This is a genomic window from Streptomyces sp. NPDC051684, from assembly GCF_044453445.1.
In the GTDB taxonomy this organism is placed as follows: domain Bacteria; phylum Actinomycetota; class Actinomycetes; order Streptomycetales; family Streptomycetaceae; genus Streptomyces.
This window is the reverse complement of sequence record NZ_JBITCS010000021.1, coordinates 1-56317: the sequence shown is the minus strand read 5'-3', so window position 1 is coordinate 56317 and position 56317 is coordinate 1. Positions and strand designations below refer to the sequence as shown.

50 protein-coding genes (1 of these 50 cut by a window edge) are annotated in these 56317 nt (G+C 72.6%); 33 read left to right on the top strand and 17 right to left on the bottom strand.

Going from position 1 to position 56317, the window contains the following annotated elements; all coding sequences use genetic code 11:
* Window positions 1-243, bottom strand: the 5' end (the start) of a protein-coding gene (locus ACIA8D_RS24780; RefSeq protein ID WP_399235534.1) for a sugar phosphate nucleotidyltransferase. It extends 627 nt beyond the left edge of the window; 243 of the gene's 870 nt are visible here — the first part of the coding sequence; the start codon lies at window positions 241-243; the stop codon falls past the left edge of the window.
* A gap of 167 nt (window positions 244-410) precedes the next feature.
* On the opposite strand from ACIA8D_RS24780, the gene ACIA8D_RS24775 reads away from it, so the two are divergent.
* Entirely contained in the window at window positions 411-758 is a 348-nt protein-coding gene (locus ACIA8D_RS24775; protein ID WP_399235533.1) for a hypothetical protein, read from the top strand.
* An 894-nt stretch (window positions 759-1652) separates the two neighbouring features.
* Here ACIA8D_RS24775 and ACIA8D_RS24770 read toward each other — a convergent pair.
* On the bottom strand, window positions 1653-2813 hold the full coding sequence (locus ACIA8D_RS24770; RefSeq protein WP_399235531.1) for a magnesium and cobalt transport protein CorA: 1161 nt from the start codon (window positions 2811-2813) through the stop codon (window positions 1653-1655).
* A 194-nt stretch (window positions 2814-3007) separates the two neighbouring features.
* On the opposite strand from ACIA8D_RS24770, the gene ACIA8D_RS24765 reads away from it, so the two are divergent.
* Window positions 3008-4111: a winged helix DNA-binding domain-containing protein gene (locus ACIA8D_RS24765; RefSeq protein WP_399235529.1), complete on the top strand. Its 1104-nt coding sequence runs from the start codon at window positions 3008-3010 to the stop codon at window positions 4109-4111.
* A 19-nt stretch (window positions 4112-4130) separates the two neighbouring features.
* Here ACIA8D_RS24765 and ACIA8D_RS24760 read toward each other — a convergent pair whose 3' ends face one another.
* On the bottom strand, window positions 4131-4775 hold the full coding sequence (locus tag ACIA8D_RS24760) for a LysE family translocator (protein WP_399235693.1): 645 nt from the start codon (window positions 4773-4775) through the stop codon (window positions 4131-4133).
* A 118-nt stretch (window positions 4776-4893) separates the two neighbouring features.
* Window positions 4894-5715, bottom strand: a complete 822-nt coding sequence (locus tag ACIA8D_RS24755) for a LuxR C-terminal-related transcriptional regulator (RefSeq protein WP_399235692.1) — start codon at window positions 5713-5715, stop codon at window positions 4894-4896.
* A 147-nt stretch (window positions 5716-5862) separates the two neighbouring features.
* On the opposite strand from ACIA8D_RS24755, the gene ACIA8D_RS24750 reads away from it, so the two are divergent.
* Both ACIA8D_RS24750 and ACIA8D_RS24745 read left to right on the top strand, forming a co-directional pair.
* Window positions 5863-7404: an AMP-binding protein gene (locus tag ACIA8D_RS24750; RefSeq protein WP_399235527.1), complete on the top strand. Its 1542-nt coding sequence runs from the start codon at window positions 5863-5865 to the stop codon at window positions 7402-7404.
* Between the two features lie 139 nt (window positions 7405-7543).
* Window positions 7544-9106 (top strand): FAD-dependent monooxygenase, encoded by a 1563-nt coding sequence (locus ACIA8D_RS24745; protein WP_399235525.1) that lies wholly within the window; start codon window positions 7544-7546, stop codon window positions 9104-9106.
* On the opposite strand, the gene ACIA8D_RS24740 is transcribed toward ACIA8D_RS24745, so the two are convergent.
* Complete coding sequence (locus tag ACIA8D_RS24740) at window positions 9042-9719, bottom strand: ScbR family autoregulator-binding transcription factor (protein WP_399235523.1); 678 nt, start codon at window positions 9717-9719, stop codon at window positions 9042-9044. The genes ACIA8D_RS24745 and ACIA8D_RS24740 overlap by 65 nt on opposite strands.
* A 147-nt stretch (window positions 9720-9866) precedes the next feature.
* Here ACIA8D_RS24740 and ACIA8D_RS24735 point away from each other — a divergent pair, with 147 nt between their 5' ends.
* A complete protein-coding gene (locus ACIA8D_RS24735) occupies window positions 9867-10712 on the top strand; it encodes an NAD(P)H-binding protein (RefSeq protein ID WP_399235520.1) in 846 nt (281 codons plus the stop codon).
* 86 nt (window positions 10713-10798) lie between these two features.
* Here the strand turns inward: ACIA8D_RS24735 and ACIA8D_RS24730 are convergent, their stop codons facing one another.
* Window positions 10799-11779 (bottom strand): ScbA/BarX family gamma-butyrolactone biosynthesis protein, encoded by a 981-nt coding sequence (locus ACIA8D_RS24730; RefSeq protein ID WP_399235518.1) that lies wholly within the window; start codon window positions 11777-11779, stop codon window positions 10799-10801.
* Between the two features lie 315 nt (window positions 11780-12094).
* Here ACIA8D_RS24730 and ACIA8D_RS24725 point away from each other — a divergent pair, with 315 nt between their 5' ends.
* From ACIA8D_RS24725 to ACIA8D_RS24690, 8 genes are all read left to right on the top strand, one after another.
* The gene (locus ACIA8D_RS24725; RefSeq protein WP_399235516.1) at window positions 12095-12286 is read left to right on the top strand and encodes an acyl-CoA carboxylase subunit epsilon; all 192 of its coding nucleotides are present in this window, start codon (window positions 12095-12097) and stop codon (window positions 12284-12286) included.
* Window positions 12287-12411: 125 nt separating this feature from the next.
* Window positions 12412-13998, top strand: a complete 1587-nt coding sequence (locus tag ACIA8D_RS24720) for an acyl-CoA carboxylase subunit beta (RefSeq protein WP_399235514.1) — start codon at window positions 12412-12414, stop codon at window positions 13996-13998.
* Between the two features lie 15 nt (window positions 13999-14013).
* Complete coding sequence (locus ACIA8D_RS24715; protein ID WP_399235513.1) at window positions 14014-14631, top strand: ScbR family autoregulator-binding transcription factor; 618 nt, start codon at window positions 14014-14016, stop codon at window positions 14629-14631.
* Between the two features lie 320 nt (window positions 14632-14951).
* A complete protein-coding gene (locus tag ACIA8D_RS24710; RefSeq protein WP_399235511.1) occupies window positions 14952-15782 on the top strand; it encodes a BTAD domain-containing putative transcriptional regulator in 831 nt (276 codons plus the stop codon).
* 263 nt (window positions 15783-16045) lie between these two features.
* Entirely contained in the window at window positions 16046-16867 is an 822-nt protein-coding gene (locus tag ACIA8D_RS24705) for a BTAD domain-containing putative transcriptional regulator (protein WP_399235509.1), read from the top strand.
* A gap of 69 nt (window positions 16868-16936) precedes the next feature.
* Window positions 16937-17803: a thioesterase II family protein gene (locus ACIA8D_RS24700; RefSeq protein WP_399235507.1), complete on the top strand. Its 867-nt coding sequence runs from the start codon at window positions 16937-16939 to the stop codon at window positions 17801-17803.
* Window positions 17791-18057, top strand: coding sequence for an acyl carrier protein (locus tag ACIA8D_RS24695; RefSeq protein WP_399235505.1), 267 nt, complete (start codon window positions 17791-17793; stop codon window positions 18055-18057). Before ACIA8D_RS24700 ends, ACIA8D_RS24695 begins: the two co-directional genes overlap by 13 nt.
* A 91-nt stretch (window positions 18058-18148) precedes the next feature.
* Complete coding sequence (locus ACIA8D_RS24690) at window positions 18149-19096, top strand: MBL fold metallo-hydrolase (protein ID WP_399235503.1); 948 nt, start codon at window positions 18149-18151, stop codon at window positions 19094-19096.
* Between the two features lie 16 nt (window positions 19097-19112).
* Here ACIA8D_RS24690 and ACIA8D_RS24685 read toward each other — a convergent pair whose 3' ends face one another.
* A complete protein-coding gene (locus ACIA8D_RS24685) occupies window positions 19113-19562 on the bottom strand; it encodes a nuclear transport factor 2 family protein (RefSeq protein WP_399235502.1) in 450 nt (149 codons plus the stop codon).
* A gap of 148 nt (window positions 19563-19710) precedes the next feature.
* On the opposite strand from ACIA8D_RS24685, the gene ACIA8D_RS24680 reads away from it, so the two are divergent.
* The 7 genes from ACIA8D_RS24680 (at window position 19711) to ACIA8D_RS24650 (ending at window position 29859) form a co-directional block, all read left to right on the top strand.
* Entirely contained in the window at window positions 19711-21348 is a 1638-nt protein-coding gene (locus ACIA8D_RS24680; RefSeq protein ID WP_399235501.1) for a class I adenylate-forming enzyme family protein, read from the top strand.
* Complete coding sequence (locus ACIA8D_RS24675) at window positions 21348-23042, top strand: FAD-dependent oxidoreductase (RefSeq protein ID WP_399235499.1); 1695 nt, start codon at window positions 21348-21350, stop codon at window positions 23040-23042. Before ACIA8D_RS24680 ends, ACIA8D_RS24675 begins: the two co-directional genes overlap by 1 nt.
* Window positions 23039-23860, top strand: coding sequence for an SDR family NAD(P)-dependent oxidoreductase (locus tag ACIA8D_RS24670; RefSeq protein WP_399235497.1), 822 nt, complete (start codon window positions 23039-23041; stop codon window positions 23858-23860). The genes ACIA8D_RS24675 and ACIA8D_RS24670 overlap by 4 nt, the downstream gene beginning before the upstream one ends.
* A gap of 45 nt (window positions 23861-23905) precedes the next feature.
* A complete protein-coding gene (locus tag ACIA8D_RS24665; protein ID WP_399235495.1) occupies window positions 23906-24862 on the top strand; it encodes an aromatase/cyclase in 957 nt (318 codons plus the stop codon).
* Window positions 24859-26610 (top strand): acyl-CoA dehydrogenase, encoded by a 1752-nt coding sequence (locus ACIA8D_RS24660; protein ID WP_399235493.1) that lies wholly within the window; start codon window positions 24859-24861, stop codon window positions 26608-26610. The genes ACIA8D_RS24665 and ACIA8D_RS24660 overlap by 4 nt, the downstream gene beginning before the upstream one ends.
* Before the next feature lie 27 nt (window positions 26611-26637).
* Window positions 26638-27453 (top strand): 4'-phosphopantetheinyl transferase family protein, encoded by an 816-nt coding sequence (locus ACIA8D_RS24655; protein WP_399235491.1) that lies wholly within the window; start codon window positions 26638-26640, stop codon window positions 27451-27453.
* A gap of 183 nt (window positions 27454-27636) precedes the next feature.
* The gene (locus tag ACIA8D_RS24650) at window positions 27637-29859 is read left to right on the top strand and encodes a condensation domain-containing protein (RefSeq protein WP_399235489.1); all 2223 of its coding nucleotides are present in this window, start codon (window positions 27637-27639) and stop codon (window positions 29857-29859) included.
* A gap of 69 nt (window positions 29860-29928) precedes the next feature.
* On the opposite strand, the gene ACIA8D_RS24645 is transcribed toward ACIA8D_RS24650, so the two are convergent.
* Complete coding sequence (locus ACIA8D_RS24645) at window positions 29929-30372, bottom strand: iron chaperone (RefSeq protein WP_399235487.1); 444 nt, start codon at window positions 30370-30372, stop codon at window positions 29929-29931.
* A gap of 65 nt (window positions 30373-30437) precedes the next feature.
* Window positions 30438-31055 (bottom strand): VOC family protein, encoded by a 618-nt coding sequence (locus ACIA8D_RS24640; RefSeq protein WP_399235486.1) that lies wholly within the window; start codon window positions 31053-31055, stop codon window positions 30438-30440.
* A gap of 162 nt (window positions 31056-31217) precedes the next feature.
* On the opposite strand from ACIA8D_RS24640, the gene ACIA8D_RS24635 reads away from it, so the two are divergent.
* Window positions 31218-32099, top strand: a complete 882-nt coding sequence (locus ACIA8D_RS24635; RefSeq protein ID WP_399235485.1) for a helix-turn-helix domain-containing protein — start codon at window positions 31218-31220, stop codon at window positions 32097-32099.
* Here the strand turns inward: ACIA8D_RS24635 and ACIA8D_RS24630 are convergent.
* From ACIA8D_RS24630 to ACIA8D_RS24620, 3 genes are all read right to left on the bottom strand, one after another.
* A complete protein-coding gene (locus ACIA8D_RS24630) occupies window positions 32088-33281 on the bottom strand; it encodes a nuclease (RefSeq protein WP_399235483.1) in 1194 nt (397 codons plus the stop codon). The two genes, ACIA8D_RS24635 and ACIA8D_RS24630, sit on opposite strands and share 12 nt — an antisense overlap.
* 159 nt (window positions 33282-33440) lie before the next feature.
* Entirely contained in the window at window positions 33441-34268 is an 828-nt protein-coding gene (locus tag ACIA8D_RS24625) for an ABC transporter permease (protein ID WP_399235482.1), read from the bottom strand.
* Entirely contained in the window at window positions 34265-35191 is a 927-nt protein-coding gene (locus ACIA8D_RS24620) for an ABC transporter ATP-binding protein (RefSeq protein ID WP_399235480.1), read from the bottom strand. Before ACIA8D_RS24620 ends, ACIA8D_RS24625 begins: the two co-directional genes overlap by 4 nt.
* 227 nt (window positions 35192-35418) lie before the next feature.
* Here ACIA8D_RS24620 and ACIA8D_RS24615 point away from each other — a divergent pair, with 227 nt between their 5' ends.
* Window positions 35419-36201, top strand: coding sequence for a gamma-glutamyl-gamma-aminobutyrate hydrolase family protein (locus ACIA8D_RS24615; RefSeq protein WP_399235477.1), 783 nt, complete (start codon window positions 35419-35421; stop codon window positions 36199-36201).
* Between the two features lie 50 nt (window positions 36202-36251).
* Window positions 36252-36746, top strand: a complete 495-nt coding sequence (locus ACIA8D_RS24610) for a carboxymuconolactone decarboxylase family protein (RefSeq protein ID WP_399235476.1) — start codon at window positions 36252-36254, stop codon at window positions 36744-36746.
* A 69-nt stretch (window positions 36747-36815) separates the two neighbouring features.
* Here ACIA8D_RS24610 and ACIA8D_RS24605 read toward each other — a convergent pair whose 3' ends face one another.
* Both ACIA8D_RS24605 and rfbB read right to left on the bottom strand, forming a co-directional pair.
* Entirely contained in the window at window positions 36816-38228 is a 1413-nt protein-coding gene (locus ACIA8D_RS24605) for an NDP-hexose 2,3-dehydratase family protein (RefSeq protein ID WP_399235474.1), read from the bottom strand.
* Window positions 38225-39205, bottom strand: a complete 981-nt coding sequence (gene rfbB, locus ACIA8D_RS24600; RefSeq protein WP_399235472.1) for a dTDP-glucose 4,6-dehydratase — start codon at window positions 39203-39205, stop codon at window positions 38225-38227. The genes ACIA8D_RS24605 and rfbB overlap by 4 nt, the downstream gene beginning before the upstream one ends.
* A 276-nt stretch (window positions 39206-39481) precedes the next feature.
* On the opposite strand from rfbB, the gene ACIA8D_RS24595 reads away from it, so the two are divergent.
* A complete protein-coding gene (locus ACIA8D_RS24595) occupies window positions 39482-41035 on the top strand; it encodes an alpha/beta fold hydrolase (RefSeq protein ID WP_399235470.1) in 1554 nt (517 codons plus the stop codon).
* Window positions 41036-41096: 61 nt separating this feature from the next.
* Here the strand turns inward: ACIA8D_RS24595 and ACIA8D_RS24590 are convergent, their stop codons facing one another.
* Together ACIA8D_RS24590 and ACIA8D_RS24585 are read right to left on the bottom strand one after the other, a co-directional pair.
* Window positions 41097-42380 carry an activator-dependent family glycosyltransferase gene (locus tag ACIA8D_RS24590; protein ID WP_399235468.1) on the bottom strand — a complete coding sequence of 428 codons (1284 nt, stop codon included), beginning with the start codon at window positions 42378-42380 and terminating at the stop codon, window positions 41097-41099.
* Between the two features lie 76 nt (window positions 42381-42456).
* Complete coding sequence (locus ACIA8D_RS24585; RefSeq protein WP_399235466.1) at window positions 42457-43650, bottom strand: MFS transporter; 1194 nt, start codon at window positions 43648-43650, stop codon at window positions 42457-42459.
* Window positions 43651-43727: 77 nt separating this feature from the next.
* On the opposite strand from ACIA8D_RS24585, the gene ACIA8D_RS24580 reads away from it, so the two are divergent.
* Window positions 43728-45005: an ATP-grasp domain-containing protein gene (locus tag ACIA8D_RS24580; RefSeq protein WP_399235464.1), complete on the top strand. Its 1278-nt coding sequence runs from the start codon at window positions 43728-43730 to the stop codon at window positions 45003-45005.
* A 37-nt stretch (window positions 45006-45042) separates the two neighbouring features.
* On the opposite strand, the gene ACIA8D_RS24575 is transcribed toward ACIA8D_RS24580, so the two are convergent.
* A complete protein-coding gene (locus tag ACIA8D_RS24575) occupies window positions 45043-45831 on the bottom strand; it encodes a phytanoyl-CoA dioxygenase family protein (protein ID WP_399235462.1) in 789 nt (262 codons plus the stop codon).
* Between the two features lie 311 nt (window positions 45832-46142).
* On the opposite strand from ACIA8D_RS24575, the gene ACIA8D_RS24570 reads away from it, so the two are divergent.
* The 8 genes from ACIA8D_RS24570 (at window position 46143) to ACIA8D_RS24535 (ending at window position 56168) form a co-directional block, all read left to right on the top strand.
* Entirely contained in the window at window positions 46143-47477 is a 1335-nt protein-coding gene (locus ACIA8D_RS24570) for a formylglycine-generating enzyme family protein (RefSeq protein WP_399235460.1), read from the top strand.
* Entirely contained in the window at window positions 47477-48883 is a 1407-nt protein-coding gene (locus tag ACIA8D_RS24565; RefSeq protein WP_399235459.1) for an MBL fold metallo-hydrolase, read from the top strand. The genes ACIA8D_RS24570 and ACIA8D_RS24565 overlap by 1 nt, the downstream gene beginning before the upstream one ends.
* A complete protein-coding gene (locus ACIA8D_RS24560; protein WP_399235457.1) occupies window positions 48880-49884 on the top strand; it encodes an alpha/beta hydrolase-fold protein in 1005 nt (334 codons plus the stop codon). Before ACIA8D_RS24565 ends, ACIA8D_RS24560 begins: the two co-directional genes overlap by 4 nt.
* Window positions 49872-51716 (top strand): asparagine synthetase B family protein, encoded by a 1845-nt coding sequence (locus ACIA8D_RS24555; RefSeq protein ID WP_399235456.1) that lies wholly within the window; start codon window positions 49872-49874, stop codon window positions 51714-51716. Before ACIA8D_RS24560 ends, ACIA8D_RS24555 begins: the two co-directional genes overlap by 13 nt.
* On the top strand, window positions 51655-52755 hold the full coding sequence (locus tag ACIA8D_RS24550; protein ID WP_399235454.1) for a hypothetical protein: 1101 nt from the start codon (window positions 51655-51657) through the stop codon (window positions 52753-52755). Before ACIA8D_RS24555 ends, ACIA8D_RS24550 begins: the two co-directional genes overlap by 62 nt.
* Window positions 52752-53843 carry a GntG family PLP-dependent aldolase gene (locus ACIA8D_RS24545; protein WP_399235452.1) on the top strand — a complete coding sequence of 364 codons (1092 nt, stop codon included), beginning with the start codon at window positions 52752-52754 and terminating at the stop codon, window positions 53841-53843. Before ACIA8D_RS24550 ends, ACIA8D_RS24545 begins: the two co-directional genes overlap by 4 nt.
* Window positions 53840-54298: a pyridoxamine 5'-phosphate oxidase family protein gene (locus ACIA8D_RS24540; RefSeq protein ID WP_399235450.1), complete on the top strand. Its 459-nt coding sequence runs from the start codon at window positions 53840-53842 to the stop codon at window positions 54296-54298. The genes ACIA8D_RS24545 and ACIA8D_RS24540 overlap by 4 nt, the downstream gene beginning before the upstream one ends.
* Window positions 54299-54410: 112 nt before the next feature.
* Window positions 54411-56168 carry an FAD-dependent monooxygenase gene (locus tag ACIA8D_RS24535; protein ID WP_399235448.1) on the top strand — a complete coding sequence of 586 codons (1758 nt, stop codon included), beginning with the start codon at window positions 54411-54413 and terminating at the stop codon, window positions 56166-56168.
* The last annotated feature ends 149 nt before the right edge of the window (window positions 56169-56317 follow it).

Here is a 56317-nt window from a genome sequence, read left to right as displayed (position 1 = left end):
CTCCCCAAGGTGTGAGACACATAGCGTCAGCCGAGTGAACCCCGACATCTGAAGCTGATGCGCAATGATCTCCAGGATCGAGTGTTCCGAAATCTGAATCAGGGACTTGGGCAGGTCGTCGGTGTACGGCGCCAGCCGGGTTCCCTTTCCTCCCGCCAGAATGATCGCGTGCACTGCCACCTCTCCCGGACCTGCGGATGCGCTGTGGCTGTAGCTTTCCGGACGCGTCACGTCCTCGACCAACCCCCGACGGGCGGCCGAGGAACCTGGGCACGTGGGTATGCCTGCCTGGCCCCCCATGAGCCAGGCAGGGATCCCGATTCGTGGTCTTCCCAGAGGCCGGTGGCCGGCTGGAGACGTCAACGTGATCACGTGTCGAGGCGGTCGGGCGGGGTGATCTACGCAGGGGCATGCGGATGTTCGTCGGCTCGGAACTGGCCGAGAAGGCCGAAGCCGACCAGATCGCCCTGGACGCCGGCGACACGGTGTTCCCCGCCCGGCCGTCACCGACAAGCCACTTCGTCAGCGGATCCGGCGTGAGGCAGGCCAACCCGTACGCCCTCGTGGCGCTCTCACGCGCGGCCTTGTCTGCGGTCGTCTGCGCCATCGAGGCACTCCCGGCACCGCGCCTTACTGGGGCGGGCATCTGCTGCCACCCGCGGCTGTCCCAGTGCGTGGAGAGCAGCTCGGCCTGTGCCTGTGCGGCGCAGGGTATGTGTGCGATGGCAAAGGCCCCGGACGCGGTAGCAACTGAGTGAGGGGGGTGAAGCCCACCGTCTTACAGGTGTTGTCACCTCCTCCTGTGCTCCTGCAGACCCTGTCGGCACGACACTGCTCTTGCTGAAAGGAGTCTCGCCGGGCCGCGCGCGCTCATCGACGGGTGTTCCCCGGCACCGTGATCTGGTGCTCGCCCCAGCTCGTCCGTGTAGTTCACCGTTGTGCCCGCTTCGAGGCCCTCCGCCCGGGCGCGGGTTCCTACGCTTCCGGTTCCGATGACCCATCACGTTCAGTGTGTCGCGATCCTTGAGCCTGCTGAGAAGGGCCGCTGACCTGCTGTTGATGAGGATTCCTGAAATCGGGTCTGGTCGATATTTCGAGTTGGTCAGAATTGCAACAGTGCTCGGGCGTACAGGAGTTGGAACGAGTTGCGGCCGTACATCTGCCGCCTGATCGCCTTACGATGAGGCTCGCTGATCGAAGTGCTGCAGCGTCATTGTGTGGCCTCCCCGCGGCCGAGTGGTGGCAGTCGCGTCGGGACCTGTGTGCGCGTGCCTTGGTCTCAACGACTCGAGTACCTCCGGTCCAGACGCCGCGATTCTGTCGGTTCCGTACGACGTGAATGAAGCGTCGGTGGCGTCACTGTCCGTGATCGACTTAAGGGGTATGTGGGGCGTGCCTGATCGGGTATGGAGTACGCAAGGAAACGGGGTGAGGTGCTTAGGGCATGGCGTGGGCGCTGATCGATTCTCCCCGGATCCTCCCCAAGGAGGCCGGAGGAGGCAAAAGAACTGGTCAGATCCTTGTTTTAGGCGAGGTAGACGAGATCGCTGGCATCACTTCTCCCCATGGGCTCCCCAGAGTCCCAAATGGGTGGTTTGTGATGAGGGTGCAGAAGCAAACCGTGGCGCGGTGTGAGTAGGGTCGGTACACCTCTAGAGCCAGCCTCGCCGCTTGAAAATCGCGTACAAACCAGTGCAGACAACTCCCATCAAGCCGATCGCGAAGGGGTATCCGAGGCTCCAGCTCAACTCAGGCATCTGCTCGAAGTTCATGCCGTAGATGGTTCCAACGAGTGTGGGTGCAAAGAGAATTGCGGCCCAAGCCGAAATCTTCTTGATCTCCTCGTTCTGCTCGAAGCCGGCCTCCGCCAGCGCCCGCATCTCCGCGTTCTGCTGCTGGGTGACCAGCGTCGCGTTCACCGTGAGGATGTCGGCGAGGGCCTGGCGGAAGGAGTCGACGCGTTCGCTGGTGTGCGTGACGTGGTCGGCGACGTCGCGGAGGTAGCGCTGGAGCTCCTCGTCCGTGCCGTACTTCGCGAAGCCCGCCATCAGGGCGTGCAGCATGCCGACCAGGGGGCGGGTCGCGCGCTGGAACTCGACCATTTCGCGGGAGAGTTCGTAGATGCGGCGGGAGACGGCGGGCGCGCCGGAGAACACCTCGGTCTCGATCTCGTCGACGTCGTTCTGGACGCCGGACACCACCGGCGCGTAGCCGTCGACGACCGCGTCCAGGATGGCGTAGAGGACCGCCTCCGGGCCGAGCCGGAGCAGTTCGGGGGTCGCCTCCATGCGGCGGCGGACCGACGAGAGGTCGGGGGCCGCGCCGTGCCGGACCGTGATGACGAAGTCGGGGCCCACGAACACGTGCAGCTCGCCGAAGTCGACCTCCTCCGGCGCGTCCAGGTAGCGGGCCGCGCGCAGGACGACGAAGAGGGTCTCGCCGTAGCGCTCCAGCTTCGGGCGCTGGTGGGCCTCAAGGGCGTCCTCCACCGCGAGGCCGTGCAGGTCGAACTCGGCCGCCAGCGATTTGAGTTCCGAGTCGGAGGGGCGGGCCAGGCCGATCCACGCCATCGTGCGCGGCTTCTCGCGCAGCTGCCGGTACGTGTCCGTGAGGGTCTCCGGGGTCGCGACCCGCACCCCGTCCCGGTACAACGCCGCGTTCACCACGCTGGCCTGCTCCTGCGGCGCCGGGTCCGCGGAGGGCGCGGCGGCCGGTTCGGCGGGCGGCGGCGCCGGGGTGGCCGCGCGGCGCCAGGAGTAGCGGCGTGCCCCATGGTGCTCGCTCCGGCCGGCTCGTCCCTGCCGTCGTGGCATCGCCGCCTCCCTCCGTGATCGCCTGCTCTGGTGCCTTCTGAGGCCCTGGTGCCCTCTGAGGCTCTGGTGTTCTCGTGCTTTGGTGCCCCGTCCCTGATGACGACGGGTCCCCGGCAGCGTAACCAGCGAAGACGACGGCACGCTGCACCGCATCGCGGACAGCGCCTGACCTACTTGGCCGCTACCTTCCCCCTATGACGACGCAGCCACTGACCGCCCGCGTCCTGGGACGCGCCACCCTGGAACGCCAACTCCTGCTCGCCCGCGCCCCGCTGAGCGCCGAGGACGCCGTCGACCGGCTCCTCGGGCTGCAGGCGCAGGAGGTCCGGCCGCCGTATCTCGCGCTCGCCGCCCGTGTCGACGGCTTCACCCCCGCCGCACTCTCCACCGCCCTGGAACAGCGCCGCGTGGCCCGGCTCGTCACCATGCGCTCCACCATCCATCTGCACACCGCCGACGACTGCATGACGCTGCGCCCCCTCGTGCAGGCCGCCCGCGACCGGGAGCTGCGGATGTTCCGCAAGGGCCTCGTCGGCGTCGATCCGGACCGGCTCACCGACCTGACCCGCCGTTACGTCGAGGAGGAGCCGCGCACCCCGAAGGAGATCCGCGAACTGCTCCTGAAGCACTGGCCCGACGCCGACCCGCAGGCCCTCACCATCGCCGCTCGCGGCCGCCTCCCCCTCGTCCAGGTCACACCGCGCGGCCTGTGGCGGCGCAGCGGCGGGGTCCGCCTGACCACCGCCGAGCAGTGGTTCGACCGGCCCACCGAGCCGGCTCCCGCCCCCGATGACACGGTCCTGCGCTACCTCGGCGCCTTCGGCCCCGCCTCCGTGAAGGACTTCCAGCAGTGGGCCGGCATCACCCGCACCAAGGAGGCGTTCGAGCGGCTGCGGCCCCGCCTCGTGACCTTCCGCGACGAGCAAGGCGTCGAGCTGTTCGACCTGCCCGACGCTCCCCGCCCCGACGAGGACACGCCCGCGCCGCCCCGTCTGCTCGCCGAGTTCGACAATCTCCTGCTGTCCCACGCCGACCGCACCCGCGTGATCCACGAGGCCGACCGGGGCCGCAACTGGCAGGTGAACACCGCCTACTTGACGTTCCTCGTCGACGGATTCCTGGCCGGTCTGTGGACCTTGAAGGAGAACGGGGACGCGGGCAGCGCCCTCACCCTCGAACCCTTCCGGGACCTCACGCGCGCCCAGCGCGACGAACTCGTCGCCGAAGCGGAGCGCACCGCCGCCGTCCTGGAGGTCCCGGGCCCGGTGACCGTGGACTTCGGCACCGTCCGCGCATAGCTGCCGTCGGCCGGGCCGCTCAGTCCGCCCGGCCCGTCGCCGCCACCGTCACGCCGAGGCCTATCAGCGCGAAGCCGCCCGTCCCGCCGATCATGGAGAGCCGCCGGTCCGAGCGCGCGAACCACGTGCGGGCCGCCGACGCCGTGAGCCCCCACAGCGTGTCCGTGACCAGGCCGATGGAGATCGGGATCAGGCCCAACAGGAGCATCTGCGCGCTGACATGACCCGCGTCGTGGTTCACGAACTGCGGGAGCACCGCGGCGAAGAACACGATGCCCTTCGGGTTCGTGACCCCCACAAGGACACCGTCGCCCACCGTGCGCAGATCGCCGCGCGGCGGGCCCGCCGGGCCGCGGATGTCCGACGCCCGCAGGTCCCGCCGGTGCCGGAACGCCTGCACCCCCAGGTGCACGAGATACGCCGCCCCCGCGAGCTTCACCGCCGTGAACAGCGCAGCCGACCGCTCGACCAGCGCGCCGACCCCCAGCGCCACCGCCACCACCAGCAGATACGAGCCGACGACATTGCCGAGCGCCGTCGCCACCGCCGTCCGCCGCCCGTGCGCGAGCGCCCGTCCGATCACGAACAGCACGCTCGGCCCCGGAATCACGATCACCAGCAGCGACATCGCCGCGAACGCCAAGTACCGGTCCATGGACACCATGTCCGCCACGCGTCCCGCCCCCTCTCCGTCCCGCTCCCTCGCGCTCTCACCCCACGCGAACCATTGAAGCCCACGCCACTGACAATCGCCGGACTCCAGTAACCCTGGGTCGACAGCCCTACGGCAACATCCCCGCCCGCCGGGCCGCCACCACCGTCTCGCCCCGCGTGTGCGTCCCCAACTTCCGCATGGCCGAGCGCAGATACCCCTTCACCGTCTCCGGGCGCAGGCCCAGCCGTTCGCCCGCCGCCGCGTTCGTCGCGCCCGCCGCCACGCACGCCAGCACGTCCACCTCCCGCGGCGCGAGCGTCACCGGCGCCTCCGCCGGGGCCCGCACCGGGTCGGAGGCGGCCGCCAGCCTGCCGCACACCGCGAGCAGTTCGCCGCGCAGCGCCGGATCGGCGAGCTTCGGGGCGAGGGCCCGCAGCGCCCCGTGCGCCTCCCTGACCTCCTCCCACGCCCCGCCGTCCGCCGCGGCCGGAGCCCGGGTCACCGACAGCAGCGACTGCACCTCGTCGCGCACGAGCAGCGCCTGTTCCACGTCCCGCGCCGCCGCCATCGCCGCGTCGAGGGCCCGGTCACCGATCGGCCGGGCCGTGCGCAGCGCCCCGTACAGGACACCGCGCACCCGGCGGCGTACGACGACGGGCACCGCGAGGACCGCGTGCAGGCCCTCGGCCGCGACCGCGGCGTCGTACTCGTGGCTGATGTGCCGCGAGCCGTGGTAGTCGGTGACGGCGCACGCCCTGGCGAGGGAGAGGGCCTTGCCGCCCAGGCCGTTGCCCGCCGCGATGCCGAGGCCGCGCAGCGCGCCGGTCGCCGCGCCGCTGAGCTCCGCGATCCGCATCTGCCCCGCCGCCTGCCCCGCGCCGGCGGTCAGCCCGCCGAAGGCCACCGGGAGACCCGTGCCCCGGCGCAGCCGCACCAGGGCCGCGCGCATCTCGACCGCCTCGGCGGTTGCCGTGCTCACCGTCCATCACCTCGCCGCGCACTGTTCACCCCCGTATGGGGGTGGTGAGACCTGCGTCACCCCCTACACGATGGCAGAAACGGCCCGCGACAGTACGACTGTGAAGAGGCGACGACGATGCGTGTACCCATGACGATCACGGATTTCCTGGAGCGGGCGGAGCTCGGCTTCCGGGACGGCGTTGGCGTGGTGGACGAGCCCGACCAGCCCGCTCCCGCCGTTCCCACGGCGACGTACGGGACCTTCGCCGATCGGGTCAGGGCCTGGCAGGCCGGGTTCGACGCGCTGGGCGTGGGGGAGGGTGAACGGGTGGCGGTGGCGAGCCACAACTCGGCCCGCCTCCTTGAGCTGTTGTTCGCGCTGCCGATGAGCGGGCGGATCTGCGTGCCCCTCAACTTCCGGCTGAAGCCGGACGAGGTCGAGTACATGGTGCGGCAGAGCGGGGCCTCCGCCTTCCTGGTCGATCCGGAGCTGGACGGGGCACTGTCCGGCGTCAAGGCGCGCCACCGCTTCGTGCTCGGCGAGCAGACCGAGACGGAGCTGATGCGCTTCGGCGTCGAGCCCCGCCCGTGGTCCGCGCCGGACGAGGACGCGACGGCGACGATCAACTACACGTCCGGCACCACCGCCCGCCCCAAGGGCGTGCAGCTGACCCACCGCAACATCTGGGTCAACGGACTGACCTTCGGCCTGCACACGCGGGTGTGGGAGCGGGACGTCTACATGCACACGCTGCCGATGTTCCACTGCAATGGCTGGGGCATGCCCTACGTGATGGCGGGCCTGGGCGTGAAGCAGGTGGTGCTGCGGAAGGTGGACGGCGCGGAGATCCTGCGCCGGATCGACGAGCACGGGGTCACGCTGATGTGCGGGGCGCCCGCGGTCTGGAAGGCCGCCCTGGACGCGGCGGCGGACTGGCAGGGTCCGGTGCCGGGCCGCGACCGGGTGCGCGTCGTGTGCGCGGGCGCGCCGCCGCCGAGCAGGCTGATCCAGCGCGTGGAGGAGGAGCTGGGCTGGGAGTTCACGCAGATCTACGGCCTGACGGAGACGTCCCCGCTGCTGACCTTCAACCGCACCCGCCCGCAGGACGCGGAGCTGCCCGGCGAGGAGCGGGCGCGCAAGCTGGCGCGCGCGGGGCTGCCCGCGCTCGGCGTGAAACTCGACGTCTCCGGTACGGGCGAGGTGCTGGCCCGGTCGAACACGGCCCTGGAGGGCTACTGGGAGAAGCCCGAGGAGAGCGAAGTCGCCCTGGAGGGCGGCTGGTTCCACACGGGCGACGGCGGGTCCCTCGACGAGGAGGACGGCCATCTGACGATCTCGGACCGGAAGAAGGACGTGATCATCACCGGCGGCGAGAACGTCTCCTCGATCGAGGTCGAGGACGTGATCTTCCGGCACCCGGCGGTGGCCGAGGTGGCCGTGATCGGTGTGCCGAGCGAGAAGTGGGGCGAGACGATCAAGGCCCTGGTGGTCCTCGCGGAGGGGCAGTCGCTCACCGAGGCGGAGATCGTCGCGCACTGCAAGGAGCGGATGGCCGGCTACAAGGCGCCGACGAGCGTGGAGTTCCGGGACTCGATCCCGCGGACGGCGACCGGCAAGATCCAGAAGTTCAAGCTGCGCGAGCCCTACTGGGACGGGTTGGAGCGGGGCGTGAACTAGCAGCTCAGCGGCGTGCGTTCGGACTTTCGGCGGCCCGCCGGCAGCGAAGGGCCGCTCCACCATTGAAAAGAACCATCCAACCGGTTTATTTTGCACTCCTGGGCGTGGCTTTCGAACGTCAACGTCAGGGGGGCGTGTGGTGAGTCGTACGCATGTGCAGGTGGCGATCGTCGGCGGGGGGCCGGTCGGTCTCTGCCTGGCCGCGGAGTTGGCCGCGTCGGGTGTGCGCACCCTGGTGGTGGAGGCCCGCACCGAGGTGTCGGTGCGGCCCAAGGCCACCACGCTGCACGCACGTTCCGTGCAGTGCCTGGTGCGCCGGGGGCACTTGGGCGGCCTTTCGTCCGCGCAGGGCGCGCGCACGACGCCCTTCCACTTCGCGGGGATGCCGGGCCTCGCCATCACGGCGCCCGACGGCGAACCCGAGCCGGTACTCAAACGCCCCCAGGAGGACCTGGAACGGCACTTCGAGGAGCGGGCCCGCGCGGCGGGCGCCCGGGTGCTGCGGGGCGTGCGCGTCACCGCTGTCCACCAGGAGCACGACGCGGTGCGCATCCACGCACAGGGCCCCCAGGGGCGGTTGAGCTGGCGCGCCCAGTACGTGGTCGGCGCCGACGGTGCCCGCGGCACGGTGCGCGAACTCGCGGGCTTCGGCAGCCGGTCGTACCCGGCGACCGCGTCCGCGATGATGGGGCGCGCCCGGCTCGTCGACCCGGGCTCCCTGGTGCCGGGCTGGCACCGCACCCGCCGCGGCTGGCTCGTGGTGAAGGGCGCGGGGGACGGGTTCGTGCACCTGCGGACCCTCAACTGCCGTGCCCCGCACGAGGACCGGCGCCAGGAGCTCACGGCCGAGGAGCTGTGCGCGGAGGTCTCGTACATCGCCGGGCGGGAGATCCGGCTCGCGGACACCCGGTGGCTCAGCCGGTTCAGCGACTTCGCGCGCGTGGCGCAGACGTACCGCATCGGGCGGATCCTGCTGGCCGGCGACGCGGCGCACGTGCACTTCCCCATCGGCGGCCAGGGGTTGAGCACCGGGCTGCTCGACGCGGTGAACCTGGGCTGGAAGCTGGCCCTCGCCGTGCGCGGGGAGGCCGGTGAGGTGCTGTTCGACTCCTACGACCGGGAGCGCAGGCCGGCGGCGGAGCGCGTCGTCGACAACACGCGGGCCCAGCTCGCCCTGATGCGGCCGGGCAGCGAACTCGACCCGCTGCGCACGCTGATCGGCAGTCTCCTGATGGCGGAGCCGGAGAGCGGGCTGAGCGCCATGGTCAGCGCGCAGGACACGGTGCTGCCGCACGGGGCGGACCCGGCGTCGGTCTTCGAGGGGAGGTTCCTGCCGAACGTCGCGCTGAGCACGGCGCAGGGACCCACCGATGTGATCCGGCTGCTGCGCGAGTCGGGCCGGCTGGTGCTGCTCCTGCTCGGGGAGCGGGGGGCCGAGTACGCGCACGCGGTGCGCGCCCGGCCCGGGGCGGTGCGCGTCGTGCGGGCCGAGCCCGTCGCGGGCGTCGCGAGCGACGCCGTGCTGCTGCGGCCGGACGGCTACGTGGCCTGGGCGGCCGGCGGCGGGCCGCTGGAGGGCGTGCTGGAATCGATGCTGGGGCCCGGGCGCCCGGCGGCGGACGGGCCGACGGCCACGGTCAGCCGGCCGCCGCTGCGGCAGACTCCCGCTGATCGTGCTCCCGCAGTTCCCGCAGCTCGGTGAAGACCCTCTCGCCGCGCCCGTCCGCGAGGTCGACGGAAGCGAGCACGGACGACAGCACCACGCTGGGCAGCACGTGGCGCAGCATGACGGAGATGCGGTGCTGAAGATCCTGGTAGTCGCACAGCGCCTGGGACATGGCCTGGACGCCCGCGAACGAGCCCACCATCACGTCGGCGGTCTCCTTCGGCCGTACGTGCGGGAGCAGTTCACTCTGCGCGTAGGCGGCTTCGAGGGTCGCCGTGAGCGCCTCGGCCCAGCGCTCGAAGGCGCCGCTGCGGTCGAGGCCGAGCGCCTGCTGGTCGAGCGAGAGCCGGACCCCGGCCCGGACGATCGGGTCGGTCTGGAGCCGGTAGGCGTGCAGCATTCCCATGTCGACGAGTTGCTGCACCTTGCAGGCGCGGGGGACGGATATGTCGCCGTCCTGCGCCGACAGCACGCCCTGGGCGAGGTGCTCCTTCGACTGGAAGTGGAAGTAGAGCGCGCCCTTGGTCACGTCGGCGGCCGTGAGGATCTCGTTGATGGTGGCCGCCTGGTAGCCCCGCTCCTCAAAGACGACGGCGGCCGCGGAGAGGATCGCCTGTCGCGTGCGGATCGCGCGGTCCTGCATCGCCATGTCCGCTCTCCTTACACGTGCCGCTGAAGGCACCACTAAAAAAACCGTCCAGTTTGTATTGTGTGAGCGTACGTCATCACCGGCGCATCCCGCATCCCTGTGATGTGACGGGCCCGTGAAGAAGTGTGCGCCGGAAAAGGGGTCAGCATGATTCTCGTGACGGGAGCCACCGGCGTCGCCGGCCGGGAGGTCCTCGCGGCCCTGTCGGGGCATCCGGTACGCGCCCTGGTGCGCGATCCGGCCAAGGCACGGGCGCTGCCGCCCGGGGCCGAGGCCGCGATCGGCGACTACGCCGACGGCGCCTCCCTGAGGGCCGCGCTCCAAGGGGTGACCAGTGCGTTTCTCGTGACCAACCGGGTCACGCACGACGACGACGGCGCCTTCCTGGCGGCCGCGCGGGAGGCCGGGGTGCGGCGCGTCGTGAAGCTCTCGGCGGCCTCGGTGACGGACGCGGAGGCGGTCGACGCGATCACCCGGTGGCAGCGTGCGACCGAGGAGGCGCTGCGCGCGTCGGGGCTCGGGTGGACGGTGTTGCGTCCGCGCGCCTTCATGTCCAACACCCTGGCGTGGACCTCCGAAGTGAGAACCGGGCGGACGGTTCGCGTGCTGGCCCCGACGGGCCGCAACGCGTGCGTGGACCCGCGGGACATCGCCGAGGTCGCGGCGCTGGCCCTGACGCGGGACGGGCACGACCGGCGCGCGTACACGCTGACGGGGCCGCGACCCCTGACGCCGGTCGAGCAGGCCGCGGAGCTGGCGTCCCAACTGGGGCGGCCGGTGGCCGTCGAGGAACTCCCGGCCGCGGACGCCCGCGAGCGGTGGGGGCGCCGCCACCCCGGGCCCGTCGTCGAGGCGCTGATCGAGAGCGCGTCGCGGCAGGGCCGGGACGCCAAGGTGGCGGTGGACCCGGCCCTGCCGACACTGCTCGCCCGCCCGGCGCGCAGCTACCGGACGTGGGTCGCCGACCACCTGGACGCCTTTCGCGCGACCTGAGGTCCGGGGGCCCGTGACGTCGGGTCGCGCGGTACGCCCGGTCGTGCGGTACGCCCGGTCGTGCGGCGCGTCAGGCGCGCGGCGTGTCAGGCGCCCGGCGCGTCGGCCGTGACGGTCGCGGTGAGCACGCTCTGGCCGTTCTGATGCGCCGTCACCAGGACCTGGGGCCCCGCCGCGCCGTCCGGGAGCGCGGCGGCCTCGACGACGCACGGCGCGTCCAGCTCCACGTAGCGCTCGAACCGGCCGGCCAGCGACCGGGGGAAGGCGCCCTGGCCGAGCGTGGCCACCATGGCCTGGCGGGCCGCTTCCAGGAGGACCATGCCGGGAACGTGGTCGCCCTGGTGGTCGAAGAGGACGGGGTGGCGCGTGTCCGAGCGCAGCGTCCACCGTCCGGGCTGCTCGGTGGGGGAGAGGACCACGTCCATGGGAGAGGTGCGGCCCACGTTCTGGGGTGCCATCGGCGCGCTCAGCGGCAGCGGGGTGCCGGGCTCGCCCAGCCGGCCGCCGCGCAGCCGCCGGTAGACGGCGGGCGAGGTGCAGGTGCAGGAGCCGCTCGCGGTGGCGACGGGCTGTCCGTCGCGCAAGAACGTCGCCTCGTAGCGGACACCGGCCAGCGTGCCGCGCCGCCAGGTGACGTCGTGACAGGTGACGTCGAGCCGCACCGACGCGGGGGCCGAGCCGATCCCCAGGCTCTCGGGCCGGACGTCGATGTTCATGTCCCACATCAGGAAGTGCTGGTCGAGTTCGACCCCGAACTCCGCGTGGGCGAGCAGGATGGCGGCCTGCCGGAAGGTCTCGGCGACGATGAGCGGGTCGTGGCGCTCCTGTACGGGGCTGAAGAAGCTGTGCCCGCGGGGCCACTGGCCCGAGACGGTGAAGTGGGTGTCGTCGACCCGGTCCCAGCCGGTCAGCAGCACCTCGGCGACGCTCGCCCGGTGCACCAGCTCCTTGGGCACGGTCGTGGTCAGGGTCGGGAAGCGCAGATCCATCGACCGCAGGGGCCGTGCGACGGGCTCCCGCGGCGCGACGGTGACGGACGGCTCGGTGCGGAACGTGGTCACGGACATGCTTCCCCCTGGACAGCGTGGGCCTGGTGGTGGCTGATGTGCTCGCCGATGACAGGAAGATACTGACCACCCGGTTTTATTTCCAGAGCCTTCAACGAAAACATTCGCGCGGGAAATGGACCGGGATCTTCCAATCAGGGCAGGTGCCCGGCGGTGGGCGGAAGGGAATCGTCCCAGGTCGGCCGGGTCGCGCGGGTCGAGGCGTACCGGCCTCCTTCTTGAGGGGCGGTGGGCCGGCTCTCCAGGGCGGCAGGAGCGGTTCTCGAGTCTGTCGGCGCACGGTGGCCTCACTGTCGCGGGTGAGGAGGACTGCCGGTGAACAAGGGGAGAGCCGCACTGCTGCGCATCGAGAGGGGCGAGCCCGACGAGGTCGAACTCGCAGCTCTGACCGCGGTGTTGCTGATGATCGGCTGCGCGCGCGGAGCGACGGAGGTGCTCCCGGAGGGCGTCGGCTCCTCCGGGTGGGAGGCACCTCGGGGTTTTGTGGCGCCCGGTAGTTGGTGTTGAGGTCACGGTTCGAGTGATCTTCGAGCCGATCATCTTTAAACCGCTCAGGCGGTTTGTTAACGTTCCCGTGCGTATCCGGGCCCGGACCTTCTCGGTCCCGTCCCGGGAGAGGACCTGACATGGCGATGACGACCACTCTTGCGCGCTCCGATGTCGAACCGGCCGGCGCGTACGGACGCACGGCGGAACTGCACGCGATCCGTGCGCAGGCGCTGGCGGGGCCCAGTGAGAAGGCGACCGCGGCCCAGCACGCGAAGGGCAAGCTGACGGCGCGTGAGCGCATCGCGCTGCTCCTCGACGAGGGTTCGTTCAACGAGGTCGAGCAGTTGCGCCGGCACCGGGCGACGGGCTTTGGTCTGGAGGCCAAGAAGCCGCACACGGACGGTGTCATCACCGGCTGGGGCACGGTCGAGGGCCGCACGGTCTTCGTCTACGCGCACGACTTCCGGATCTTCGGCGGGGCGCTGGGTGAGGCGCACGCGACGAAGATCCACAAGATCATGGACATGGCCATCGCGGCCGGTGCGCCGCTGGTCTCGCTGAACGACGGTGCGGGTGCCCGTATTCAGGAGGGTGTTTCGGCGCTTGCCGGGTACGGCGGCATCTTCCAGCGCAACACCAGGGCGTCCGGTGTCATCCCGCAGATCAGCGTGATGCTGGGCCCGTGCGCGGGCGGCGCGGCCTACAGCCCCGCCCTCACCGACTTCGTGTTCATGGTCCGGGACACCTCGCAGATGTTCATCACCGGCCCGGACGTGGTGAAGGCGGTCACGGGCGAGAACATCACGCAGAACGGGCTCGGCGGCGCCGACGTGCACGCCGAGACGAGCGGTGTCTCGCACTTCGCGTACGACGACGAGGAGACCTGCCTCGCCGAGGTCCGCTACCTGCTCTCGCTCCTCCCGCAGAACAACCGACAGGCACCTCCGCGTGTGGCCAACGACGATCCCGTGGACCGCCGCGGCGACGTGCTGCTCGATTTGGTCCCCGCGGACGGCAATCGTCCGTACGACATGACCAAGGTCATCGAGGAGCTCGTCGACGACGGCGACTACCTGGAGGTCCACGAGCGCTGGGCGCGGAACATCATCTGCGCGCTGGCCCGGCTCGACGGCCAGGTCGTCGGCATCGTCGCCAACCAGCCTTCCGTCCTCGCCGGTGTGCTCGACATCGAGGCGAGTGAAAAGGCGTCCCGCTTCGTGCAGTTGTGTGATGCCTTCAGCATTCCGATCGTGACGTTGCTCGACGTGCCCGGCTTCCTGCCGGGTGTCGATCAGGAGCACGGCGGGATCATCCGGCACGGCGCCAAGCTGCTGTACGCGTACTGCAACGCCACCGTGCCGCGGATCTCGCTGATCCTGCGCAAGGCGTACGGAGGTGCGTACATCGTCATGGACTCGCAGTCCATCGGCGCCGACCTCACCTACGCCTGGCCGACCAACGAGATCGCGGTGATGGGCGCCGAGGGCGCGGCCAACGTGATCTTCCGTCGGCAGATCGCCGAGGCGGAGGACCCCGAGGCGATGCGCCAGAAGATGGTCAAGGAGTACAAGGCCGAGCTGATGCACCCGTACTACGCGGCGGAGCGCGGTCTGGTCGACGACGTGATCGACCCCGCGGAAACGCGCGAGGTGCTGGTCAAGTCCCTGGCGATGCTGCGCACCAAGCACGCCGACCTGCCGTCCCGCAAGCACGGCAACCCGCCGCAGTAACGGAGAACCGATTCCATGGCCAAACAGGAGCGCGCGCTGCGGACCCGCACGGCGCTGATCGCGTCCGCCGCCGAGGGTTTCGCCCACGAGGGGTTCGCCGTGGCGTCCCTGACGGACATCAGCAGGCGTGCCGGGGTGAGCAACGGGGCCCTGCACTTCCACTTCGCCAGCAAGGCAGACCTCGCGGCGGCGGTCGAGGAGGAGGCGTCCCGCCGGCTCGCCCTCCTGACCCGGGAAGTGCGGGACGACGGCCGAGAGGTGGCGGCGTTGCAGGATCTGGTGGACGTCACACACGCCCTGGCGGATGCGCTGCGCCGCGACGAGGTCCTGCGGGGCGGCTTCTCCCTGGCCATGGAGCCCACCTATGTCGACGGACGCGATCTGCGGGCCCAGTGGCGCCAGTGGGTCGACGACGTCCTCGAACGGGCCCACGAGGCCGGTGAGTTGGTCACGACGGTGCGGCCCAAGGACGTGGGCATCGTGGTCACCTCCGCCACGGTCGGCATGGAGGTGCTGGGTGCCCGGCACCCCGAGTGGCTCTCCCGGCAGACGCTGACCCGGTTCTGGCGCCTTCTGCTGCCGCGCCTGGCCGGTTCCCCCGCGGCGACGCGGGTGCGGCCCGAGGGGCTCTGAAACGCGCTCGGGCGCTGACACGAGACACCCAGATGGCGCGAGACACCTCGTCGGCACGAGACACCCCCAAGAACAGACCGCATGGTCTGTTCTTGGGGGTGTCTCGTGTCAGGAGCGAGTCGTTCTGTAACAAAAATCGGTCGGAACCATGGTGTCCCCGGAGGCGATTCCGAGGGGTGTCGCCCAGGTGAGGGTGTGTTCGGTGCGGCGATCCCCGGGTGCGGGGCCGGGTGCGACACGCGCCTCCCCAATTGACAAACCGTCCGTGCTGTTTTTTTATCGAGTCGGGTTCAGATGCCACAGTCACCTGGGGAGACACGATGGACATTGAAGTGCTGGGTTCGCTGTCGGTGCGGGAGAACGGCGTCCCGATCGCACCCACCGCGCCGAAACCCCGGCAGGTGCTGGCACTGCTCGCACTCAACGCCGACCACATCGTCCCCGTCTCGACGCTGATCGAGGAACTGTGGGACGAGAACCCTCCGCGCAGCGCCCGCACCACCCTGCAGACGTACATCCTCCAGCTGCGCGAACTCATCACGGACGCGCTGCTGCGCGGCGGTGACACGGCCACCAGCGCCAAGGACGTCCTGGTCACCCTCCCCGGCGGCTACCGGCTCCAGACGCGCGGCGGCACCATCGACTACCAGGAGCTCGAGCGCCGCGCGGGCGCCGGGTACCGCGCCATGGACGCCGAGGACTACCCGGCGGCGGCCCGCAAGCTGCGCGACGCGCTCTCCCTGTGGACCGGTTCCGCGCTCGCCGACGTACAGGCGGGCAGCCAGATCACCCTGGAGGTCAGCAGGCTGGAGGAGACCCGCCTGTGCGCGCTCGACCAGCGCATCGAGGCCGATCTGCGCCTGGGGCACCACCGCGGTCTCCTGTCCGAACTGACCGTGCTGGTCAAGCAGTTCCCCATGCACGAGAGCCTGCACGGGCAGTTCATGCTCGCCCTCTACCGCTCGGGCCGCCGCGGCGAGGCCCTCAACGTCTACCAGCGGCTGCGCACCACCCTCGTGCGTGAACTGGGCCTGGAGCCCTCCGCGGCCCTCGGCAAGCTCCAGCGCGGCATCCTCATGGCGCACCCCGACACCGGCACCCTGCCCGCCCCCGAGGCCGGCTCCGGCCGCCTCCCCGTGCGCACCGGCTGACCGCCGGCGGCCCGCCCCCGCCTCCCCGACGCCCCCTGCCTGCCGAGAGGCCGCTCCGGAAGGCAGGGGGTTTCCACATGCCCGCGGTAACACGAAGTCGCGGGCGTGCGCGCGGAGGGCCGCTCGCGCGCCCCTGGAGAACGTCACAACGAACCGTCGAGGGCCGGTACCGGAGCTCTCGCCCCCAACTTGCGTCGTACAGACAGAAGTTCGGAGTCCGCGCAAAATCGAGCCCCATTGGAGCATCGGTACGGAGGACAGCAATGAAGATTCAGGTTTTGGGTCCGCTGAGTGCCGCCGTCAACGGGATGTCGATCGTTCCGACGGCGGGCAAGCCCCGGCAGATTCTCGCGCTGCTGGCGCTCTACCCGGGCCGGGTCGTCCCCGTGCCCACCCTCATGGAGGAGATCTGGGGCACCGGACTGCCGCAGAGCGCGCTCACCACCCTGCAGACGTACATCCTCCAGCTGCGTCGCAGACTGGGCACCGCCATGGGCCCCGGGGTGCCCGCGGCCGCCAAGGACGTACTCGCGACCCGGCACGGCGGCTACCTGCTGCAGATACCCTCCGACGCCGTCGACGTACGCGAGTACGAGCACCTCGTCACGCAGGGGCAGCAGGCCGCCGACGAGGACGAGGACGAACGGGCCGCCTCCTGTTACCGCACGGCCCTCGGCCTGTGGCAGGGAGCCGCCCTCGTCGACGTCCGCACAGGGCCCATCCTGGAGATCGAGGTGCTCCGCCTGGAGGAGAGCAGGCTGGTCACCTACGAGCGACGCATCGACGCCGACCTGCGCCTCGGCCGGCACGTCGAAGTCATCGCCGAACTCACGGACCTGATAGCCCGTCACCCGCAGCACGAAGGGCTGCACTCGCAGGCCATGGTGGCGCTCTACCGGTCCGGGCGGCAGGCCGCCGCGCTCGGCGTCTACCAGCGGCTGCGCGCCCGCCTCATCGAGGACCTGGGCGTCGAACCCGCACCCCAGTTGCAGCGCCTGCACCACGCCATCCTCGCCGTCGACCCCAAGCTCGACGTCCTGCGCGGGCCGCGGCGCTCCTCCACGTTCGACCTGTACGCCGCCTGACCTGCGCCGACAGGCGCCATGCGGCGGTGATTCGAGCCGCACTCCAGGGACTTCGGACAGTCTCTGGACATGGACGTGAGGCTGTTCTGCTTCGGACACGCCGGCGCCGGGGCATCGAGCTTCGGCCGCTGGCAGCAACGCTGCGGCCCCGGTGTCGAGGTCGTGCCCCTGGCCCTGCCGGGGCGCGCCAACCGGCGCCGCGAACCCCGCGTCACCGACCGCGCCGCCCTCCTCGACGATCTGCTCGGCCCCCTCGCCGCCGCGGCCGAGGACGGCCCCTACGCGCTGTACGGCCACAGCCTCGGCGCCCTGGTCGCCCACACCCTCACCCGGGCCCTGCTCGACGCGGGCCTGCCCGCGCCCCTGCTGCTCGCCGTCGGCGCCTGCCACGCCCCGGACACCGCGGCCCCCGCCGTGCCCCGCGCCGAGCAGGGCGACGACGGCGTGCTGGAGTTCGTGACCGCCGCGGGCGCCGCGCCCCAGGGTGTGCTCGCCGCCCGCACCGGGCTGTGGCACCGCACCGTACTGCCCGTCCTGAGGGACGACCTCGCCCTGGCCCGCGCGCTGCGGGCCGCCGCGGCCGAGGACCTGCCGCGGGCCCTGCCCGTCCGGCTGCTCGCCGTCGGCGCGGACCGGGACCCGCTGGTCGACGCGTCGGCCCTGGACGGGTGGCGGGACTGGACCGGGCTTCGGTTCGTGCGCCGCACGCTGCCCGGCGACCACTTCTTCCAGCGCGACCCCCGCACCCCGCGACTGATCGGCCGGGCCTGCCGCGTGACGCGGCGACTGACCGGACCCGGCACGCCCGTCCCGCGGACAAGCGCGGTACCGACCCGCATGACACCGACTCGCGTGGCACCGACCCAGAAGCCACCGAACCAGAAGCCACCACCCTTCATGTCACCGATCCGAACGGAGAGATCATGGACCGCCTGACCCTGGACGAACTGAAGAACCTGCTGCGCGAGTGCGCCGGCGTGGAGGAGGGCGTCGACCTGGACGGCGACGTCATCGACGTGCCCTTCTCCGTCCTCGGCTACGACTCGCTGGCCCTCCTGCAGACCACCGGAGTCGTCGAGAGCGACTACGGCTGCACCCTCGACGAGGAAGCCGTCGAGGAGGCCGAGACACCGCGCGCCCTGCTCGCCCTGATCAACGAGGCACTGAGCCAGAACCGCGTGGCCGCGTGAGTCCCGCCCGGCCGTGTCGCCCCGCGCCGGGGCGACACGGCCGGGACCCGCACACACCACCCCGCCCAGCGACCGCGTCAGGAGACAGGCCGTGCACCCGAGCCCCCTCGCCCGCCCGACGGACACCCCCGCCCCGGCGGGCCGGGCCGTGGAGATCGCCGACGGCGTGCACGCCTACCTCCAGACACCAGGAGGCTGGTGTCTCAACAACGCCGGAATCATCGTGTCCCGAGGGCAGAGCGCACTGTTCGACACCGCGGCCACCGAGACCCGGGCCCGCGCGCTGCGCGACACCGCGCTGCGCCTCAACCCCGCCCCGCCGCGCACCGTCGTCACCTCGCACTTCCACGGCGACCACGCCTTCGGCAACTTCGTCTTCCCCGAGGCCCTCGTCATCGGCCACGAACGCACCCGTACGGAGCTGACCGCGGCCGGCCTGCACCTCACCGGCATGTGGCCGCACGTCGACTGGGGTGACATCCAACTGGCGCCGCCCACCGTGACGTTCCGCGAGCGGCTCACCCTCCACGTCGGCGACCTGCGGGTCGAACTCGAACACATCGGTCCCGCCCACACCTCCAACGACACGGTCCTGTGGCTGCCCGAGCGGCGCGTCCTGTTCACGGGCGACCTCACCATGAACGGCGTGACCCCGTTCTTCCTCATGGGTTCGCTCGCGGGTTCCTTCGCCGCGCTCGACCGGCTGCGCGGCTACGGCGCACGCACCGTCGTGCCCGGGCACGGACCCGTCGGCGGCCCCGAGGTGTTCGACGCCGTCGAGGGCTACCTCCGGCTGGTGCAGAGCCTCGCCGAACAGGGCCTGCGCGCCGGGTGGACCGCGCCGCAGGCCGCCCGCCGCGCCGACCTCGGCCCCTACGCCCGCCACGTCGACCCCGAGCGGCTCTGCGCCAACCTGCTGCGCGCGTACGCCGAGTTGGAGGGCCTGCCCGCCGACGCCCCGCTGCCCGACGCCGACAAGCACGCCGCGCTCGACGCGATGATCGCGTTCAACGGCGGGACCCTGTGCTGCCGGGCCTGACCGGTTCCCTCCGAGGTCACAGATCGTCCCGCGTCACCCGCCGCCGCGACACCAACAGGCCGCCGTCCGCCGCGAGTTCCAGCACGTCCTCGCACACGCACATCCGGTGCACCCGCGAGGCACCGCCGACGGTCGTCGCGTACACCGTCGTGCAGGAGCGCACCTCCACCCGGCCGGCGCCGCGCGCCGTCACGTCGGACATCGACACCACGTGCCGCAGCCGCACCCCGGCCCGCGCCGTCTCGGCCGCCGCCCTCGTCAGCGACGCCGCAATCGCGGCCCGGCCGTGCAACGGCGCGGGCAGGGTCGGCACGTCGAAGACCGCGTCCGCGGTGAACGTGTTGGCCCACTCCCGCGCGTCCCCCCGGTCGAATGCCTGCATCTGCCGTGCGTAGAACTGCTGGACCCGCGCGTACAGGACGGCGAACGCGCCCGCGTCCGCGGTGACTTCGGTGTGTGTGGTCATCTCGATCCTCCCGTCGGACACCCGACCGGGCTCCGGTGTCTGCGGACAGCTTCTGTGGCCGGGGTCGAGCGGCTTTCGAACATTCCTCGAGCCGCGCCGCCGAGCGTGAGGCGGTACCACGTCCCTCCCGCGCAAGGAGGCGCAGACCGTGCCGCACCTCAACCCTCCGGACCTGCCGCTGGACGGCCTCGTGCGCCGCGCCGCGGCCCGCACCCCCGACGCGCCCGCACTGACGACACCGCACACCGTCGTCACCTTCGGGGAACTCGACGCGCTCACCGACCGCGTCGCCCGTCTCCTGCTCCGCGCGGTGGGCCCCGTCGGCGTCGCCAACTCCCTCGACGCCGTCTTCCCGGCCGCGTACTACGGCGCCGCTCGCGCCGGCCGCACCGTCGTCCTGCTCAACCCGCTGGTCAGCGACGACACTTTGCGCCGCGCGTGCGCCGCGGCGGCGGTCGAGACCGTCCTCGTCCCGAGGGCCACCGCCGAGCGGCTCGTACGACTGCGGGGGCGGCTGCCACGGCTGCGCACCATCGTCGTCACCGACGCGGGGACCGGCGAACTGCCGCGTACGACCGTGGCCCTGGACGAGGCCCTCGCCGGAACCGCACCGGGCGGGCGGCTCCCCCCGGCCGTCGATCCCGGAGCCGTGGCGTGCGTCCAGTTCACGACCGGCACCACGGGACCGGCCAAGGGGGTGCGCCTGACCCACCGCAACCTCGTCGCCAACGCCGCGCAGACCGCGCTTGCGCACCGGCTCGACGCCGCCTCGACCACGTTCAACCATCTGCCGCTGTTCCACCCGATGCACCTCAACTCGGCCGTCCACGCGGGTGCTTCGCAGATCCTGTGCGCGGACCCCGATCCGCTCGGCTCCCTCGATCTCGCGGCCGACCGGGGCGCCACTCACTACTACTCCCTGCCCGCCCGCCTGTACCGCCTGGCCGCCGACCCGGGCCTCACCGGCGCGCGGACCCACCGGACCCGGCCGCGGCTGACCGCCGTCATGTCCGGAGGCACCGCGCTCGCACCCGAGGCCGCCCACCGCCTGCGCGCCGTTCTCGGCGTCCCCGTCGTCCAGGGCTACGGACTCGCCGAACTGTCCCCGCTCTCCCACATGCAGGACCTCGACGACCCGGTGGAGCACGGCTGCGTCGGCCGCCCCGTGCCGGGCACCGAGTGCCGGATCGTGGACCCCGCCACGCACCGCCCCGTAGCCGTCGCGGGGCCCACCGGCGAGGTGCAGGTGCGCGGGCCCCAGGTGATGGCGGGCTACCTCGACCCACGGGCGGAACCCGTCGTCGACGCCGACGGCTGGCTGTCCACCGGCGACGTGGGCCGCCTCGACGCGGAGGGCCGACTGTACGTGTCGGACCGCCTCGACGACGTCTTCAAGTACGACAACGAACTCGTCGCCCCCAGCCGGGTGGAGCGTGTCCTGGCGGCCGACGAACGCGTCGCCGAATGCGCCGTCGCGGGCAGCCCCCACCCGGTGCACGGGCACGTCGTGTGGGCCGGTGTCGTCCTGCGCCGCACGCACCGCGACGCCGACGGGCGCGCCACCCGCGCCGTGCTCGACTCGATCGCCGCCCGCGCGGCCCGCCAGCTTGCCGCCTTCGAACGCGTCCGCCGCATCGACGTCCTCGTCGTCCTGCCGCGCACCCCCACCGGCAAACCGGACCGCCGCGCCCTGCGCGCGCTGGCCCGCGCAGCCGCCGAACCCCGACCCGCCACCCCGGAAGGAAGTACCGCCATGACCGTCCCCAACCGCCCCGCGAGCCCGTGATGCCCGCCCGCACGGACCCCGGCCCCGACGTCCTCGTGGCCGGCGCCGGTCCCGTCGGCCTCACCGCGGCGTACGAACTGGCCCGCAGGGGGCTGCGGGTGCGCGTCGTCGACGCGGCCCCGCACCCGGCCCGCACCAGCCGGGCCGTCGCCGTGCACCCCCGCACGCTGGAGACCTTCGACCAGATGGGCGTGGTCGACGACCTCCTGCGGCACGGCCGCCGCAACGCCGCCTTCACCATGTACGCCACCGGCCGGCGCCTCGTGCGACTCCGGGCCGACTACGCGTCGATGCCCACCCGGTACCCGTACACCGTCATCGTCGAGCAGACCCGGACCGAGGCGGTCCTGCGGGCCGCACTCGCCCGGCTCGGCGTGCGCGTCGAATGGGGTGTGCGACTGGAACGGCTGGAACAGGACGCGCACGGCGTACGGGTATGGCTGCGCCACGGCGACGACGAGGCGGGACCGGGCGAACGGTGCGAGGTGCCCTGGCTCGTGGGCTGCGACGGCGGACACAGCACCGTGCGCAAGGCGCTCGGACTTCCGCTGCTCGGGGAGAGCCGGGACACCTGGATGCTCGCCGACGCGGACGTACGCATGGACCTGCCGCCCGACACCATCTACTGGGTGCACACCGGGGGACAGGCGCTCATGATGGTCCCCTACGCCCGCGAGGGCCACTGGCGGCTGCTGGACACCGCGCCCGCCGACCAGGATGCGCGGGCCTGCGCCGAGCGGTTCGCCGCCAAGCTCTCCCGCGGACTCGGCACCCAGGTGCGCGTCGAGGACCCCGAGTGGACCTCCGTCTTCACCTTCCAGCAGCGCATGGTGCCGCGCATGCAGGACCGTCGTGTCTTCGTGGCGGGCGACGCCGCGCACGTCCACAGCCCGGCCTCCGGGCAGGGCATGAACACCGGCGTCCAGGAGGCCTACAACCTCGCCTGGAAGCTCGCCATGGTCCACCGCGGCCACGCGGGCCGCGCCCTGCTGGACACCTACAGCCAGGAACGCGTCCCCATCGGCGAGGCGCTGCTCGACTCCACGCGCAAGGCCACCTGGCTGGTCCAGTTCAAGAACACGCTGGCCGCCGTCGCCCTGCCCGTCGTCTTCACCGTCGTCCGCGCGGTGCCAGCCCTGCGCCGCGCCATCCAGCGCAAGGTGCTCGGCGGCATGTCGGGGCTGCGGCTGCACTACGCGCGCTCGTCGCTGACCGCACCGGTCCGCGGCACCTCCCGGCGGCGGCCGGGCGGCCCCCGGCCCGGTGAGCGGGCGGCCTGCGCCGTCCCGGCCGGCGAGGCGCTCGCCGGTGAACTCCGCGACGTCCGCTGGTCGTTGCTGCTCGCCCCGAGAGCCCCGCACGGCGACGCGCAGCTCACCGCGCGCCGCGCCGCCCGCGAACACGGCGCATGGCTGTCGGTCCGCACCGTCGGCGGTGTCGAGGGATCCGGCCCCGGTCGGCCCCTCGCCGACCCGGACGGCGGCCTGCGCGCCGCCCTCGGCCTCGGGCCCGGCGCCTGGGCCCTGGTGCGCCCCGACGGCTACCTCGCCGCCCGCGGCGACCGCCTGACACCGGGGGAGCTGGACCGCGCACTGGCCCCGCTCGAGCGGCACTCCGCCGCACGTCGAGCGATCCAGGACACGGTCGAGACCACGAGCCCAACCGTCCTGAAGGAAAAGGAGCCCACGCGATGACCGCGACCCCCGCCTCCCCGGCCACGCCCGCCGTCCCGTCCGCCGCAGGGCCGGTGGCCCTGGTCACCGGCGCCACCAGCGGCATCGGTCTGGCCGTCGCCCGCGACCTGGCCCGCCGCGGCCACCGCGTCTTCCTGTGCGCCCGCACCGAGGACCAGGTCAAGCAGACCGTCGAGGACCTGCGGGCGGAGGGCCTCGTGGTCGAGGGCGCCGTCGCCGACGTGCGCTCGGCCGAGTCCGTCGCCGCGCTCGTGCGCGCGGCCGTCGAGACCTTCGGCCCGATCACCGTCCTGGTCAACAACGCGGGCCGCAGCGGCGGAGGACCCACCGCCGACATCCCCGACGACCTGTGGTTCGACGTCATCGCCACCAACCTGCACAGCGTCTTCCTCGTGACCCGCGAGGCGCTGAAGAACGGCGGCCTCGCGGGCGCCGCCGGGGGCCGTGTCATCAACATCGCGTCGACCGCGGGCAAGCAGGGCGTCGTGCTCGGTGCCCCGTACTCCGCCTCCAAGCACGGCGTCGTCGGCTTCACCAAGGCGCTCGGCAAGGAACTCGCCCCCACCGGCGTGACCGTCAACGCGGTCTGCCCGGGATACGTGGAGACCCCGATGGCCGAGCGGGTCCGGCAGGGCTACGCCGACGCCTGGAACACCACCGAGGACCGGGTCCTGGAGCAGTTCGAGGCCAAGATCCCGCTCGGCCGCTACTCGACACCGGAGGAAGTGGCGGGCCTCGTCGGCTACTTGACGACCGAGTACGCCGCCTCCATCACGGCCCAGGCCCTCAACGTGTGCGGCGGCCTCGGCAACTTCTGACCCCGGCCCCCGAACACCCCCGCGCAAAGAGACGAGGTGGGCGACATGTCCGCTGAGCGAGTGCACCGCACGACACACCAGGTGACCGTGGACGCGCCGGCCGGCGTGGTCTACGGCCTTGTCGGCGACGCCGTCACCTGGCCGCTGTTCCTCCCGCCGAGCGTGCACGTGGAACAGCTGGAGTTCGACGGCGGCCACGAACGGCTGCGGATGTGGGTGCGGGCGGGCGGCGAGATCACCTCCTGGACCTCCCGCCGTGTCCTCGACCCCGCCCGGCGCCGCATCGACTTCCGCCACGATCTGCCCGCCGCGCCCGCCCGCACGATGGGCGGCACCTGGGCCGTCGAGGCACTGGCGCCCGACCGTTCCCGGCTCACCCTCACCCACGAGTTCACGGTCGTGGACGACGACCCCGGCGGGCGGGCCTGGCTGGAACGGACCATCGACACCAACAGCCGGGCCCAGCTGGAGCAGTTGAGTCGGCTGGCCGGGCTGTGGGGCCGGCTCGACTCGCTGGTGCTCGCGTTCGAGGACTCCGTACGCGTCGAAGGACCGGCGGAACTCGTCTACGACTTCCTGTACCGGGTCGGCGGCTGGCCCGAGCGGATCCCGCGGGTGTCCCGCCTGACCCACTGCGAACCCGCCCCGGGCATCCAGGTGATGACGATGGACACCCGCACGCCCGACGGCGCCGGGTACACCACCGAGTCCGTACGGATCTGCTTCCCGCACGCCGGGCGCATCGTCTACAAGCAGACGGCCACCCCGCCCCTGATGGCGGCGCACACCGGCGAATGGACGGTGGTCCCCGACGAGCGCGGCGTCACCGTCACCGCCCACCACCGGGTGCTCCTGAACGAGGACGCCATCACGCGGGAACTCGGCCCGGACGCCGACGTGACCACCGCCCGCCAGCACCTGCGTAGAACGCTCGGCGCGGCGGGCACCGCCACGCTGCGCCTCGCCAAGTCCTACGCCCAGAACGCGGTCACCGTCCTGTGACCGCTCCCGCCCCGCCCCGCTCGGGCTCCGCCGCGCCGCCGCCCGACGCCACCGAGCGGGCCCGGCGCCTGGAGGAGCTGCTCGGCGACCCGGCGGACCCCGGCAACCCGCACGGCATGCGCGCGCTGCTCGCCGCCGACGAGCGGGGGACCGCCCCCGAGGCCACCGAACGCCTCCTCGCCGAGGCCCGGTTGACCGCCGAGTTCGTCCCCCGCGAACTCGGCGGTCTGCTCGGCAGGCCCGACGAGCTCGCCGAGGTGCTGCGGCCGGTCTTCCGCCGCGACGTGGCCCTCGGGTTCGGCTTCGGCCTCATCGCCCTGTTCGGCGCGTCCGCCGTCTGGGCGGCCGGCGACGACACGCAACGGGCCGCCGTGGCACGGGAGATGCTGCGCGGAACCGGCGGCCGCGTCACGCACCTGCACCACGAACTGACCCACGCCAACGCCATCCTGCGCGACGAGTTCACCGCCCGGCGCACCGGCGACACCTTCCACGTCGACGGACGCAAGGACGTCATCATCAACGCCGCGCGGGCCGGCCTGTTCGTCATGTACGCCCGCACCGACGCGGGCGCGGGACCGCGCAGCCACTCCGTGCTGCTCCTGGACCGCGCACGACTGCCGTCGGACACCGTGCGCGCACTGCCGCGCGTGCCCACCCCCGGCATGCGCGGCAACCACTTCTCCGGCCTGGAGTTCCGCTCCTGCCCCGTCCCCGCGCACGCCCTGGTCGGCGAGGTCGGCGACGGAGTGTCCCTGGCGCTGCGCACGTTCATGGTGAACCGCTGTCTGATCCCCGCCGCGCTCGTCGCCGGTGTCGACAGCGCGCTGCGGCTCGCCGTGCGGGCCGCCACCGCCGGGCGCTCGGACGGCCGGCCCGTGCGCCGCCACCACACCGTGCTCGCCGGGGTCTTCGCCGACCTGCTGGCCTGCGACAGCATGGCGCGCACGGGACTGCGCGCCCTGAGCCTGGTGCCCGACAGTGCCCATCTCGCCGCCGCAGCAGTCAAGTTGACCACCCAGGACATCCTGCGGGAGAACCTGGACGAGATCGCGACCGTGCTCGGCGCCCACGGCTACGACCACGACTCCCACTACGGCGCCTTCGGCAAGCTCGGCCGCGACCTGCCCGTCGCCGGTCTCGGCCACGCGGGCCGCGCCGCCTGCCAGGCGGTCCTCGTGCCACAACTCCGGTCCCTGGCCCGCACTTCGTGGTTCACCGCGCCCGAGCCGCCCGCGCTACTGCTCGACCTGTCCGCCGCCTTGCCCGACCTCGACTACCGGGCGCTGTCCCTTTCCGGCGGGCACGACGTCCTGCACGCCGCCCTCCTGCGCACCGCCGACCGCCTCACCGCCCGGCGCTCCCGGGACCCGGAGCGAGTGGTGCTCGCGCGGCTCGCGGAGGCTTTCGTCAAGGAGTCCCGCATCCTGCGCGCCGAGTGCGCCACCCTGCCCGCCTCCGTGCAGGAGACGCTGGCCGACCCCCGTGCCTGCGCGCTCGTGGACCGCTACGTCCTGATCGCCGGGGCCGCCGCCTGCCTCGGCGCCTGGGAGGCCCACGCCGCCACGGACTCCTTCCTCGCGCAGCCCGCCTGGCCGGTCCTGGCCCTCTCCCGCATCCTGCGCCGGCTCGGCGCCCCCGGGCCCGCCGTCCCCGACGGCGTCACCGGCCGGGTCCTCGACGAACTGCTGCACCGGTACGCCCACCACCGCAGCCTCGACCTCTACGACATGCCACTCGCGGGCTAGGGCCTGTCTGGAAGGGAGGCGTCGCCCATGCGCCGGCCGGTGATCAGCGAACCCCTGCACGTACTGCCCCGCGGGCCCTGGCCCCAGGTCAGGGAGGCACTCGGCCGCAACGGCAACGCGGTCGTCCACACCACGTGGGGCGCCTGGCTGCCCGCCGCCGTCACCGAGCGCCGGCTGCGCCGGATCCTGGGCCGGGGCGACTGGCTGCGCTGGCGCCGGATCCCGGACCCGACGGTCCGGCATCGCTTCGCGGCCTCCCGGCTGTTGATGAAGTTCACCGCGGCCGCCGCGCTCGACACCCGGCCCGAACTCCTGGAAGTTTCCTACGGGTTGGGTGGCAGGCCCTTCCTGCGCGGCTTCGACCAGATCGACCTCAGCCTCACCCACACCGGGGAGTTCATGGCCGTCGGACTGAGCAAGGACGGCCGGATCGGCGTCGACGCGGAACCCAGCGATCGCGCCATGAACGTCGAGGTGCTGCACACGCAGATGTGCACGCCCGCCGAGGCCGCGGCCATGACCCGGCTGCCGCCGGACGAGCGGGCCGCCCGCACCCTGCGGCTGTGGACCCTGAAGGAGGCCTACACCAAGGCGCTCGGGCAGGGGCGGCGGCTGCGCTTCACCGAGTTCGGCTTCACCGCCGACGGCGACCGGCTCCTCGCCGCGAACGGCGCCGACCCCGACCACGCGGCGTGGGCCTTCGCCACCCACGAGGCCCTCGGCCGCTATCTCCTGAGCACCGCCTGCCACGACGAGGGGCTCGACGCGGACCACGACGTCGCGGCGCACAGCGCCCTCGACCCGGGGTTCGCCGCCGCCATGGCGCACTTCATCGCCCCCTGAGCGCCGGGCCGCCCGCCGGGCTCGAGGCCGGTTCGGGGCGCCCTTGACGATCGCTCGGTTCCGGGGCCGTACGCGGGCACGACGGCGGCCGCGCACAGCACACTCGTGTGCGGACGGTGCCGATACCGAGCCGGGGCGTGCCGGGAGGACGCATGCCTCGGATGCCGACCCAGGAGATGCCCGATGACCGAGAACCAGCCCTACGGCGTGCCACCTGCCGGTGCCGCAGTCCCCGGGACGGACGCGGCGGGCACAGTGTCCCTGACCGAGCATCAGATCGCGCTGCTGCGCCCCGCCGAACCGGGCGTCCCGCCGGCGTCCGCCACCATGCCGTTCGCCATCGACCTGCGCGGCCCGCTGGACGTACCGGCCCTGGAGGACGCGCTCGCCCAGCTCGTGGCGCGCCACCCCCGGCTCACGGCCCGGCTGCGGCGGAGCCCGGACGGGCAACCCTGCCTCGATGTCGACCCCGCCCGCACCCCGGTCCTCGAACACCTGCGGCCCGAGCCGTCGGGCCGCACCCCGTCCGCGGTCATGCTGGCCGAGGCCGGACGCGGTCTCGATCCCGAACGCACCGGGATGCTGCGCGCCGTCCTGATCGGCCACGGGCCCGAACACCACACGCTGCTGCTCGTCGTGCACCGCGTCGTCGTCGACGGCCGGTCCGCCGGACTGCTCCTCGCCGATCTGCTGGACGCGTACGGCCCCGACGGCCCCGGAGCGCCGGGCGGCGTGGCGGGCACGGTGGCCGAAACGCGGGCGCACGAGAGCGTCGCGCTCCCGCCGCACCAGGAGGGCCTGCTGCTGGACGCGCTGGCCCACCGGGGCACCGGCCGCTACGTCGAGCAGCTGTTCTGGCAGTGGCACGGGCCGCTCGACGTCGAACGGTTCACGGCCGCGTGGCAGTCCGTCTTCGACTGCGAGACCGTCCTGCGGGCCGCCTTCGACCTCGACGGGACCCCGCGCCTCGTCGTGCACGACCACGTACGCGTCGAAGTGACCCGGCACGACGACTCCGCCGACTGGGACGCCCTGCTGGAGCGCGACCGGCTGCGGGGGTTCGACCTGCGGGTGCCCGGCCTGCTGCGCGCCACGCTCCTGGAGGACACGCCCGGCACGGACGACGCGGGCGGCACCGACGCGACGGGCCCGCCGTCGACCAGGGTCCTGATCACCTTCCACCACGTACTGCTCGACACCTGGAGCGTCTCCGTCCTGCTCCAGGAGTTCTACCGCGCCTACCTCGCCGACGGCGTGCTGCCCGGCGGGGAGCGCAGGCCCGACTTCCGGGACCACGCGCGCTGGCTGGCCGGCCAGGACACCGGACCCGCCAGGGCCTTCTGGAGCACCGCACTGCCGCCCGGAAAGCCGCTGGTCAGACCGGGCCTTCCGGGATCGGCCGGCGGGCTGGCCGGCTGGGGCAGGGCCCAGGAACTCCTCGGCCACCGGGACGCCGACCGGCTGCGCGCCTGGTCGGCCGGCCACGCCGCCACCGAGTCCGTCGCGCTCCAGGCGGTGTGGGCGCTGCTGCTGTACCGGGCCGCGGGCGTCGATCTGCCCGCGCCGGTCGGCTTCGGGGTCGTGGTCTCCGGCCGCGGGATCGCCCTGGAGCATGTGGAACGGCTGCCGGGACTGCTGATGAACGCGCTGCCCATGGTCGTACGCGTCGACCCGGGACAGCCGCTGCTGCGGCTGCTGGGCGAGCTGCGCGACCGCGTGCTGGACATGGCGTCCTACGAATGGGTGTCCGTGGACCTGGTCCACGAGTGGAGCGGCCGCCCGGCGGGCGAGAAGCTCTTCGACAGCCTGGTCGCCTTCGAGCACCGGGCCAAGGTCTCCGACTCGCTGGCCGCCGAGCTCGCCGCCCAGGACGTCCGGGTCGACGCCCCGGCCCGCTCGGGCACCCCGCACGCCTTCCCTGTCACCCTGCTGGCGACGGCCGAGCCCGACGGCTCGCTGCTGCTCACCGCCGTCCACGACCGTGTCCGCGTCGCCGACGCCGACGCCCGGCGCCTGGTGGCGCTGTGCGCCCGGCTGTTGAGGCAACTGCCGGACACGGTCGACGAGTCGACGACCGCGGGCGACGTCCTCGCCACCGTCGGCGACGCCGAACTGCCGCGGGTGGCGGGCCCCGGCTCCGGTCGTGCCGAGGGCGGCCGGGACGCGAGCTGGCCCGACGTGCCGCAGACCCGGCTCGTACGGGAGGCATGGCAGGCCGTCATCGGCGTGCCCGTGCACGATCCGGCCGCGCACGCCGTGGAGTCCGGCGCCCACCCGCTGGTGGCCGTGCAGCTGCTGCGGGAGCTCAACCGGCGGGCGGGCACCGCCGTGCGGCTGCACGAGCTGCTCGCGCACCCGAGGGCCGGCGACCTCGCGCGGCTGCTGCACGAGCACGCGCCGCGCTGACGTACGGCGCACACACGACAGCGGCGGGTCCGGCACAGTGCCGGACCCGCCGCTGTCGTCCGTCCGCCGTCAGCTCACGGCCCGCTTGACCAGGTCCGAGATGCGCTCCTCGTCGGCCTTCGTCAGCTTCGTGAGCGCGAACGCCGTCGCCCAGACGTTGCCGTCGTCGAGCGCGGCCTGGTCGCTGAAGCCCAGCGTCGCGTACTTCGACTTGAACTTGGCCGCGCTCTGGAAGTGGCACAGCACCTTGCCGTTCTTGGCGTAGGCGGGCATCCCGTACCAGAGCTTCGGGGTCAGCTCGGGGGCGGCGCCCGTGACGATGGCGTGGACGCGCTCGGCGAGCAGCCGGTCGTCGTCCGCCATCTCGGCGATCTTCGCGAGCACCTCCTGCTCCGTGTCCGCCTTCGAGGCGCGCGAGCCGCGCTTGGTCTCCTTGGCGCGGTCCTTCATCGCCGCGCGCTCCTCGGCGGTGAAACCCTCGTGCTTCTCGTCGGCCTTCTTCGTGGTCGCCATGTCACATGCCTTTCGTCGTGGGGGAGCGGTGTCGTGCGCCGGTGGACGCGGGGGGGGAGGGAGGGTCAGGCCTCGGTCTCCCAGACGAAGCCGTCGGGGTCGGTGAAGGCGGCGCCGGTGCTGCCCAGGGCGATGCAGTGGGAGCCGGAGCCCTCCGCGTCGACCCCGAGGTCCTTGGCGAGACCCCGGCGCTTGTAGAGCGCCAGCTTCACGGGGCTGGAGTCGTCGGCCTTGAACTCGGCGTACTTGCCGCCGAAGCTCTTGCCCGCGGTCAGGCCCTGCCCCACGTAGAACTGCTTGCTCGCCTTGACGTCCTCGACGCCGAGCAGCAGCACCGTCTCGTCGATGTTCCGGGTGGCGGGGCCGCTGTCCTTCTTCGCGGAGGTCGCGACCTTCCAGATGGTTCCGTCCGGCGCCCGCAGCACCCCGCCGTAGCCCCACATGGACTTCTCGGCGGGCTTCAGAGCGGTGGCACCGGCGGCGAGCGCGGCCCCGAACAGGGCGTCCACATCGGCCGGCTGAGAGACCGTCAGCGCCAGGGTGAAGCCCCTGAAGCCCGCGGACGCCGACTCGGAGGCCCGCAGGCGCAGCGTCGAGGCGTCCAGGCCGAATGCCTCCTTGTAGAACTGGGCGGCGGCCGCGGGGTCGGCCACCTCGAGGGTGACGGATGCGATGGAAGTCATGTCGTTCAAGCTAAGTCCGCGGGGCCCGTCACGGCTTCTTCGTTCGTGCCCAATCCGAGAGGCCGTGGACCGGCTCTGTAGCCGTTCACGAGCGATTCTCAAGTGCGCCACGACGCGGCCACGGCAATCTGCTGAGCGGAACGAGACTCTGTGAGGTGCCGGATGGAAAACGCCGTGGAGAACGCCGTGGAGGACGCCATCGCGTACATGCGCGAGCGGTACGGCGATCCGCTGTCCATCGCGCAGATCGCCGCCCGGGTGATGCTGAGCCGTTTCTACTTCACGCGGATCTTCAAGGACGAGACCGGGACGAGCCCGGGGAAGTTCCTCGCCGCGATCCGCATCCAGGAGGCCAGGCGCCTGATCGAGACCACCTCGATGAGCGTCACCGACGTGTCCATCGCCGTCGGCTACAACAGCCTCGGATCCTTCACGAACGCCTTCACGGCCAGTGTCGGCGTCTCCCCGGGACGGCTGCGCCGCGGCCTCTGGGACGGCGTGCCGCACCCCGACCGGGCGTCGGCGGGGCTTCGGGGCACCGTCGCGGGGACCGTCGGCCTGCCCGCGGGGCACGGCAACGCGCAGGTGTTCGTCGGCGCCTTCGACACCCCCGTGCTCCAGCACCCCTGCCGCGCCTGGTCCGTGATCGACGTGCCGGCCGGCCGGCCCTCCTGCTACTCCGTGCGGAACGTGCCCGAGGGGGAGTGGTACCTGCTCGCCGTGGCGGTCGCCGCGGGCGCGGGCCACGACGAGCCGCTGCGCACGACCCTGGTGGCGGGGCCCGGGCGGGCGCCGGTCGAGGTGACCGCGGCGGGCGTCACCAGCGCCGCGGTGCGGCTGCGCCGGCCGCTGGCCACCGACCCGCCGGTGCTGCTCGCCCTGCCCGGACTCGAACCGCCGAGGACGGTCAGGACGCATCCGGGGTGCGCGTCGGCCGGGGCCGACGCGCGGACGGCCGGGCCGGCGGCAGCGCTGCCGGTGTCGTCCGCCGCGCTGCCGGGGCCGGCCCTCGCCGGGCCGCGGCCCGTACTGTCACGGACGTGAGGCCGGGGGAGCGGCGCCCACGTCCTGCTTGTTGCGCAGCCGTTCGGCCAGCAGCGCCCACTCCCGGCCGATGTGCTCGGCGATCGGCGCGATGACGCCCAGCCAGTGCGGCGGAACGGAGTCCACGAAACCGCGCCAGTCGGCGCCGGACTCGCCCGCGTGCAGCTGCATCCAGCGCAGGAACTCCCGCCCGCCCGCGGTGTAACGGACCGCTGGGTCGGCGGCCATCCTGGACGCCACCATGGCCCAGGTCGGCGGCGTGTCGGTGTGCTTCCTGCGGGAGGCGGGGCCGGGCTCGGCGGCGGCCACCCGCAGCGGCGGGCGCTCGTGGTCGGCCGCGTCCGGGGTGAGCGGGAGCTCGGTCCGGGGCGCGGCCGGGGCCACGGTCACGGTCTCCACCGCGCGGATGTGCGCCGAACGCAGCGCGGCCGGCTGCCGGTTGTCGCGCTCGGGGGACTCACCGCGGCGCAGGCGCGCGCTCACGTCGTGGACCGTGCCGAGCGACACGTCCGTCTCGCGGGCCACCTGGCGCAACGACGCCTGCGGGTGCGCCGCGATGTACTCGGCGGCGCGCCGCCTGCCCTCCCCGGCGTCCACGGGGCGGCGCCTGCCGTCCTGGCCGACGCGCTTGCCGTCGAGCGGCACCGCGGCCCCGGTGCGTTCCCGCAGCGCGGCGATGGTCTTCGCGCTGAGCCCGGTGATCCCGGCGATCGCGCGGTCGGACCAGTCGGGGTGCGAGCCGAGCACCCGCTGGGCGCCGGCCAGCCGGTCCGCCTTGCACAGCGGCAGACCGTGCGAGCCGTTCGCCTTCATGGCGATGACGAGGGCCTCGGCGTTGGAGCAGTCGACGAAGCGGGCCCTGATGCCGGCGTCGCCCCGCAGCCGGGCCGCCTCCGCGCGGTGCAGTCCGTCGATGATGCGACAGCCGTCGACCTGGACGAGGATCGGCGGCAGTTCGGCCGATCCCGCGGCGTCGACGAGCAGTTGGATGTGCGCGGCGTCCGTGCCTCCTTGGCGCAGCGACACCCCGGGGGACAGCGCGCTCAGCGGAACGTCCCGCGTCGGCAGCCGCTCGAAGTTCTTCAGGTCGAACTCGCCGTGCTCGCCGGCGTCGGGAACGTCACCGCGGGCCGGGTCGAATGCACTCGTGATCAAAACGGCGTGCGCATTGCTCTGAGCCATTCTCGTTACTCCCTCTCTGCTGCCGCTGCCGTCGAGCGTGGCAGGAGGGTCTCCAGCTGCACTGGAGCGCAGGTCGACGTTCTCTCGAAAGCCCGATGGGCCCGCGCCGACCTGCGGCGCGGGCCCATCGGTGACGGTTCCTCAGGGGGTGACGCCCGCTCAGGCGTCGCGGCGGTTCAGCAGGACACCGGCCACGACGAGCAGGGCGGCCGTCCACAGGGCGAGCACCCCGAGGCCCTGCCAGGGGCCCAGCAGATCGCCGGCCCGGGCGTGCTGCTGGGTGATCAGATTCCCGGCCTCCGTGGGGAGGTAGGCGTGGATGTGCTTGCCGACGCTGCCCGGCAGCATCTCGGCCATCGGGGCGAGCACCAGGACGAAGCCGATGACGCCGGTGATGGCGGCGGCCGTGTGCCGGATGATCGCGCCCGCGGCGAGCGCGAAGAGGCCGAGCAGCGCCAGGTAGAGGCCGCAGCCCACGACGGCCCGCAGCACCCCGGGGTCGCCGATCGAGACCGGTGCCTTGTCGTGCAGGATCGGCGCGCCGACGAGGAACGAGGCGAACGACGTCACCTCGCCCACCAGCAGGATCAGCAGCCCGAACACGGCGGCCTTGGCCGCGAGGACCGGGGTCCGCCGCGGCACCGCCAGGAGGCTGGAGCGGATCATCCCCGTCGAGTACTCGGAGGCCGTGACCATCGTGCCGAGTACGCAGATGGCCAGCTGGCTCAGCAGGATGCCGCTGCCGAGGATGGTCCCCGTCGGATCGAGCCGCATCGCGGCCTGCTGCGAGGCATCGCTCTTGTCCCAGTTGGCAACGCCCATCTCCATGAACAGCACCGTGAAGATCAGCGTGAGGACGATCAGGATGCCGAGGGACCACATCGTGGAGCGCACCGAGCGGATCTTCGTCCACTCCGAGCGCATCAGATGCGCGAAGCCCGGACCGCGCGCGTCGGTCACGGCCAGGGGCGCGGTCACAGCGGTCACTTCACGCCTCCGGCGGTGGGTGCGACGGCGTCGTACTCGACGGCGTCCTTGGTGAGTTCCATGAAGGCCTCCTCGAGGGAGCCGCGCCGCGTCGACAGCTCGTGCAGCACCAGACCGCCGCCGGCGGCGATCTCGGCGATCCTCGGCGCCTCGACGCCCGTGACGTCCAGATCGCCGTCCTCCGTGACGGCGACGGAGGCGCCCGCGGACGTGAGCAGCCCGGCGAGCTGGGCGCCGTCCGGCGTCCTGACCAGCACCGACTGTTCGGTGCTGCGCTCGATGAACTCCTGGGTCGAGCAGTCGGCGACCAGCTGCCCGCGGCCGATCACGATGAGGTGGTCGGCGGTGACGGCCATCTCGTTCATCAGATGGCTGGACACGAGGACGGCCCGGCCCTGCGCGGCCAGCGACTTCATCAGATTGCGGATCCACAGAATGCCCTCGGGGTCGAGGCCGTTGACCGGCTCGTCGAGGACGAGGGCCGCCGGATCGCCGAGCAGCGCGGCGGCGATGCCCAGGCGCTGGCCCATCCCGAGGGAGAAGCCCCCGGCCCGCTTGCGGGCCACGGAGCCGAGACCGACCTGCTCGACGACGGCGTCGACACGCTTCTTGCCGAGCCCCTGCGTCTGGGCCAGGCACAGCAGATGGTCGTAGGCGCTGCGCCCGGTGTGCACGGCGCGCGCCTCCAGGAGCGCGCCCACCGACCGCATGGGGCGGGGCAGTTCGCGGTAGGGCACGCCGTCGATCGTGGCGCTGCCGGAGTCCGGCCGGTCCAGGCCGAGCAGCAGCCGCATCGTGGTGGACTTGCCCGCTCCGTTGGGGCCCAGGAACCCGGTGACCCGGCCGGGCTCGACCGTGAACGACAGGTCGTTCACGGCGGTCTTGTCGCCGTAGCGTTTCGTGAGGTTCTTGGCCTCGATCATGGTCACCTCGGTTGAATGGCCTACGAGAATTTCTCCGGGGGCAAAAGCCCCGAGCGGCTGTGATATCAGGGCAGTCGTGCCGTTCAGTAGTCCCGGCCGGCGCGGGAATTGAACGATGGCCGCGACTTCCCGGGCCCGGATATTTTTGCCGCGGCGACCGTCCGCAGGACCGCCGGTTCATCTGCTCAATTTCCTCAGTTGAACCCGAGAACCGAACCCGGAATCCCATGAGGGTGGATCCCGTGAGGGTGGACATGAATTCAGCCGCTTCAGCCGCTGACGACAAGCCGCGGCCCGCGCGCCGGCCGGTGATCGGGATCTGCGCCAGGACCGCGCCCGTGACGCTCCAGGGCAGTGCCCTGACGGTCAGCCTCGCCCTGCAGACCCATGTGACGTACGTGGCCGAGGCGGGCTGCACCCCGCTGCTGCTCCCGCTGCTCGACGGCGTCGGGGAACAACTGGCGGACCGGATCGACGGACTGCTGGTGCCCGGCGGCCCGGATGTGGATCCGCGGCTGTACGGGCAGCGGCCGCATCCGGCGACCCGGGCCATGACGCCGGACGCGGACCGCGCCGAACTCGCGCTGATCCGCGCCGTGTTGGATGCGCGGAAGCCCGTACTGGCGATCTGCCGCGGCCTGCAACTGCTCAACGTGCTGCACGGCGGCACGCTCCACCAGGACCTGGCGGAGGTGACGGGACACGACGGCCACCGGCCGCCCGCCGACGCGTTCGTGCTCGGCCGCCGCCCCCTGAAGCTGCTGCCCGGCAGCCGGATCGCCGGGATCCTGCCCGAGGCGGAGCCGGAGACGGCCTGCCATCACCACCAGGCCGTCGACCGGCTCGGCTCCGGGCTCGCCGCCACCGGCTGGGCCGACGACGGGACGGTGGAGGCCGTCGAGGTCGTCGGCCATCCCTTCGCCGTCGGCGTGCAGTGGGAATCGGGCCAGACGGCCGACAAACGGCTCCATCACGCACTGGCTCGCGCCGCCGGGCCGCACGCGCAATGACGACCGGTCACAGAGACACCTCGAAGGAGAAACACACAATGTCGCCTCGGATGCCCAACCCGTCGCTCGTGGTTCCCGACGTCCTGCCGCCGATGCGGGCCGTGGTGAAGGCCGTCAACAGCGTGGGCGTGCCGCTCAAGACGCTGGTCCTCGTCCATCTGCGGGTCAGCCAGATCAACGGCCGCACGGTGCAACTGCCCAAGAAGCAGCACGAGTTCGAAGCGGCTGGGGAGGAGGACCTGCGCCTTCCGGTCGTCGAGACCTGGCGCGAGCAGGACTGCTTCACCGACGCGGAGCGTTCCGTGCTGGCCCTCGCCGAGGCCGCCACCCGCATCGACGGGATCGAGGACCCGGTCTCCGACGAGGTCTGGGACGAGGCGGCCCGGCACTTCACCGAGGAGCAGCTCGGCGCCGTCGTGATGCACATCGGCCTGGTCAACCTCTGGAACCGGGTCAACGTCGCCACCAAGCAGGAGCCCGTGGACTGGCGGGTCAACCCCAAGACGTGGAAGCCGATGACCGAACGGCTGTCCCCCGCCTCGTAACGACCGGCCGGCGCACGACCAAGGGCTCCGCCCGGGGGATCTCCCTCCGGGCGGAGCCCTTGGTCGTACTCAGCGCGTCGAGGCGACGGCGGGGGGTGTTCCATCGGCGCGGAAGGCCGCGTCGGTGTTGAGTACGGCGAGCAGGGTCCGCGCCTGCACATTGAGGTAACGGCTGTGCCCGGCAAGCCGGTTGAGCTGGCCGGGGGTGGCCCAAAGGTAGCCGGGCGGGGCCTGCGCGGGCGTGCGGGACTCGTCGGTCTCCACGATCAGATACCGGCTCTCGGCGCTGAGGAAGCGCCCGCCCTCCTCCGAGTGGACGGTGGCGTACAGGACCCGCTCGGACGGCGCGTCGAGCAGCGAGTCCAGGAACGGCGGCCGCGGACCGGCCCCCGCCGGGTAGTTCTCCGGGACGCACTGCACCGTGGGCGCGAGCTCGGCCGTGTCGAGCAGACCGCCCTCGACACGGGCGTGCACCAGGACGTGCGGCACACCGTCGAAGACGCGCAGCGCGAAGCCGACGACCCCGGGGCCCACCGGCTCGATGATCGGCTGGCTCCAGCCGGCCACCTCGCGCCCCGCGCCCTCGACGCGGACCGCCACGACGTCGAAGAACCGGCCGTCGGGCCGCGAGACCGCGTCCGCGCCCACCCGCCACCCGCTGATGTCACGCAGCGGCATCCGCCGCGCGCGCACCTCGTGGCGGGCCCGCTCCCCGGTGAACCAGGCGAGCAGCCCCGCGTCGCTCGACAGCGCCAGCGGCCCGCCGGGGCGGCACGGCGCGCTCGCCAGGACCGTACGGGCGTCCATGTTCACGACGTTGTCGAGCCGCAGCAGCGCCGCGATCTGACCGAGGGTCAGCCAGCAGAACGCGTCGTCGACAGGCACGTCCACATCCGCGCCCACCTCGACGATCATGTTGCGGTTGCGCTTGCGGTAGAACCACGACCCGTGCTCCGACTGAAGTACGTCGGTGAGCACCCGCTGCGGCGCGGGGGCGAGGAAGTGCTCCAGGTACTTCACGGCCGAACCGCCGTGCGCCTGCGTGTAGTTGCTGCGGGTCGCCTGCACGGTGGGCGAGAGCTGGACCAGATTCGGGTTGCCGGGCTCCATCTTGGCCTGCATCAGAAAGTGCAGGACCCCGTCGAACTCCTTGGCCAGGATGCCGAGGATGCCGATCTCCGGCTGCACGATGATCGGCTGCTGCCATGTGCTGTCGGGCCCTGTGACGTCGAGCCCCTCGATGGTGAAGAACCGGCCGCTGCTGTGCCGGAGATTGCCGGTGCGCTCCTCGAACGACCAGTGGTCCAGCTCGGCGAACGGGATCCGGCGCACCACCGCCCCGCCGGCCCGGCGGTGCTCCGCCAGCCACCCGGGCACGGCGTCGGTCGTGGTGTGCGCGCCCTCGGACGCGGCGGCCGAGCGGGCCAGCCGGTCCGCGGTGGCCGCGCGGGAGCGGGGGACGAGCCGCGGCGTGGCGGTCACGGGCGCGCACCGCCGTCCTTGACCGGCTTCCACCACTGCGGATTGTCGCGGTACCACGCGACGGTGCGGGCGAGCCCCTCGTCGAACGCGGTCGAGGGCCGGTGGCCCAGCTCCCGTTCGATCCGGCCCTGGTCGAGCGCGTAGCGCCGGTCGTGGCCCTTGCGGTCGGTGACGTGCCGGATCATCGTCGGCTCGGCGCCGCAGAGTTCGGCGATCCGGTGCGCGAGCGTCAGGTTGGGCACAGCGGTGCCCGCGCCGATGTTGTAGACCTCGCCGGCCCGGCCGCGGGTCAGCACCCGCTGCACGGCCCGGCAGTGGTCGTCGACGTGCAGCCACTCGCGGACCTGCCCGCCGTCCCCGTAGACCGGGACGGGGTGCCCCTCCAGGAGGTTGGTGACGGCCAGCGGGATGAACTTCTCCGGGTGCTGGTAGGGGCCGTAGTTGTTGGAGCAGCGGGTCACCGAGACGTTCAGCCCGTGCGTGCGCACATAGGCCAGCGCGATGAGGTCCGACGCCGCCTTCGACGCGGCGTAGGGGGAGTTGGGCAGCAGGGGCGACTCCTCGGTCCACACCCCCTCATCGATCGACCCGTACACCTCGTCCGTGGAGATGTGCACGACGCGGGCCACCTTCGCCGCCAGACAGCCCTCCATGAGGGCCTGCGTCCCCTCGACGTTGGTGCGCACGAACGCCGCGCCGCTCTCGATGGACCGGTCGACGTGGCTCTCCGCGGCGAAGTGCACCACCGCGTCCTGCCCGGCGAGCACCTCGGCCAGCGGCGCGCGGTCGAGGATGTCGCCCCGGACGAGCGTGAGGCGGGGGTGGGCCGCCGGGAGGTTGTCCCGGTTCCCGGCGTAGGTCAGCGAGTCCAGGACCGTGACGTGCGCGTCCTCGTACCCGTCGTACCCGCCGTCGAGCAGGGTCCGTACGTAGTGTGAGCCGATGAATCCGGCTCCTCCGGTGACAAGGATTCTCATGCGACCACGTCCCGGACGGAATTCCACGCTCGCAGCATGCTCGTTCCCTTTTCCATGAGGGCGGACAGGGCAGATACCCCGTGAGCGTGCGCGGACCCGCTCGAAGCCTCCTCGACGGGAACTCGAGATGGCGCGTTCCTTTCCGGTGCCCGGGAATGCGTGGGCGGCGAGGAACCCCCGGATTCCCGGGCTCCAGCGGGTTTCCAGTCACTCTTGACCACGGCTGCGGGGAACCTTGTCAGTCTGCGAGTGGCTGAATTCCGGAGGGGGAATCACGTGAAGAAGTTCGTATGGGCCACCGCCGTGGCGGTGGCCGGTCTCGTGGGGTCGCTCGTCGCCCCGGCGGCCGTGGCACAGGAGACGACCGAGGCGGCCGGCGCCGGCATCGCATGGACGCCGTGCCCGGACACCGATCCCGTCCTCGGGAGCATGCTCAAGGGACTGGACTGCGGTTCCGTGCAGGTGCCGCTCGACTACGCGAAGCCCAGCGGCACGAAGATCAGCCTGGCGCTCACCCGGGCCAGGCACACCGTCGCCGACAGCGACTACAAGGGCGCCGTGATCCTCAACCGCGGCCAGTGGCCCGGCGGCATCGGCCGCGACCTGCCCACCCGCTACGCGCAGGGCACCACCGGCCTCGCCAAGGACGTCGGCGCGGCCTACGACTGGATCGGCTTCGACCCGCGCGGCGTCGGCGCCAGCGAGCCGTCCGTGGTCTGCGACAACTCCTACGTCTACCCGGGCCACGCCCAGCCCTCGCCGGTGCCGGCCACGCCCGCCGCCGAACAGGAGTGGGTGGACCGGGCCCGCGCGTACGCCAAGAGCTGCGGGGACCGCTACGGCGCCACGCTCAACCACCTGACCACCAAGGACGCGGCCCGCGATCTGGACCGGATGCGGATCGCGCTCGGCCAGGAGAAGATCACCTACTTCGGCACCGACTGGGGCACCTACCTCGGGTCCGTCTACGCGACGATGTACCCGAAGCGGGTGCAGCGGATGGTGCTCGACAGCGTGGTCAAGCCCAGCGGCACCTGGTACCAGAACAACCTCGACAAGAACTCCCTGTCGGAGCGGAACGCGAAGACGTTCTTCGGGTGGGTCGCGAAGTACGACTCCGTCTACCACCTGGGCACCACGGCCGCCGCCGTCGAGGAGCAGTACTACAAGGCGCAGGGCGAACTCACCGAGGCGCCGGTCGACGGCAGGATCGGTCCCGCCGAGTGGGCCGACGTCTTCGAGCCCGTCGTCTACCGCAGCTGGACCTGGCTCTCGCGGGCCCAGATCCTCTCGGACTTCGCCGTGCGCGACGACGCCACGTCGCTGCGCGCCAACTACTCCGACCCCGCGTTCCCGCACCAGAACCGGCACGCCATGACCAACGCCGTCCAGTGCACGGACGCCGCGCAGCCGACCGACTGGAACCGCTGGCATACGGACCACGCGCGCCAGTACGCCGCCGGTGACCGCTTCCTGACCTGGACCAACGCCTGGTACAACGCGCCGTGCGCGTTCTGGCCTGCGAAGCCGCAGGCCCGTCCGTCCGTCGGCAACCGGTCGGTGAACGTCCTGCTGGTGCAGCCGGAGTTCGACACCGCGCACGGCACCGCGGGCGCCGTGGAGACGCACCGGCTCTTCCCCAACTCGCGGCTCGTGCTGGAGAAGGGCGGCCACAACGTCGGCGCGGCGCTGTCGGCCAACAACAACGCCTGCCTCAACACTTACGTCGGTGACTTCCTGCGCGACGGGACGCGTCCGGCGTCCGTATCGGGCACCGACGCCACCTGCCGGGCCTCGGTGGACCCGGTGCCGCCCGCCCCGGCCGGCTGACCGGACGAACGCGCAGTGGGGGTGGCCCGTGCTTCGGCACGGGCCACCCCCGTCGTGTGTGTCAGGCCGCGGCCAACTCGGTGAGCCGGTGCACCAGTTCATTGGGTGAGGGCATGGCGAGCACCTCCTCGCGCAACCGGTCCGCGCGGGCCCGCACCTCGCCGTCCTCCAGCAGCCGGACCAGCGCGGCGCGCACCGAAGGACCCGTCGCCTCGGCGGGCCGCATGGCGAGCCCCGCCCCCGACCGCTCCAGGCACCGCACCTTCAGCGGGACGTCGAAGGCCCGGCTGACCAGCAGTTGGGGCACGCCGTGGCGCAGGGCGCAGCCGAACGACCAGGTGCCGCCGTGGTGCACCATCGCCGCGCAGGTGGGCAGCACGTCGGACAGCGGCACCGAGTCGACCAGACGCGTGTTGCCCGGCACCTCCCGCAGCCCCTCCTGGGAGCGCGGCGGCAGCGCCAGGACCAGCTCGATGGGCAGGTCGGCCACCGAGTCGAGGATCTCCTGGATGCGCTCGACGGGCAGCAGTTGACGCACCGGGCCGTCGTTCACGGAGTCGCCGAACGTCATCAGCACCCGCGGGGCCGGGGCTGGCTCGGTGATCCACCCCGGTATCCGCGCGGGCCCGTTGTACGGGACGAACTGCATGGGCAGCGTGGTGGGGCGGTCGTCGGGACGGAACGCCTCGGGCAGCGGGTCGATGGTGAACTGCCCGTTGACGAGGTCCTCGGAGAACTCCAGGCCGAACCGGTCGGTCCAGCCCTCCAGCCAGTCGCGCAGATGGTCGGTGCGGGCGTGCGGCGGCTGTTCGGAGCGCGCGTGCAGGAAGTCCTCACGCATCCGGGAGTAGACGTCGACGGAGTAGAGGACCCGGGCGTGCGCGGCACCCGCCGCCTGTGCGGCGATCGCCCCGGCGAAGGCCTTCGCGCCCCACAGCACCAGATCGGGCCGCCACTCGCGGGCGAAGGCGACCAGGTCCTCCATCATCGAGTCGTTGGACCGGCGCGCCTGGGGCAGCACGAGGTCGTCGAAGACGCGGTTCACCTGCTCCCAGCCGAGCCGCTCGCGGTCGGGCCCGAGCTGGAACAGGGGGTCGAGGTCGTCGGTCCGCGGTGAACTCCCGGCGCGCGGCGCGGACTTGCGCCGGTCGCGCTCCTCGCGGACCTCCCGGCTCTCGCCGGGGCCGACGGGCAGTCCCGTCAGTCCTGCGCCGGTGACGGAGTCCATCAGGTCGGGCCACGCCGCCACGCGCACCTCGTGTCCCGCGGTCTGCAACGACCAGGCGAGCGGCACCATGTTGAAGAGATGGGTCTTGAAGGGGAACGGCACGATGAGAACCCGCACGGCGGATCTCCTTCGGTTCAGGAGTGGGGGAGACGGGCCTCGGCACCCTGGGGTGCTCCGGCCCTTCCCATCCTGATCACCCGTCCGTGACAGTTCTTCTCCCCACGTGCCGCGTCGAACTCGTCGCCGCCGTCACCAGACAGGTCACCAGCGCGACCAGAAGCGCCGTCGGCACCGCCCCGGCCAGATCGCACAGGGCGCCCAGGGCGAGGATGGAGATCGCGACACCGGACGGCATGAGGGTCGCCCGCAGCGTGACCACCGAGGGGAGTTCCGCCGTCGAGGCGCGCGCGAGGAGCTGGTTGTTGAAGTGCACGTACGCCAGCTCGAACAGGACGAGGAACAGCGCGTACGCCACCAGGGTCGGGGCCGTGCTCCCGGTCAGCAGCGCGGCGAGCAGCGGCGGCATGGGTGCCAGCGCCCACACCGCGGACGGCACCCGGGCGAGATACCGCTGGGCGGGCAGCGCGGCGATCGACCCGGCGAAGATGGCCACAGAGGACACCGCCACGAACATCCCGACCAGCCGGGCGCCGCCGTGCAGCACCGACAGCGGGATCACGGTGACGGCCACGGTGTGGAACCCCTGCCAGAACGCGACCAGCAGGAACCGGGCGAACAGCCTGCGCAGCACCGGGTCCTCGACGCGCAGCCGCGCCGCGGCCCCGGCGTCGTCCGCGCCGGTCTCCCGCGGCACCGAGGGCGAGGCGGGCAGCGCCCACGCGAGCAGCGCGGACAGCGCCAGCGTCGCGACGTTCACGGCGATCTGCCCGCGCAGCGGCAGCGCGGAGGCGGCCGGCCCGGCCAGCGCCGCGCCCAGGCTCAGACCGGTCAACTTGCCTATCTCGGCGATGGTGTTGGCGCGCTCCAGGCGCTCGGCGGGCACGGTCCCGCGCAGCACCACGGACGTCGCGGAGCGGGTGACCGTCTCGCAGAAGCCGCGGACCAGGACCAGGCAGGTGGCGACCGTGGCAAGGGCGGGGCCCGGGGCGGCGAGCGCCGCAGCCGTCAGGACCAGGCTCGCCGCCTCCGCGCCCCGGACGAGCCGCTCCGGGGGGCGCCGCGCGAGCAGCCGGTTCAGGGGCGCGGCCAGGAACAGCGCGGGCAGCCACGGGGCGCTCAGCACCGCTCCGGCGAGCAGCCCCGAACCGGTGGCCTCCCCGACCCGGGTGGACAGGCTCACCAGCAGCAGAAAACTCCCGCCCGCATTGATGAACAGCAGTACGGGAACGTATTGCGCCGACCGGTTTTTCACCGTAAATGAATTCATCTCTGACTCCTCCAGGGGGAGAGAGTCGCAGGGATGAACAGGTATTGGCGAACCGGCTTCGTGGCTATCTTGAACGGATGGAAAATACCGAGAAGAAGCGGTGCATTGCCATCGTCGACGCCTATGCGTCCGTCGGAGAACTCGTCCGCGGATTCCGTGAGCGCGGCTGTTCGGTCGTGCGGGTACAAAGTACCCGAGAGGTGCCGTTCGTGTATCGCTCGGCCGCGTTCGCTCCCGAGGACTTCATCGACGACATCGTGCACGACGGCGATCTCGACGCCACCCTCGACGCGTTGGCGGCCCACGCGCCGACCGCCGTGGTCGCGGGCGGCGAGGTGGGCGTCGAATTCGCCGACCTGCTCGCCGAACGGCTCGGACTCCCGGGCAACGGCACCGCACTGAGCGCCGCGCGCCGCGACAAGCACACCATGATCGAGACGGTGCGCGCCGCGGGCCTGCACGCCGCCCGCCAGCTACGGGTGTCCGACGTCGCCGAGCTGACCGACTGGCACCGCGAACTCGGCGGCCGCGTCGTCGTCAAACCGCCGCGCAGCTCCGGCGGCCAGGGCATCCACTTCTGCGACACCCCCGAGCAGTCGGCCGCCGCCTACCGGGCCCTGAATGCCGCCGCCGACGTCTTCTCGCAGACCAACCAGGGGGCCGTGGCCCAGGAGTACCTCCCCGGCACCGAGTACATGGTCAACACCGTCAGCCGGGACGGCCGCCACCACCTGTGCGACATCTGGCGCACCGCCCGGATCAGTGCCAACGGGATCGTCGACCTCTGCGACGCGCTGACCCTGATCGACTCCGCGAGCCGGGAGGCCGATCCGCTGCGCGACTACGCCTTCGACGTCCTGGACGCGCTGGGCATCCGGCACGGCCCCGCGCACGTGGAGATCCGGCTGACCCCCGAGGGGCCGAGCCTGGTCGAGGTCGGCGCCCGGATCGCCGGCGGCGGCATCCCGGCGACCGCCTCCCTCGGGGCGGGGGAGGCGCAGCTGGAGTGGACGGTCGACGCGTACCTCGACCCGGAGCGGTTCCACGCCCGGGCCGGCACCCCGTACGAGGTGCGCAGGTTCTGCGCGATCGTCGGGATGATCTCCCCGGTGCGCGGGGTGCTCGACGGCTACCGGGGCATCGAGGAGATCGAGCGCCTTGAGTCCTTCCACACGCTGGCCACCCTGGTGCGGCCGGGACAGGAGATCGTGCCGACGGTCGACGACCTCACGTATCCCGTCCTGGTGACGTTGGTGCACGAACTCGAGGAGGTCGTGCACCGCGACCTCAACACCATCCGGCATCTCGACGGCGCCGCGTTCTACGCCCTCGACGCCGCGCGGGCAGCCGCCTGAGCGCGCCGTTCGACCGCCGCCGCGCCGCGGTTGAACGTCACCGCGCGGCGACCGCGGGCGACCGCGCCCCCAGCGGCACGCGGTAGACGAAGCTGACCGCGGTGCGCGGCTCGGCCGCGGTCGTGTTGGGGGCCGAGCGGTGCAGCACGTGGCCGTCGAACAGCACGGCCGAACCCGCCTCGAGCGGCACGGCGACCGGCGCGTGCGAGCGGGGCAGGTCCGCGTCCGCCACATGGGGCTCCACCGCGTCGCGCAGCGGCGCCTGCCCCGGCCCCCGCTCGCGGTCGCCGGCGTGCGGCAGCAGCCCGGCCAGGTGCGAGCAGGGCAGGAACTCCAGGCAGCCGTTGCGGGTGGTGGCCGCCTCCAGCGCGATCCACACCGTGACGATGCCGTGCCGCGCCGCCGCGAAGCCGGGCGGTGCGAACGCCATGTCCTGGTGCCAGGGCTTGGCCGAGCCGACCACCGGCGGCTTGGCCCACAGGAGCGAGTTGAGGAACGTCCCCGCGGCGCCGGCCGCCGCCGCGACCGGCCCGTGCGCGAGGCCCAGGGACCCCTGCAGCTCCTCGAACTCCGGGACGTGCCGGTGGATGCGGTTGGCCGAGCGCAGCACGCCAGTCAGCGGCGCCTCCTCCTGCTGCCACGCCGCCCAGCCGCCGATGCCCGCGGCCTCCAGGACGAAGTCCTCGTCCGAGGCGGTGCGCCCGGCGGCCAGCTCCTCGAGACGCCGCACCGCCCGCCGCAGACCCGCGAGCACTTCGGCGTCCGCGAGTCCCGGCAGCCGCGCGAACCCCACCCGTTCCAGATCGCCCGCTTCGAAGTCCATCATTTCGCCTCCGTTTCCTCGACGGCTCGCGCCGTGAATTCCCTTTCTCTATCGCTCATTTCCGGTGTTCAAGGGAAGCCGGAAACCGTCGTTGCCCCCACTTCCCGGCTCTGCGTATCGTGCCGTCCGGCGAAAGGAGGAGAAAATGAGCGACGGCACTTTCATGGACACCCGTGACGCCGACGAGGAGACCAGCAAGTGGTAATCCTCTGACCGCGAACCCGCCGCCCGTACGGAATCGAATTCCGTACGGGCGGCACGTCGTCCCGAGAGGGGTTGAGATGGTAGGAAACCGCGTTGCACAGGTCGCCGACGTGCCCACGGACATGCTGGTGATCGACGACTCCACCGACGACCGCTACTGGGCGTCCGTGGAACGTGTTCTGGCCCTGGCCGATCGGCAGGGAGCGGCGCCCGGGGGTGCTCCGCTGCTCGTGTCCCTCAGTACCGCCCATCCCGAGTGGCCCGTACGGGCTGGCGCCGTCCGGCTGCTGGCCGAGCGGTATGCCGGAGACCCGGACGCCGACGCGGCGGTCGCCGCCGCGACGCACGACACCGTCGACTGGGTCGCCTTCACGGCGCTCAAGGTGATCACCGAGCACCGCATCGCCGCCGCGGTCCCCGACCTCATCCGCATCTCGGGCTGGCCCAGCAACTTCACCCGCCCCGAGTGGGCCCGCAAGCCCGTCGGCTGCGGCGCCGCCCTCACCAAGCGCGCCCTCGTCGCCGTCTTCGGCTCCCGCGACCCCGCCGAACTGCGCCGCCTGGAGGACGAGTACTTCTCCGACATGCGCGCTCGCATCGACGCCGCCCGCAAGCGGCCCCGCCGCACCACCGACGTCGTCCTGGTCCCCGGCGGCCCCGCCATCATCGGCGCGGACGCGCGGCCCGACGCCTTCCGCATGGCCCAGGACGACAGCACGCTGCGCGCCGTCGACGTGCCGGGGTTCCTCATCGACCGCACGACCGTGACCAACGCGCGCTACCGCGAGTTCCTCGAAGAGGTCGGCGACAGCGGCGAGTTCGACCACCCCGACCAGCCGGACGAGCGTTCGCACCGCCCCTCGCACGGCCACGACAGCCGCTTCAACGCGCCGGACCACCCGGTCGTCGGCCTCGACTGGTACGACGCGTACGCCTTCGCGAACTGGGCCGGCGGCGCGCTGCCCAGCGAGGTGCAGTGGGAGAAGGCGGCCCGCGGAGTCGACGGCCGCCGCTACCCCTGGGGCGACGACTGGGACCCCGAGCGCGTCAACTACGTAGAGCGGTCCTTCGGCCACGAGGTCGACGACCTCGACTCCCTGGAAGCGCTGCTCGTGACGATCACCCCGGGGGACGAGCCGCCGCACCCGGTACTGCCCGCCGACGCCCTCCCGCAGGGCGCGAGCCCGTACGGCGCCCTGCAAATGTCCGGCAACGTATGGGAGTTGACCCGGACCAACTTCTACACCGGCGAAGACATGGACCCCTTCTTCAAGGGACGCCACCCGCTGGACTTCATGAACCGCAAGGACGCCTTCCACGTGCTGCGCGGCGGCACCTGGACCTCCCCGCCGACCTGCCTCACCACCTTCTACCGCGGCAAGGACCTGATCACCGACCGGCACAACGAGATCGGCTTCCGCTGCGTCTACGAGACGAGCCTGTGATGCGCCTGACCTCGCTCGGCCACGCCGCGGTCCTCGTCGAGACGGGCCGGGAACGCATCCTGTTCGACCCGTGGCTCACCCAGCGGCTCGACCGGTTCTGGGAGCACCACCCGCCGCTGCCGGACGACCTGGTGCGCGCCGTCCTCGACGAGGGCGTGGACTACGTCGTCCTGAGCCACCACCACTTCGACCACCATCACTTCCCCTCGCTGCTGCGACTCGTGGACGGCGCGGACGTCGACTTCGACGACAGCCCCCGGCGGAGCCCCGGTGTCACCTGCGTCTACCCGGCGGGACCCGTGCCGCCGCGGCTGACCGCCTCCGGTCTGGGACACCAGGCCATCGCGTGGACGCTGCGCCGCCTCGGCTTCGAGCGGCTGCACCCGGTCACCCCCGGCGACACCCTCACCCTGGGCGGGGCGCGGCTGCGCACCTTCCCCTCGGCGGTCTCCTTCCCCGAGATGAGCGTGCTCGTCGAGACGGACGATGCCGCGGTCATGCTGTGCGGTGACGCGCTGCTGCACGAGCGGACGGTGGAGACCTTCGAGCGGGACGACGCGCCGCGCCTCGACGCCGTCCTCGTCCCCGCGCACAGCGTCTCGCCGCCCGGCGTCCTCACCGAACGCCGCCCGCTGACCGACCCGGACGCCGTGCGGGCCCGCGCGCTCGCCACCTTCGACCGGTACGTGGAAACGCTCCCCGCGACCGTGACGATCCCGTCCTCCTTCGGCTGGCGGGTCCGCGGCGAAGGCACCCACGACTACGCCTGGTGCAACCGCACCATGTTCCCCTTCACCCCCGTCGAGGCCCGCCGGCGCCTGGACGAACTGGGCCGCGACGCACTGCTGTGGGGCCCCGGCCAGGTCCTTGAGATCGCCGACGGCAAGACCGCCCTCGTCGACGGGCCCGTGGGACCCGACGCCTACGACTTCGACGAGGTCTACGCGGAGGTGGCCCTCGACCCGGACACTCCTGTCCCGCCCTTCGATCCCGCCGTCGACCGCTGGGGGCGCCAGACCCGTACCGGCGAGGAGCTCCTGCGCGACCTGCTGGACCGCGTGGTCGCCACCGACTACTGGTACCGCGCGCTCGACGACGGCGCGGGCCGGCACGTCATCTCCCTCGCCGAGGACGGCGACGGCGCGACCTCCTATCTGCTCGACCCCGTGACCGGCCGCGTCACCCGTCTCGGCGCAGGGCCCGCCCGTGCGCACCTCACCGGCGCGGAGAGCTGGACCGAGCTGGCGGCGAGCACCCTGGAGGCCATGCTCACCGGCGAGTTGCTGTTCGGCAGCTCCTTCGGACTGTGGGTCGGCAACGGACTCCTGCTCTCGGCCGTCTTCCACCACCCGTCCTTCTACACGCGCCACGTGGAGCGCGCGCTGAAGGAGGCGAGCGGCCCGTGAACGAACCGGTCGTCTTCCACCACACCAGCCGCAGCCTGCGCGACAACCCCCTCGGCGACCCGTACCGCCGCCGCGTCGAGGTGCACCTGCCGCCCGGCTACGACGGCGTGCGCCGCTTCCCCGTCATCCACTGGCTGCCCGGCTTCGGCGCCCGCCCCGGCCTCACCCACCGGCCGCTCGCCTTCGGCGGCTCCGTCGCGGACCGGCTGCGCCGCGCGATGACGGAAGGACGGGTGCCGCCCGCGCTGCTCGTGGTCCCCGACGGCACCACCGCGTACGGCGGTTCGCAGTACATCGACTCCGCCGCGTCCGGCCGGTACGCCGGATACCTGGCCGAGGTCGTCGCGGAGGTCGACCGCCGCTTCCGCACCCGGCCCGAGTCCGCCTGGCGGGCCGTCGGCGGCAAGTCGAGCGGCGGCTACGGCGCCCTCGTGGCGGGCATGACCACCGAGCTGTTCGGCGCCGTCGTCGCCTGCTCGCCCGACGCCGGCTTCGAGCACTGCTATCTGCCGCTGCTGCCCGGCACCCTCGACACCGTCCGGGCCGCCGGCGGTGTCGACGCCCTGCTCGCCCGGCGCGACAGCGGCCCGCACGACGTGCCCTTCATGGTCGCCATGAGCATCCTCGCGATGGGCATGTGCTACGCCGACACCTCCGGCACCACCCCGGCCGACGCCCTGCCGTGCGACCCGGTCACGGGCCGCTTCCGCGACGACGTCTGGCGGCGCTGGCTCACCCACGACCCGGTCCGCACGGTCCCGCGGTACGCCGAACGGCTGCGCGGGCTGAGCCTGTTGCACCTCGGCGTGGGGGAGCGCGACGACTACGGCATGCACTGGGGCGCCCGCGCCCTGCACGCCACCCTCGACGCCCACGCCGTGCCCCACACCTACCGGGAGCACGAGGGCGGACACCACGGCATCGAGCACTTCTTCGCCGACGCCCTGTCCGGGCTGCGGCAGGTGTGGGAGCCACAGGAGGGCGCCGCATGTGCGGGATAGCGGGCTTCGTCAGCCTCGACGGACGACGCGACCGGGCCTGGCTCGACGCGCTGGGCCGGACCATGACCTCGGCCATGGCGCACCGCGGCGAAGAAGCCCGCGCCCCCTACGTGTCGGACTGCGGCACCGTCATGCTCTGCGCGACACGGCTCGCCGTCCGCGACCGCAGCGCGGCGGGCGACCAGCCGATGCGGGACCCGTCGGGCCGTGTGGCGCTCGTCCACAACGGCGAGGTCTACGGCTCCCGTTCACCGCGCGGACCGCTGTGGCGGCGCCGCACCACCTGCGACACCGAGTACGTCCTCCAGGAGATCTGCCGCGAGGCCGACCCCGGCGCCGCGCTGCGGCCCCTGTCCGGCATGTTCGCCCTCGCCTGGCACGACATCGACGCCGGTCGGGTCGTGCTCGCCCGCGACCACTTCGGCGTCAAACCGCTCGTCTACGCCCACACGCACGGCGGCCTGCTCTTCGCCTCCGAGGCCGGGGTACTGCTGCGCACCGGACTGGTCGAACCCGAGGTCGACCCGCGGGAGTTCGTCCTGCGCTCCTGGATCCGGATGGACGCCGCCGACGACCGCACCTGGCTGCGCGGCGTCCGGTCGCTCCAGCCCGCCGAGTACCTCGTCGTCGACCCGCCCCGGACCGAGGTCCGGCGGTACTGGCAGCCGGGAGCGGTCGACGACCCCGTCGAACCGGAGGAGATCCGGGCCGCCTTCGACCACGCGATCGCCGAGCGGGCCGTCTCCGACGTGCCGCGCGCCGCCGTGCTCAGCGGCGGCGTCGACTCCACCGCCGCCGTCGCGGGCCTGACCGCCCGCGGCGTCCCCGTCGACGGCTACGTCCTGCGCTACCAGGACGGCATCGGCGGCTCCGGCGAGGACGTGACGTACGCGACGGAGGTCGCCGAACGCCTCGGCGTCCCCCTGACGGTCTGTCACCTCGACAGCCGCACCGCCGCCGACCTCGTCCCCGTGCTGCCCACCCGGCTGATGCGCCCGCTGCTGCACGGCGCGGAGCTCGCCATGCACCACCTGTACGGAAGGATCGCCGCCGACGGCAACGTCGTCGTCTACTCGGGGCACGGGGCCGACGAACTCTGGGGCTACCAGGCCGGCCGCTACTTCCCCGTCGTCGACCCCTATGCACCCACGTACATCCACGGCCGTCACTACCTGACGCACCAACTGCACGCCGACGAACGGCCCGTGTGGGCCCGGCTCATCGGCTGGCTCGCCCAGGAACTCGACGTCGACATGGGCGGCGTGAGCGAGCAGGTGTGGGAACGCACCATGGCCGAGTACCGCAACCTCAAGACGGCATCCCCGCTCAAGCGCGGCCGCCACCACCTCCTGCGCCGCTTCCTCGTCTACGTCAACGACATGGTCGACGCCACCTCCTCGACGTTCACGCTGGAGGACCGGCCCGTCTTCCAGGACGTGGCCCTCGCCGAACTCGCCTTCCGCTGCCCGGAACACCTCAAGGACACCGGCGAAGGCGGCAGCCACAAGGCCCTGTTGAAGAGCGCCCTCGGCGATCTGCTGCCGCCGTCGGTGCGCGAGCGCCGCAAGCAGGGCTTCCCCTCGCCCACCGACCCCGACTACGTCGCACGCCTCGCCGCGCTCGCCGACGGGCTCGGCGCACCGTTCGGTGTACCGGCGCCACCGCCGGGGCTGCGTGCCGAACTCGGCGTCGGGGAATGGATGTTCCTCGCATCCGCGGCCGCCTGGCTCGACCACCTCGCGGACCTCAGAACCGACCTCAGGAGTCACGGTGAGCACTACCCCCGCCCCCAGGTGGAACTGGCACGCGCTGGACAGCGCAGACCGGCTTGACCCGGTCCCGGCCACGCTCGACGAGGCCCGCGCCCAGGACGCCTGCAACTTCGTCCTGTGGCGGCCCACCGCGCTGCCGGCCGGCTGCGACACCGCCATCGGCACCCTGCGCCGCGAAGCGCCTCCCGGCCGCGTCGAGGCGGCGGGACGCACACCGTGGAGCGACGCCAACCCCGCCTGCTACCGCACCGAGATCGGCGGCGGCGGGCGCCGCCTGCGCCTGAAGCAGTTCCTGTACGACTGGGCCTTCCCCGCGGTGGACCACCCCTGCCTGTGGGGCGGCGCCACCCGCGCCGTACCGATCGGCGAGCGGCGCGTGGCGTGGCTGGGCACCGACTACCTCGGGCACCGGGCCGCGAGCGCCCGCATGGCGAAGACCACCGTCGAACTGTCCGTACTTGAGGGCGAGTTCGACGACGAGGAGCTCGTCGACCTCTACGCGGCGCTGCGGCCCGCCGTCCCCGAGGCGCTGCCGCGTGTCCTCGCCACCCCGTTCGCCGGGCTCAGCTACTGGGCACGGCACCGGGCCGCCCCCGTCGCGGTCCCCACCGGGGTCTTCGCCTTCCAGCGCCGGGGACGCACCCACGAGGAGGACTGGGTGCCCGCCGACGCGCTCGAAGACTTCCTTGACGCGCACGGGCTGCCCAACGCCGTCGGCGCGTTCCGTGCCGACAGCGCCGCCCGCTGCGGCGACGGCGACACCGTCCGAGAAGTCGACGTCGTCTACACCTCGCCCACCGGCGACGAACTGCGCCTGACGGCCCAGCGTCCCGGCGCCGGACGGCTCGCCTTCCCGCCCGTGCGCGACAAGCACCCGGCACAGGGCGAGATCCTGGACCTCGACGGCCGCCGCGTCCATCTGGGTTGCGTCAGCGCCGAGTTCGGCGCCTGCGACGCCTGGTGGCGACACCCCGCAGGGCACGAGCTCAGGCTCCTGTCCAGCGCGGGCCAGGACCTCGGCAGGGACGCCTTCGTGCGCCTGCTCACCGCCCTGGACGCGGGGCTGCGCCCCGCCCGCGAGGGCGGCACACCGGGATGACCACCGCCGCCGACCCGCTCGACTTCCGCAGCGACACCCGCACCCTGCCCGACGCGCGCATGCGCGAGGCCATGGCGCGGGCCGAGGCCGGCGATGACGTGTACGGCGACGACCCCACGGTCGCGCTCCTCGAAGAACGCGCAGCCCGACTCCTGGGCGTCGAGGCGGCCCTGCTGACACCCACCACCACGATGGCGAACCTGCTCGGCCCGCTCGCCGTGGCGGGACCGCCCGGCAGCGCCCCGCCACGCGTCGTCGTCGGCGCCGACACCCACATGGCGTTCCTCGAAGGCGACGGGCTGCGCCGGTTCGGCGGCGTCGACCTGCTGCCCGTCGCCCAGCGCGCGGACGGACTGCCCGACCCCGACCGCCTCGACGCCCTGCTCGCCCGGCCCTGCCCGACCCCCACCGTCGTCTGCGTGGAGAACACCTGCATGCTGCGCGCGGGCAACGCCCTGGACGCCGGCGCGACGCGCTCCGTCGCCGCCGTCGCCCACCGCCACGGCGCCCGTCTGCACCTGGACGGCGCCCGCCTCGCCAACGCGGCGACCGCCCTCGCCACGTCCTGCGCGGAGCTCGCCGCACCGGCCGACAGCGTGGCGTTCTGCCTGTCCAAAGGGCTCGGCGCGCCCATCGGCGGCATCCTCGGCGCAGCCCGCGACACCATCGCCGCCGCACGGCGACTGCGCACCTGGCTGGGCGGCTCCCTGCACCAGGCGGGACCGATCGCCGCGGCCGCCCTGATCGCCCTGGACCGCGCCCCCGAACTCGCCCACGACCACCGGCACGCCGCCGCGCTCGCCGCGGACCTGGCCGCCGTGCCCGGTGTGCGGCTGCTGCGCGCCCCGCGGCCCACCAACATGGTCATGGCGCGCGTACCCGGCATGGACGCCGACACGTGCGCCGCGCACCTGAACCGGCGGGGCGTACGTGTGCTCCCGCTTCCGAACGGACACATCCGCTTCGCCGTGCACCGTGAACACGACATGATCTCGGTGTCCCGGGCCGTCGCCGCCCTGACCGCCGTCGCGGCGGAGCGGCACGGCGCGGGAGACCGAGCGAACCCGAACGATCAGGAGGAGACATGACGAAGATGCCGCCGCGCGAGCTCGCCGAGCGACTGCGTGACACCCGCGCCCGTCTGGAGAACGACGTCGACCTGTGGGCCGCCACCTCGGCCGGCCGGGGCGACACCCACCTGATTCCGCTGTCCTTCCTGTGGGACGGCTCCGCGCTCCTCGTCTCCACCCCACGGACCTCCGTCACCGGCGGCAATCTGCTCGCCGACGGCCGGGTGCGCATCGGCGTAGGACCCACGCGGGACGTCGTCCTCATCGACGGCGACGCCCGGCCCGTGGACGTCGCGGAGCTCGGCGAGAAGACCGCCGACGCCTTCGCCGCCAAGACCGGCTTCGACCCGCGCGAGGAGACCGACGCGCCGTACCAGTACTTCCGCATCGTGCCGCGGCGCATCCAGGCCTGGCGCGAGTCGAACGAACTGGCGGGGCGCACCCTCATGCGGGACGGCGTCTGGCTCGGCTGACCGGGCCCCGCCCCCGTCCGCCGCAGCGCGGTCCAGTCGTTCTTGACCAGGGCTGCAGGGCGCTTTGCCAGGGTCGAGAGGTACGGCGTCTGTCAATTCTGGAGGGGCGAATATGGGAGCCATGGAGGTTCCGGTCCTGATCGTGGGCGGCGGCGGATGCGGTCTGTCCGCCTCGGTCTTCCTGTCCGACCAGGGAGTCGACCATCTGCTGGTGGAGCGGCATCCCGACACATCGAGGATCCCGAAGGCGCACTACCTCAACCAGCGCTCGATGGAGATCTTCCGGCAGCACGGCATCGCCGACGACATCTACGCCGAGGCGGCGCCCCTGGAGCTCTTCGGCAAGGTGCGCTGGCAGACCACGCTCACCGGCGAAGGGCCCCTGGACCGGCGGCTGATCCACGAGATGGACGCCTTCGGCGGCGGCACCCTGCGCGAGAGCTACGCGGCCGTGTCCCCGGTGCTGCCGTCCAAGCTGCCGCAGATGTGGCTGGAGCCGATCCTGCGGCGCCACGCACAGGAGCGCAATCCGGGCCGGATCCTCTTCCACCACGAGGTCGTCGAGTTCTCCGACGAGGGCGACCACGTGCGCGTCCTGATGCGGGACCTCGGCACCGGCGAGGAGAGTGTCGTCAAGGCCCAGTACCTCATCGGGGCCGACGCGGGACGGATGGTCGGTCCGGCGGTCGGCATCCGCATGGAGGGGCCGCCCGGCCTGGTCAACACCACCACCGCCTACTTCTCCGCCGACCTCTCGCAGTGGTGGGAGGAAGGCACCCTCATCACGCACTACCTCAGCCCCGACGACCCGGACCTGTCCAGCAACCTCATCGAGATGGGGCCCAGTTGGGGCAAGGCCTGCGAACAGTGGGGCCTGCACTTCGCGCCGGGGCCGCCCGGCCGCTGGGACGCGGAGACCGTCGTCCCTCGCATCCGCGAACTGCTGGGGCTGCCCGACCTGGAGGTGACCGTCCACAAGGTCACCGACTGGGTCGTCCACGCGCACCTCGCCGACCGCTACCGCGTCGGACGGGTGCTGATCGCGGGCGACGCCGCGCACAAGCAGCCGCCCGCCGTCGGCCTCGGCCTCAACTCGGGGATCCAGGACGCCCACAACCTCGCCTGGAAGCTCGGCGCGGTCGTCTCGGGACTCGCCCCCGACTCCCTGCTCGACACCTACGAGGCCGAACGCAGGCCCGTGGGCCGGGAGAACGTCGACTGGGCGACCTCCGCCGCCGAACACCACCAGGCGCTCATGGACGCCATCGGCGTCGGCCACAACGTCCCCGCGGCCCGCCGGCGTCGGCGCATGGAGACCCTCCTCGGCACGTCGCCGCTCGGGGACACCGCGCGCGCCCGCGCCCTGGAGATGTTCCACACCCACCGCGGCGGCTGCCAGGCCCTCGACATGGAGGTCGGCTTCGCCTACGAGGCGGGCGCCGTCGTCGGCGACGGGACACCGCGCCCCGAGCGCGCCCCGATGCGCAACGAGCACCGGCCCACCACACGGCCGGGCCACCGCCTGCCGCACGCCTGGATCAGCAAGGACGGCGCCCGCCTGTCCACCCAGGACCTCACGGGCAGGACCGGCTTCACGCTCCTCACCGGACCGGACGGCGCGCCCTGGCGCGAGGCGGCACAGCGGGTCGCGGAGAAGTTCTCCGTCCCGCTGCGCACCGTCGCCATCGGCCCTGACGCCGAGTACGGCGACGACGAGGGCGGCTGGGCGACGGTCCGTCAGATCACCGACGCGGGCGCCCTGTTGATCCGCCCGGACCAGCACGTGGCCTGGCGCAGCACCGGCGCCGCGCCCGGCGACGACGCCGTCGGAGAACTCACGGCCGTCCTCACCGAGCTGCTCGACCGCTGAGTCCACCGCACCCACCACGAGAAGTGGGGGGGGGCCCCCGGGGGGCCCCCCCCCGGGGGGGGGGGGCCCGGGCCCGGGGGGGGGGCCGCCCCCCCCCCCCCCCCCCGCCCGCCCCGCGCGCGCCCGCCCGCGGGCCCCCCCGGCCCGGG

Excerpts from the sequence above, each read along its gene's own strand:
- ACIA8D_RS24665 (WP_399235495.1), top strand. The coding sequence starts at position 23,906 with ATGTCCGCTGAGCGAGTGCACCGCACGACACACCAGGTGACCGTGGAC.
- ACIA8D_RS24580 (WP_399235464.1), top strand. The coding sequence starts at position 43,728 with ATGGAAAATACCGAGAAGAAGCGGTGCATTGCCATCGTCGACGCCTAT.
- ACIA8D_RS24740 (WP_399235523.1), bottom strand. The coding sequence starts at position 9,719 with ATGGCGATGCAGGACCGCGCGATCCGCACGCGACAGGCGATCCTCTCC.
- ACIA8D_RS24575 (WP_399235462.1), bottom strand. The coding sequence starts at position 45,831 with ATGATGGACTTCGAAGCGGGCGATCTGGAACGGGTGGGGTTCGCGCGG.
- ACIA8D_RS24770 (WP_399235531.1), bottom strand. The coding sequence starts at position 2,813 with ATGCCACGACGGCAGGGACGAGCCGGCCGGAGCGAGCACCATGGGGCA.
- ACIA8D_RS24585 (WP_399235466.1), bottom strand. The coding sequence starts at position 43,650 with ATGAATTCATTTACGGTGAAAAACCGGTCGGCGCAATACGTTCCCGTA.
- ACIA8D_RS24565 (WP_399235459.1), top strand. The coding sequence starts at position 47,477 with ATGCGCCTGACCTCGCTCGGCCACGCCGCGGTCCTCGTCGAGACGGGC.
- ACIA8D_RS24695 (WP_399235505.1), top strand. The coding sequence starts at position 17,791 with ATGGACCGCCTGACCCTGGACGAACTGAAGAACCTGCTGCGCGAGTGC.
- ACIA8D_RS24555 (WP_399235456.1), top strand. The coding sequence starts at position 49,872 with ATGTGCGGGATAGCGGGCTTCGTCAGCCTCGACGGACGACGCGACCGG.
- ACIA8D_RS24635 (WP_399235485.1), top strand. The coding sequence starts at position 31,218 with ATGGAAAACGCCGTGGAGAACGCCGTGGAGGACGCCATCGCGTACATG.
- ACIA8D_RS24630 (WP_399235483.1), bottom strand. The coding sequence starts at position 33,281 with ATGGCTCAGAGCAATGCGCACGCCGTTTTGATCACGAGTGCATTCGAC.
- ACIA8D_RS24705 (WP_399235509.1), top strand. The coding sequence starts at position 16,046 with ATGAAGATTCAGGTTTTGGGTCCGCTGAGTGCCGCCGTCAACGGGATG.
- ACIA8D_RS24670 (WP_399235497.1), top strand. The coding sequence starts at position 23,039 with ATGACCGCGACCCCCGCCTCCCCGGCCACGCCCGCCGTCCCGTCCGCC.
- ACIA8D_RS24675 (WP_399235499.1), top strand. The coding sequence starts at position 21,348 with ATGCCCGCCCGCACGGACCCCGGCCCCGACGTCCTCGTGGCCGGCGCC.
- ACIA8D_RS24700 (WP_399235507.1), top strand. The coding sequence starts at position 16,937 with ATGGACGTGAGGCTGTTCTGCTTCGGACACGCCGGCGCCGGGGCATCG.
- ACIA8D_RS24775 (WP_399235533.1), top strand. The coding sequence starts at position 411 with ATGCGGATGTTCGTCGGCTCGGAACTGGCCGAGAAGGCCGAAGCCGAC.
- ACIA8D_RS24755 (WP_399235692.1), bottom strand. The coding sequence starts at position 5,715 with ATGCGCGCGGCCCTGGTGCGGCTGCGCCGGGGCACGGGTCTCCCGGTG.
- ACIA8D_RS24640 (WP_399235486.1), bottom strand. The coding sequence starts at position 31,055 with ATGACTTCCATCGCATCCGTCACCCTCGAGGTGGCCGACCCCGCGGCC.
- ACIA8D_RS24710 (WP_399235511.1), top strand. The coding sequence starts at position 14,952 with ATGGACATTGAAGTGCTGGGTTCGCTGTCGGTGCGGGAGAACGGCGTC.
- ACIA8D_RS24615 (WP_399235477.1), top strand. The coding sequence starts at position 35,419 with ATGAGGGTGGATCCCGTGAGGGTGGACATGAATTCAGCCGCTTCAGCC.
- ACIA8D_RS24545 (WP_399235452.1), top strand. The coding sequence starts at position 52,752 with ATGACCACCGCCGCCGACCCGCTCGACTTCCGCAGCGACACCCGCACC.
- ACIA8D_RS24765 (WP_399235529.1), top strand. The coding sequence starts at position 3,008 with ATGACGACGCAGCCACTGACCGCCCGCGTCCTGGGACGCGCCACCCTG.
- ACIA8D_RS24645 (WP_399235487.1), bottom strand. The coding sequence starts at position 30,372 with ATGGCGACCACGAAGAAGGCCGACGAGAAGCACGAGGGTTTCACCGCC.
- ACIA8D_RS24620 (WP_399235480.1), bottom strand. The coding sequence starts at position 35,191 with ATGATCGAGGCCAAGAACCTCACGAAACGCTACGGCGACAAGACCGCC.
- ACIA8D_RS24540 (WP_399235450.1), top strand. The coding sequence starts at position 53,840 with ATGACGAAGATGCCGCCGCGCGAGCTCGCCGAGCGACTGCGTGACACC.
- ACIA8D_RS24685 (WP_399235502.1), bottom strand. The coding sequence starts at position 19,562 with ATGACCACACACACCGAAGTCACCGCGGACGCGGGCGCGTTCGCCGTC.
- rfbB (WP_399235472.1), bottom strand. The coding sequence starts at position 39,205 with ATGAGAATCCTTGTCACCGGAGGAGCCGGATTCATCGGCTCACACTAC.
- ACIA8D_RS24720 (WP_399235514.1), top strand. The coding sequence starts at position 12,412 with ATGACGACCACTCTTGCGCGCTCCGATGTCGAACCGGCCGGCGCGTAC.
- ACIA8D_RS24715 (WP_399235513.1), top strand. The coding sequence starts at position 14,014 with ATGGCCAAACAGGAGCGCGCGCTGCGGACCCGCACGGCGCTGATCGCG.
- ACIA8D_RS24655 (WP_399235491.1), top strand. The coding sequence starts at position 26,638 with ATGCGCCGGCCGGTGATCAGCGAACCCCTGCACGTACTGCCCCGCGGG.
- ACIA8D_RS24535 (WP_399235448.1), top strand. The coding sequence starts at position 54,411 with ATGGGAGCCATGGAGGTTCCGGTCCTGATCGTGGGCGGCGGCGGATGC.
- ACIA8D_RS24760 (WP_399235693.1), bottom strand. The coding sequence starts at position 4,775 with ATGGTGTCCATGGACCGGTACTTGGCGTTCGCGGCGATGTCGCTGCTG.
- ACIA8D_RS24610 (WP_399235476.1), top strand. The coding sequence starts at position 36,252 with ATGCCCAACCCGTCGCTCGTGGTTCCCGACGTCCTGCCGCCGATGCGG.
- ACIA8D_RS24735 (WP_399235520.1), top strand. The coding sequence starts at position 9,867 with ATGATTCTCGTGACGGGAGCCACCGGCGTCGCCGGCCGGGAGGTCCTC.
- ACIA8D_RS24750 (WP_399235527.1), top strand. The coding sequence starts at position 5,863 with ATGCGTGTACCCATGACGATCACGGATTTCCTGGAGCGGGCGGAGCTC.
- ACIA8D_RS24650 (WP_399235489.1), top strand. The coding sequence starts at position 27,637 with ATGACCGAGAACCAGCCCTACGGCGTGCCACCTGCCGGTGCCGCAGTC.
- ACIA8D_RS24730 (WP_399235518.1), bottom strand. The coding sequence starts at position 11,779 with ATGTCCGTGACCACGTTCCGCACCGAGCCGTCCGTCACCGTCGCGCCG.